At 54.3% G+C, this 54921-nt stretch carries 48 protein-coding genes and 1 tRNA gene; 23 read left to right on the forward strand and 26 right to left on the reverse strand.

All coding sequences use genetic code 11. The features are described 5' to 3' along the window. On the forward strand, positions 1 to 378 hold a 378-nt coding region (locus tag AACZ40_RS04855), incomplete at its 5' end, for a hypothetical protein (RefSeq protein WP_339673469.1). A gap of 170 nt (positions 379 to 548) precedes the next feature. Further along, entirely contained in the window at positions 549 to 752 is a 204-nt protein-coding gene (locus AACZ40_RS04860) for a MarR family transcriptional regulator (RefSeq protein WP_291177777.1), read from the forward strand. 35 nt (positions 753 to 787) lie between these two features. Here AACZ40_RS04860 and AACZ40_RS04865 read toward each other — a convergent pair whose 3' ends face one another. Both AACZ40_RS04865 and AACZ40_RS04870 read right to left on the reverse strand, forming a co-directional pair. Continuing rightward, a complete protein-coding gene (locus AACZ40_RS04865) occupies positions 788 to 910 on the reverse strand; it encodes a hypothetical protein (protein ID WP_291177774.1) in 123 nt (40 codons plus the stop codon). 325 nt (positions 911 to 1235) lie between these two features. After that, positions 1236 to 1955: a Fe-Mn family superoxide dismutase gene (locus tag AACZ40_RS04870; protein WP_291177772.1), complete on the reverse strand. Its 720-nt coding sequence runs from the start codon at positions 1953 to 1955 to the stop codon at positions 1236 to 1238. Between the two features lie 204 nt (positions 1956 to 2159). Here AACZ40_RS04870 and AACZ40_RS04875 point away from each other — a divergent pair, with 204 nt between their 5' ends. The 8 genes from AACZ40_RS04875 (at position 2160) to AACZ40_RS04910 (ending at position 12601) form a co-directional block, all read left to right on the forward strand. After that, a complete protein-coding gene (locus AACZ40_RS04875; protein WP_339673472.1) occupies positions 2160 to 2837 on the forward strand; it encodes a response regulator transcription factor in 678 nt (225 codons plus the stop codon). Further along, positions 2834 to 4225 carry a heavy metal sensor histidine kinase gene (locus AACZ40_RS04880; protein WP_291177767.1) on the forward strand — a complete coding sequence of 464 codons (1392 nt, stop codon included), beginning with the start codon at positions 2834 to 2836 and terminating at the stop codon, positions 4223 to 4225. Before AACZ40_RS04875 ends, AACZ40_RS04880 begins: the two co-directional genes overlap by 4 nt. A gap of 142 nt (positions 4226 to 4367) precedes the next feature. Then, the gene (locus tag AACZ40_RS04885) at positions 4368 to 5072 is read left to right on the forward strand and encodes a hypothetical protein (RefSeq protein WP_291177764.1); all 705 of its coding nucleotides are present in this window, start codon (positions 4368 to 4370) and stop codon (positions 5070 to 5072) included. Positions 5073 to 5144: 72 nt separating this feature from the next. After that, complete coding sequence (locus AACZ40_RS04890; protein ID WP_291177761.1) at positions 5145 to 5492, forward strand: hypothetical protein; 348 nt, start codon at positions 5145 to 5147, stop codon at positions 5490 to 5492. Between the two features lie 13 nt (positions 5493 to 5505). After that, entirely contained in the window at positions 5506 to 8808 is a 3303-nt protein-coding gene (locus AACZ40_RS04895; protein ID WP_291177758.1) for an efflux RND transporter permease subunit, read from the forward strand. A gap of 19 nt (positions 8809 to 8827) precedes the next feature. After that, on the forward strand, positions 8828 to 9955 hold the full coding sequence (locus AACZ40_RS04900; RefSeq protein ID WP_291177755.1) for an efflux RND transporter periplasmic adaptor subunit: 1128 nt from the start codon (positions 8828 to 8830) through the stop codon (positions 9953 to 9955). A gap of 25 nt (positions 9956 to 9980) precedes the next feature. Then, positions 9981 to 11465 (forward strand): nuclear transport factor 2 family protein, encoded by a 1485-nt coding sequence (locus tag AACZ40_RS04905; RefSeq protein WP_291177752.1) that lies wholly within the window; start codon positions 9981 to 9983, stop codon positions 11463 to 11465. 20 nt (positions 11466 to 11485) lie between these two features. Then, positions 11486 to 12601 carry a glutamate-cysteine ligase family protein gene (locus tag AACZ40_RS04910; RefSeq protein WP_339673475.1) on the forward strand — a complete coding sequence of 372 codons (1116 nt, stop codon included), beginning with the start codon at positions 11486 to 11488 and terminating at the stop codon, positions 12599 to 12601. Positions 12602 to 12896: 295 nt separating this feature from the next. Here the strand turns inward: AACZ40_RS04910 and AACZ40_RS04915 are convergent, their stop codons facing one another. The 6 genes from AACZ40_RS04915 to AACZ40_RS04940 form a co-directional block, all read right to left on the reverse strand. After that, positions 12897 to 13319: a hypothetical protein gene (locus tag AACZ40_RS04915; protein WP_291177746.1), complete on the reverse strand. Its 423-nt coding sequence runs from the start codon at positions 13317 to 13319 to the stop codon at positions 12897 to 12899. A 579-nt stretch (positions 13320 to 13898) separates the two neighbouring features. Then, positions 13899 to 13973 (reverse strand) — tRNA-Pro (locus AACZ40_RS04920). Positions 13974 to 14093: 120 nt separating this feature from the next. Further along, positions 14094 to 15587 (reverse strand): DUF1501 domain-containing protein, encoded by a 1494-nt coding sequence (locus tag AACZ40_RS04925; RefSeq protein WP_339673477.1) that lies wholly within the window; start codon positions 15585 to 15587, stop codon positions 14094 to 14096. Between the two features lie 13 nt (positions 15588 to 15600). Further along, a complete protein-coding gene (locus AACZ40_RS04930; protein WP_339673496.1) occupies positions 15601 to 16956 on the reverse strand; it encodes a DUF1553 domain-containing protein in 1356 nt (451 codons plus the stop codon). Then, positions 16946 to 18499, reverse strand: coding sequence for a DUF1549 domain-containing protein (locus AACZ40_RS04935; RefSeq protein ID WP_339673479.1), 1554 nt, complete (start codon positions 18497 to 18499; stop codon positions 16946 to 16948). The genes AACZ40_RS04930 and AACZ40_RS04935 overlap by 11 nt, the downstream gene beginning before the upstream one ends. A 64-nt stretch (positions 18500 to 18563) precedes the next feature. Continuing rightward, positions 18564 to 19259 carry a GntR family transcriptional regulator gene (locus AACZ40_RS04940; RefSeq protein ID WP_291177738.1) on the reverse strand — a complete coding sequence of 232 codons (696 nt, stop codon included), beginning with the start codon at positions 19257 to 19259 and terminating at the stop codon, positions 18564 to 18566. A gap of 323 nt (positions 19260 to 19582) precedes the next feature. Here AACZ40_RS04940 and AACZ40_RS04945 point away from each other — a divergent pair, with 323 nt between their 5' ends. Continuing rightward, positions 19583 to 20596 (forward strand): alpha/beta hydrolase, encoded by a 1014-nt coding sequence (locus AACZ40_RS04945; protein ID WP_291177735.1) that lies wholly within the window; start codon positions 19583 to 19585, stop codon positions 20594 to 20596. Here the strand turns inward: AACZ40_RS04945 and AACZ40_RS04950 are convergent, their stop codons facing one another. Both AACZ40_RS04950 and proB read right to left on the reverse strand, forming a co-directional pair. Further along, a complete protein-coding gene (locus AACZ40_RS04950) occupies positions 20597 to 21139 on the reverse strand; it encodes a hypothetical protein (protein ID WP_291177732.1) in 543 nt (180 codons plus the stop codon). A gap of 22 nt (positions 21140 to 21161) precedes the next feature. After that, entirely contained in the window at positions 21162 to 22307 is a 1146-nt protein-coding gene (gene proB / locus AACZ40_RS04955; RefSeq protein WP_291177729.1) for a glutamate 5-kinase, read from the reverse strand. Between the two features lie 285 nt (positions 22308 to 22592). Between proB and AACZ40_RS04960 the strand changes: the two genes are divergently transcribed. Together AACZ40_RS04960 and AACZ40_RS04965 are read left to right on the forward strand one after the other, a co-directional pair. Beyond that, positions 22593 to 24188, forward strand: coding sequence for a phosphoribosyltransferase family protein (locus AACZ40_RS04960; RefSeq protein ID WP_291177727.1), 1596 nt, complete (start codon positions 22593 to 22595; stop codon positions 24186 to 24188). A 38-nt stretch (positions 24189 to 24226) separates the two neighbouring features. Further along, positions 24227 to 24625, forward strand: coding sequence for a thioesterase family protein (locus AACZ40_RS04965; RefSeq protein ID WP_291177724.1), 399 nt, complete (start codon positions 24227 to 24229; stop codon positions 24623 to 24625). 66 nt (positions 24626 to 24691) lie between these two features. On the opposite strand, the gene miaA is transcribed toward AACZ40_RS04965, so the two are convergent. Then, complete coding sequence (gene miaA / locus AACZ40_RS04970) at positions 24692 to 25630, reverse strand: tRNA (adenosine(37)-N6)-dimethylallyltransferase MiaA (protein ID WP_291177722.1); 939 nt, start codon at positions 25628 to 25630, stop codon at positions 24692 to 24694. A 175-nt stretch (positions 25631 to 25805) separates the two neighbouring features. On the opposite strand from miaA, the gene AACZ40_RS04975 reads away from it, so the two are divergent. Continuing rightward, a complete protein-coding gene (locus AACZ40_RS04975) occupies positions 25806 to 26252 on the forward strand; it encodes an SRPBCC family protein (RefSeq protein ID WP_291177720.1) in 447 nt (148 codons plus the stop codon). A gap of 11 nt (positions 26253 to 26263) precedes the next feature. On the opposite strand, the gene AACZ40_RS04980 is transcribed toward AACZ40_RS04975, so the two are convergent. After that, positions 26264 to 27895 carry a flagellar hook-basal body complex protein gene (locus tag AACZ40_RS04980; RefSeq protein WP_291177717.1) on the reverse strand — a complete coding sequence of 544 codons (1632 nt, stop codon included), beginning with the start codon at positions 27893 to 27895 and terminating at the stop codon, positions 26264 to 26266. 417 nt (positions 27896 to 28312) lie between these two features. On the opposite strand from AACZ40_RS04980, the gene AACZ40_RS04985 reads away from it, so the two are divergent. Together AACZ40_RS04985 and AACZ40_RS04990 are read left to right on the forward strand one after the other, a co-directional pair. Then, positions 28313 to 29593, forward strand: coding sequence for a lactate racemase domain-containing protein (locus AACZ40_RS04985; RefSeq protein WP_291177714.1), 1281 nt, complete (start codon positions 28313 to 28315; stop codon positions 29591 to 29593). Between the two features lie 136 nt (positions 29594 to 29729). Further along, complete coding sequence (locus AACZ40_RS04990; RefSeq protein ID WP_291177711.1) at positions 29730 to 30461, forward strand: RraA family protein; 732 nt, start codon at positions 29730 to 29732, stop codon at positions 30459 to 30461. 88 nt (positions 30462 to 30549) lie between these two features. Here the strand turns inward: AACZ40_RS04990 and AACZ40_RS04995 are convergent, their stop codons facing one another. Further along, positions 30550 to 31554, reverse strand: coding sequence for a fatty acid desaturase (locus tag AACZ40_RS04995; protein ID WP_291177708.1), 1005 nt, complete (start codon positions 31552 to 31554; stop codon positions 30550 to 30552). Between the two features lie 589 nt (positions 31555 to 32143). On the opposite strand from AACZ40_RS04995, the gene AACZ40_RS05000 reads away from it, so the two are divergent. Next, the gene (locus tag AACZ40_RS05000; RefSeq protein ID WP_291177705.1) at positions 32144 to 32455 is read left to right on the forward strand and encodes a hypothetical protein; all 312 of its coding nucleotides are present in this window, start codon (positions 32144 to 32146) and stop codon (positions 32453 to 32455) included. Positions 32456 to 32526: 71 nt separating this feature from the next. Here the strand turns inward: AACZ40_RS05000 and AACZ40_RS05005 are convergent, their stop codons facing one another. Continuing rightward, positions 32527 to 34104, reverse strand: a complete 1578-nt coding sequence (locus AACZ40_RS05005; protein WP_291177702.1) for a hypothetical protein — start codon at positions 34102 to 34104, stop codon at positions 32527 to 32529. A 369-nt stretch (positions 34105 to 34473) separates the two neighbouring features. Here AACZ40_RS05005 and AACZ40_RS05010 point away from each other — a divergent pair, with 369 nt between their 5' ends. Further along, positions 34474 to 35568: a class I SAM-dependent methyltransferase gene (locus AACZ40_RS05010; RefSeq protein ID WP_291177699.1), complete on the forward strand. Its 1095-nt coding sequence runs from the start codon at positions 34474 to 34476 to the stop codon at positions 35566 to 35568. Between the two features lie 11 nt (positions 35569 to 35579). On the opposite strand, the gene AACZ40_RS05015 is transcribed toward AACZ40_RS05010, so the two are convergent. The 6 genes from AACZ40_RS05015 to AACZ40_RS05040 form a co-directional block, all read right to left on the reverse strand. Further along, on the reverse strand, positions 35580 to 35972 hold the full coding sequence (locus AACZ40_RS05015) for a hypothetical protein (protein WP_291177696.1): 393 nt from the start codon (positions 35970 to 35972) through the stop codon (positions 35580 to 35582). Next, positions 35969 to 37546, reverse strand: coding sequence for a HEAT repeat domain-containing protein (locus tag AACZ40_RS05020; protein WP_291177693.1), 1578 nt, complete (start codon positions 37544 to 37546; stop codon positions 35969 to 35971). The genes AACZ40_RS05015 and AACZ40_RS05020 overlap by 4 nt, the downstream gene beginning before the upstream one ends. Before the next feature lie 324 nt (positions 37547 to 37870). After that, positions 37871 to 38707 (reverse strand): sugar phosphate isomerase/epimerase family protein, encoded by an 837-nt coding sequence (locus tag AACZ40_RS05025; RefSeq protein ID WP_291177692.1) that lies wholly within the window; start codon positions 38705 to 38707, stop codon positions 37871 to 37873. Positions 38708 to 38887: 180 nt separating this feature from the next. Next, on the reverse strand, positions 38888 to 39547 hold the full coding sequence (locus AACZ40_RS05030) for a DUF1080 domain-containing protein (RefSeq protein ID WP_291177689.1): 660 nt from the start codon (positions 39545 to 39547) through the stop codon (positions 38888 to 38890). A gap of 211 nt (positions 39548 to 39758) precedes the next feature. Next, entirely contained in the window at positions 39759 to 41633 is a 1875-nt protein-coding gene (locus tag AACZ40_RS05035) for a vWA domain-containing protein (RefSeq protein ID WP_291177687.1), read from the reverse strand. 199 nt (positions 41634 to 41832) lie between these two features. Beyond that, positions 41833 to 43758, reverse strand: coding sequence for a vWA domain-containing protein (locus AACZ40_RS05040; RefSeq protein ID WP_291177684.1), 1926 nt, complete (start codon positions 43756 to 43758; stop codon positions 41833 to 41835). A gap of 428 nt (positions 43759 to 44186) precedes the next feature. Between AACZ40_RS05040 and AACZ40_RS05045 the strand changes: the two genes are divergently transcribed. Next, on the forward strand, positions 44187 to 44762 hold the full coding sequence (locus AACZ40_RS05045; protein WP_291177681.1) for a DUF456 domain-containing protein: 576 nt from the start codon (positions 44187 to 44189) through the stop codon (positions 44760 to 44762). A gap of 94 nt (positions 44763 to 44856) precedes the next feature. Here AACZ40_RS05045 and AACZ40_RS05050 read toward each other — a convergent pair whose 3' ends face one another. The 4 genes from AACZ40_RS05050 to AACZ40_RS05065 form a co-directional block, all read right to left on the reverse strand. Then, entirely contained in the window at positions 44857 to 45303 is a 447-nt protein-coding gene (locus tag AACZ40_RS05050; RefSeq protein ID WP_291177678.1) for a hypothetical protein, read from the reverse strand. A gap of 273 nt (positions 45304 to 45576) precedes the next feature. After that, the gene (locus tag AACZ40_RS05055; RefSeq protein WP_291177674.1) at positions 45577 to 46479 is read right to left on the reverse strand and encodes a DUF1559 domain-containing protein; all 903 of its coding nucleotides are present in this window, start codon (positions 46477 to 46479) and stop codon (positions 45577 to 45579) included. A gap of 408 nt (positions 46480 to 46887) precedes the next feature. Next, complete coding sequence (locus AACZ40_RS05060; RefSeq protein WP_291177671.1) at positions 46888 to 47316, reverse strand: hypothetical protein; 429 nt, start codon at positions 47314 to 47316, stop codon at positions 46888 to 46890. Positions 47317 to 47419: 103 nt separating this feature from the next. Next, entirely contained in the window at positions 47420 to 48400 is a 981-nt protein-coding gene (locus AACZ40_RS05065) for a DUF1559 domain-containing protein (RefSeq protein ID WP_291177668.1), read from the reverse strand. Positions 48401 to 48884: 484 nt separating this feature from the next. On the opposite strand from AACZ40_RS05065, the gene AACZ40_RS05070 reads away from it, so the two are divergent. The 3 genes from AACZ40_RS05070 (at position 48885) to AACZ40_RS05080 (ending at position 51022) form a co-directional block, all read left to right on the forward strand. Further along, positions 48885 to 49304 carry a MarR family transcriptional regulator gene (locus AACZ40_RS05070; RefSeq protein WP_291177666.1) on the forward strand — a complete coding sequence of 140 codons (420 nt, stop codon included), beginning with the start codon at positions 48885 to 48887 and terminating at the stop codon, positions 49302 to 49304. A gap of 138 nt (positions 49305 to 49442) precedes the next feature. Continuing rightward, complete coding sequence (locus AACZ40_RS05075; RefSeq protein WP_291177663.1) at positions 49443 to 50390, forward strand: alpha/beta hydrolase; 948 nt, start codon at positions 49443 to 49445, stop codon at positions 50388 to 50390. A gap of 188 nt (positions 50391 to 50578) precedes the next feature. After that, positions 50579 to 51022 (forward strand): carboxypeptidase-like regulatory domain-containing protein, encoded by a 444-nt coding sequence (locus AACZ40_RS05080; RefSeq protein ID WP_291177660.1) that lies wholly within the window; start codon positions 50579 to 50581, stop codon positions 51020 to 51022. A gap of 154 nt (positions 51023 to 51176) precedes the next feature. Here AACZ40_RS05080 and AACZ40_RS05085 read toward each other — a convergent pair whose 3' ends face one another. Next, on the reverse strand, positions 51177 to 52094 hold the full coding sequence (locus AACZ40_RS05085) for a DUF1559 domain-containing protein (protein ID WP_291177657.1): 918 nt from the start codon (positions 52092 to 52094) through the stop codon (positions 51177 to 51179). A 425-nt stretch (positions 52095 to 52519) separates the two neighbouring features. On the opposite strand from AACZ40_RS05085, the gene AACZ40_RS05090 reads away from it, so the two are divergent. Continuing rightward, entirely contained in the window at positions 52520 to 53350 is an 831-nt protein-coding gene (locus AACZ40_RS05090; protein ID WP_291177654.1) for a haloacid dehalogenase type II, read from the forward strand. A gap of 259 nt (positions 53351 to 53609) precedes the next feature. Here the strand turns inward: AACZ40_RS05090 and AACZ40_RS05095 are convergent, their stop codons facing one another. Then, a complete protein-coding gene (locus AACZ40_RS05095) occupies positions 53610 to 54134 on the reverse strand; it encodes an SMI1/KNR4 family protein (protein ID WP_291177651.1) in 525 nt (174 codons plus the stop codon). Between the last annotated feature and the right edge of the window lie 787 nt (positions 54135 to 54921).

The raw sequence follows: 54921 nt of genomic DNA on the forward strand, positions 1-54921 counted from the left end.
TGGAATGATAAAAAAAAGCTCATGGAGTATCGGGGGGTGTGGCTGGATGATGGAACCGAAGCCTTTCGAGTCGATCCAATCAGTACCGGAAGTAACAATATCGGTGAATTCCTGGCCATCGTACGTGGACTGCAACTACTGAAGCGGAAGGGGATTGACTGTCCCGTCTACAGCGACAGCCAGACGGCCCTCAGTTGGCTGAAGAATCTAAGTGTTAACTCAAGAAGTGCCAGAGGTCAAAAGTTATCTCCCCGAGTCTATCAGCGAATCATGAGAGCGGTCCTCTGGTTAACACGGCAAGCCGATCTGAATCCGGTATTGAAGTGGAATACAGATGACTGGGATGAAATCCCGGCTGATTATGGACGGAAGTCGTGAAGAAGTATCCAGTGCAATTAGTAAGGACTCCAAATGACTGAGGGAGGATCTTAGATGGTGAGTCCTGGAAAGTACCCTGTCCTCAAGGAAAGCAAATAATTGGTGTTATTCAGGCTGACTATTCTGTACTGAGTTGATCGATCAGTTCATCCAACTGTTGGCGATGCTCTTTGGTAGCGGAGTGGGTTCTCCTGCGGGAAATGCTTGACGCGGGAGCCGCAAATCCGAGTCAGCTCGCGGACACAGTAGGCATGACTCGAGGGGCCGTTTCCAAGCTTATCGAACGGCTTTGCCGAAAGAACATGACCGCACGCTCAGTATTGGAAGGTGACCGACGATACCAAACCGTCGAACTCACGGCGGAGGGAAAGTGACCGGGGTCATTTGAGAGAGACGGCCACCACATCGGTCACCGGTTGATGAGTCTCTGTGCCGCCTCAGAATAGCGTTTTCCGCTCGCCTGGATCTTCCCCGCACCACTCTCGATTTCACCCAGGTCTGCTTCGCTCAATTCAACTGAAGCCGCAGCCACATTTTCTTCCAAGCGATGCGCTTTCGTTGTACCAGGAATTGGAACGATCCAGGGCTTCTGTGCGAGCAACCAAGTTATCGCAATCTGCGCTGGCGTTGCTCACTTTTTGTTCTGCGATGCGTTTCAATAGATCGACGAACGCTTGATTGGCTTTTCGGTTCTCGACGGACACCCACCGAGCACAAAACTCAAATAGATTGTTCTTGGACAGGCTCCTAGGTGAGCCCTACCCTTAGCCGCATCCAGAACATCGGCTACAAAATAAGGACGACCGCCCATCGCCGTGAGTGGACGCTCACGCACATGCCGAGTCTTTTCAGTTTGGCTATCGATGTACCGCAAAGCGCCGGTTGGCCTCGTCCCAGTCAATATGATCGAGGAACTTGTCGACGTACTCGGACTTGCGATTCTGGTAGTCGATGTAGAACGCGTGTTCGTAGGTGTCGATGACAATCAGCGGGGTCGCCATCCAAAGCACCCCCATCGCGTGTTCGTCGCTGACGACATTGTAGAGCTTCCCATTGACAGGATGCTTAACGAGCATGGCCCAACCCGCAGCCCCTTTCGCGGAAGAAGCGAAGTCGTCCGACCATTTCTCGATCGACCCAAAGCGTTTGTCAATCGCGGCACGAATATCGGTGGCAGGATCGCGTGCTTCGGGAGCGAGGCCGTCAAAGTACATTTCGTGCAGCACGACGCTGTTGCTCTTACTGTTTACGGCCCGCTTGAGCGCACCGTATGCGGCCGCATCCAACGGCTGCCCGGACTTCACTGCTTCCTCAATACGGGAGTCCGCCGCCGTGTAGCCCTTGAGCGCACCACCGTAATGCGCGGTATGGTGTGGTGCGATCTGCTCGGCACTCAGGAAACCTGGAATCGATTTGTGTTTCAGTGGCTTGGGATTCCCCGTGACCAGTCCGCTATGTGAAAAGTCCAGTTCGTGCGTCTGGTGATCTGCTGCTTCGGCGAGTCCGCCGACCAGCATGTTGCCCGCGACTGCGCCCGATGAGGCAAACAGGAAGTTGCGTCGTGAGAAATCACTCATTAGTCGTTCTCCGTGAAGTTAGTTGTTGTCGAGCCCAAGACCTGAGGCTTCTAAACCCATTGTGTACTTTGTATGATCTTGCAGCACACGCGGATTGATGGCAAGGCTCTCAATACAACATGAAAAACTTTTCATGCGGCTCTCATGTTCAAGACCGTGGTAATAATACATAATGGATCTCGACATTGATAAGGAGGGAATCACGTGCCGCGCGTGCTGGTTGTCGAAGATGAAAAAAAGCTGCTGGCCAGCCTGAAAAAGGGACTGGAACAGGATGGATACGAAGTCATCACGGCGGCGACAGGCGAGGAAGGGTATTACTCCGCGACGACCGAGAAGATGGACGGCTTAATTCTCGACCTGATGCTGCCGGGGAGAGATGGGATGCAGGTGCTGAACGATTTGAGATCCGTTGGTTTTTCACAGCCCGTTCTCATTCTGACTGCGAAAGATAGCGTGGAGGATCGTGTATCGGGGCTGGACGGAGGAGCTGATGACTATCTCGTGAAGCCATTTGCCTTCGCCGAGTTGCTTGCCCGGTTGCGGGCGTTACTGCGTCGCGACACGACAGGGCGTGAACTCATGCTGCGAGTGGCTGATCTGGAAATGGACCTGATCGCTCGACGAGTTGTACGCGACGGCGAGGAGATCGAAGTAAGTCAGCGTGAGTTCGAACTGCTGGCGTACTTTCTGCGGCATGTCAATGCTGTCGTCACCCGGGATATGCTGGCTCGCGATGTATGGCAGGAACCGATGGGAGTGCTGACCAATGTTATCGACGTTTACGTCGGGCTGCTGCGGAAGAAGGTCGAACGCCCGGGTCTGCGGCAGTTGATTCACACGGTCCGCGGTGTCGGCTATGTCGTGAGGGACTCGCCATGAACAGACTGAGTATTCGCTGGCGACTGACTCTGTGGAACACGGCGGCTCTTGCGGTTCTTCTGCTGATCGTCGGATTGCTCGTCTACGGTCTGCTTCGACATGCCATGCTGGAGCAGATCGACCGCGTCCTAATCGAACAGTTTCACGAACTCGAACACGACCTGCACAACGTCGAAGACACCAAAGCCCGGATTCGGCACTGGATCGATGAGTTTCACGAGCACGCCGGGGTGTTGTGTATTGTTTATGGTGAGGACGGCGTCGTCGCACGGACCGAGCAGATGGCCGCAAAGAGTGTTCCCGATCGATCGGAGAACGCCGCGGACGAGTTACGGTTTGACTCACGTCGGGTGCCGCTGATCGGCCGGCAGCGGATGCTAACACGAGCGCTGAATGTGAATGGCAGCCGGTTTGACGTCGTCCTGATGCTGCCGATGGACGAGGTGCATGAGGAACTCCGGGGGCTGGCGGCGGTGCTGCTGGCTGTCCTGCCGATATCGTTGCTGCTGGCAGGTGGTGTCGGATACGCGCTGGCCCGGCGAGCTCTTGCTCCGGTCGAGCGGATTCGTCAGGCGACGGATGAAATCACGGCCGAACAGCTCGACCGACGACTCGACATGCCGAATCCGAACGACGAACTTGGACGGCTCGCTCAGACCATTAACGCGATGATCGCCCGGCTGCAACGGTCCTTTGCTGAAATACGACGCTTCACGGCCGACGCTTCGCACGAACTGCGGACGCCAATTTCGGTGATCCGCGCCGAGGTTGAGGTCGCCATGCACGAGTCACCGGATGCCGAGGAGTTTCAGACGTTGGCGGGCAGCATCCTCGAAGAGTGCGAGCATCTCACGAAGCTGACGGATCAGTTACTGACGCTGTCGCGCGAGGACGCGGGACTGGTGCCGCTGGAATCACAGCCGGTCGACTTCGCCCGACTTGTGGCCGACGCCACGGAGATGATGCGTCCGCTGGCCAAGGCGAAACAGCAGACATTGACTCTCGATACCCGCACAGCAGCCATCGTCACTGGCGACTGCGATCAGCTGCGCGAGGTGCTCTACAACTTGCTTGAAAACGCTATCAAATACACGCCGCCCGAAGGCCGCATCGAAGTGACGGTGACCGAGCAGTCCGGGATGATCGCTGTCGCTGTCCACGACACCGGCATCGGCATCGACGCCGATCACCTGCCACGAGTCTTCGATCGGTTCTATCGCGTCGACAAATCCCGCAGCCGCGAAGCCGGTGGAACCGGTCTGGGACTCAGCATCGTGCAGAGCATCGTGTCGGCTCATAGTGGGCGCGTGGAAATCTTCAGTACGCCGAGTGAAGGGACGACGTGTACCGTGTTGCTGCCTCGCACAGGCAGCAATCTGCCAACATGAAAGAGGTTTCATGTCCCTTTAATGGACTTTAGAAGTGGCTATGGGAGAATACGTGTATTCAATGAAGTCGTCGTGTGGCGACGAATAATCATCTGATGCGAGCATCGCAGGAGACTGAATTATAAACACGGAAATTAAAAACGTGTTCCTTGGCATGGTGGCGATCACGGCGATCACCACCATGTCGGCCGGGTGCAGCCAGAACTCTGGGCTGCTCGACGTGCCCGCACCAGAGATCGAGGGCGAAACTCGCCATTGGACATTTGCAGCCGACGACGTCGATAAAACTCTGGAGGGCTGGGAGATCGCTCAGACTGGCGAGGGAAACGGCAGTGTGTGGAAAGTTGTCGCAGACGAGTCGACGCCGTCGCAGACAGGTTTTGTGCTGGCGCAGACTGCCGAAAGTCCACGGTCTATGTTCAACTTGTGCGTGGTTGAAGACGTCAGCTATCGCGACATGAAGCTGACTGTGGCCTTCAAGTCGGTTGCCGGCAAGATCGATCAGGGGGGTGGGCTTGTCTGGCGTTATGTCGATCCTAACCACTATTACGTCTGCCGCTTCAACCCGCTCGAAGACAATCTGCGCATTTACAAGGTCATTGTGGGAAAGCGGACGCAGCTGGCGAGTATCGATGTGGAACTTGTCGCCGAGAAGTGGCACACGCTGACGGTCACAATGCGAGGCGACCTAATCATCTGCGACGTTGACGGCACAAGACTTGGTGTGCGTGACGATACACTTTCCGATGCGGGACGCATTGGACTATGGACCAAGGCTGACGCTCATACCCACTTCGATCAGTTCACGGCGACCGGGGTCGAACTGTCCAAGACACAGGATGAATAAACGATGTCAGATGAATCAGCTTCACGAAGGCAATGGGGTATTCATGCGGCGGTGATCGTGGCCGCTTTCGTGATGATGGGCACGAGCCGAAGCGTATTCGGCGGAGAAGTGAAAGCGGTTCGCGCCTATGTGACGAACTTCCGCGGCGATGGCATTTCAGTCATTGACGTGCCGGGAGGTCGATTAGACGGCCACATCGAGACGGGAAGCAAGCCTCACGGCGTTGCTATGTCACCGGCTGGCGATGCTGTGTTCGATTCCAACGAGGGCGATGGAACACTCTCGATCATCTACCCGCATACAAACCGCATACAAACAAGTGACCCATACGATGGAGGTGGGGCGGGACCGAATCAGCTCGCCGTTGGTGCTGTCCTCGTGGAAGCCACCAGTCCATCCTTCGATCAACTCAGCGAGTGAAAGTAGGCAATCGATGCAGTTGATCCAATCGGCACTCCGGCATCCGATCACGGTGATGATCGTTGTTAGCGGGATCGTTCTTGGAAGCTTTTCCGCGATCGGTAAACCAATCGCTCAGGGGCTTGGCTTGCCATGGCCGGACGCACTTCCTCAGGGAATGGAAGTGGACATCTTCCCGGCGCTGAATCTCCCGGTCATTTACGTCTGTCAGCCCTACGGCGGAATGGACCCCGCACAGATGGAAGGCTACCTGACAAACTATTACGAGTATCACTTCCTTTACATCAGCGGGATTCATCACGTCGAATCGCGAAACATCGCTGGCGTCGCGCTCATGAAACTGACGTTTCACCCCGGAACGGACATGTCGCAGGCGATGGCTGAGACGATCAACTATGTGAATCGGTCGCAGGCGTTCATGCCGCCGGGCACGGTTTCGCCGTTCGTCATGCGGTTCGACACCGGCAGCGTCCCGGTGGGACGACTGGTGCTCTCAAGCGAAACGCGAACGATTGCCGAGATTCAGGATCTGGCACTGTTTCAAGTCCGTCCGATGTTCGCGTCGCTGCCGGGCGTGTCGGCTCCTCCGCCTTTTGGCGGCAGCCAGCGAACAATCGTGGTCTCGGTCAATCCGGAGCAGCTTCAGTCGTACGGCATGTCTCCGGACGAGGTCGCCACGGCTCTGGCGCAAAACAACCGGATAAGCCCCTCCGGCAATCTTCCGGTGGGAGACAAGTATCCGCTGGTCCCGGTTAACTCGGTTGTGAAGGACATCAGTGAACTGAGGAACGTACCGATCCGCATGTCGGCGGCCCAGTCCGTCTACCTGCGAGACGTCGCGTCCGTGGCGGATTTTATGGACGCTCCCAACGGCTATGCGCTCGTCAACGGGCGCCGGGCCGTCTACATCCTCGCGACGAAGCGGGCGGACGCCTCTACTCTGTCGGTCGTGAACGAGATCAAAAAGGCGCTGCCGAGGATGCAGGCGGTATTGCCTGACGACATCCAGGTGAGCTTCGAGTTCGACCAGACTCCCTACGTAACGCGCGGCGTTTCCGGTGTGGCGATGGAAGGGGCGATTGGCTCCATTCTCGTGGGCTTATTGATTCTAGTCTTTCTGCGCGACTGGAGAAGTTCTCTGGTCGTTGTGCTCAACATTCCGCTGGCTTTGCTCGTCTCGACTTTTGTACTATGGCTGACCGGAAACACTCTCAATCTGATGACCCTCGGCGGGCTGGCGCTGGCGATTGGCGTGCTGGTGGACGAGGCCACGGTGGCCGTGGAGAACATTCACACCCGACTGGAACAGGGGGCATCATTACCGAGAGCGGTGCGGGAGGGAACGGGGGAGACCATCGTTCCACGATTCCTGGCGATGGTCTGCATTCTGGCGGTGTTCGTTTCGTCGTTCTTTCTGCAAGGGGCGGCCCGGTCCTTGTTCGTCCCGGTTGCACTGGCCGTAGGTTTTGCGATGGTAACCTCATACATTCTGTCGAGCACGTTCGTGCCGGTACTGCTGACATGGCTGCTTAGAAATCATCCCGAAGCCGGTCGCAGTCACGCTCCGGTTCTGGACCGAGTCAGGGCCGCCTACCGCAAGACGTTGTCGCTGGTGCTGCCGGCTCGATGGGTCTTGGTTGCGGTCTATCTGGTCGCTTGTGGAGTGATCATCGTCGGAGTCGGCACGCGTTTGGGGACGGACATCTTTCCGCGTGTTGCGTCCGATCAATTTCGCATTCGGATGCGGGCTCCGGATGGAACGCATCTGGGAGTGAGCGAACAAAAGGCGATCAATCTGGTGAAGGCGGTCGAAGAGGAATTCGACCGCGACAAGATCGACGTGACGCTGGGGTATGTGGGAACTGTTCCATCGAGCTATCCGATCAATGCCGTGTTCCACTGGTCGCGCGGTCCGGAAGAAACGGTTCTGTGGGTGGACCTGAAGGACGACGCAGAGATCGACGTCGCAGCGGTTCAGGAGCGTTTGCGTGAGCGGCTGACCAGCGATCCCAAGTTTGCCGAAACGCGGTTTTCCTTCGAGGCGTCGGATATCGTCAACGAAGTCATGAGCTTCGGCTCACCGACCCCTGTGGAGATTGCCGTGCGCGGCAAGAGCCTGCCGGACAATCGAGCCTACGCGGAGAAACTGCAGGCGGAACTTGCGAAGCTCCCAGCGCTTCGCGATCTGCAGATTGCCCAGTCGCTCGATTACCCGACCGTCGAAGTCAACGTCGACCGCGAACGAGCCGGACTGGCCGGCGTCACCCCGCAGGATGTCGCCAATTCGCTGGTGGCGGCCACTTCATCCACGCGATTCACGCAGCCGTTGTTCTGGGCCGATCCCAAGAGCGGTATCGGCTACCAGGTGCAGGTCGAGATTCCCCGGTCAGTGATCCGGGAAACCGGCGAGAACGGCGGCATGGATTCCGTCGCTGAACTGGGCGAAGTCCCGATCGGCGCGCATCAGACTCATGCATCCAATGGCAACGGCGTGCCATTGCGAGGCAATGGAGGCATCATCCGCGTTCGCGACGTGGCCGACATCAAGGAAGGAACGATGCCAGGGCAATTCGACCGATACAACATGATGCGTGAAGTGACGTTGACCGCCAATATTGCGGCTGACGTTGACTTGGGTACGGTCACGCGTGAAGTCGCCCGAGCGCTCGAACGTACCGGAGAGCCTCCTAAAGGAGTCCAGCGGGAAATTCGTGGGCAACTGCCGCCGATGGAACAAATCCTGAATGGTCTGAGCATCGGACTGCTGATTTCGATTGTCTGTATCTTTCTCCTGCTGGCCGCTAACTTCCAGTCCCTGAAACTCGCGCTGGCTGCAACGTCAACAGCACCAGCCGCGCTCAGCGGGATCGTCCTCTTGCTCTGGGTAACGGGAACGACGCTCAATATTCAATCGTTCATCGGCGCGATCATGGCGGTCGGCGTGGTGATGTCGAACGCCATTCTGCTGATCACATTTGCAGAGCGACTGCGGCGGGAAGGAATTCCAACGCGAGATGCGGCGATCACGGGGGCGGAGAGCCGCCTGCGTGCGGTCCTGATGACCTCCAGCACGATGATCGCCGGCATGCTCCCGATGGCATTGGCCTGGGGCGAAGCGGGAGCACAAAACGCGCCGTTGGGACGCGCAGTCGTGGGGGGATTGGCACTCGGCACGTGCGCCACGTTCTTCGTGCTGCCGAGCGTATTCGCGATCCTTCAGGCACGTACTTCGACTGCTTCCTGCTCACTCGACCCCGAAGACCCCGAGAGCCCATTCTTCGACAAACAGGCCGATTCACAACTTCAAACCACATGATGAAAGACGATATCGATCCATGATTTCTCGTTTGCGAACAAACCGACGCACTACTTTAGCGGGTCTTGTCATTTGCGTGCTCGTTGGCGGGCTGGAGTTGAAGACTGCCACTGCTCAGGATCGCTCAGCAGTATCCGCCGCCAAGTTTACTATTCAGCCCGCTCGGCTCGAACCGTACGAGCGCACGCCACTATTCGCCAAGATTCAGGGTTACGTCCTGAAAACTCGCCAGGCATCCACTGACGGAAGCAACACCAAGCAGATCGCGCTTACAGACATCGGAGATGAAGTCGCGGAAGGCGAAGTGCTCGCCGAGATCGACGTTCCCGAGATGCTCGAAGAGTTGATGCAGAAGGAAGCCCTCGCCGAGCAGGCGGCGGCCGAGTTGCTACAGTCCACGGCAGCGGTCACGGTCGCCGAGAAAACGATGCAAGCCGCCAAAGCGCGTATTGCTGAAAGCGAGGCAGGCGTCGTGCGCGCACGGGGAGAGTACGAGCGATGGAAGGCTGAGCATGAGCGGATTCGTGACCTTGCTGAAAAAGGTTCTGTGACCGGAAAGTTGGTAGACGAAACCTTGAATCAATTGCGATCGGCCGAGGCGGGCCGCGATGAAACCCAAGCCCATGTTTTGGCTGTCGAGGCGGATCTGGCCGAAGCGGAGGCAAAAGTCGCCAAAGCGAAAACCGATGAAGCCGTGGCGCGCGTCCGCGTCAAAGTTGCCGAGACTGAAGTGAGGCGTCTGGAAGCACTCCTCGGCTATGCCCGGATTCGATCTCCCTACGCGGGCATCATCAGCCAACGTAACATCGACACCGGTCATTTCGTGCAGCCCGGCACAGGATCACAGCCGCCGCTGTTCGTCGTCGAGCGAATCGATACGCTCCGCGTCGCCGTCGACGTTCCCGAACGCGACGCGGTTCGCATTCAAGTCGGAAGCACCGCTTGGATTCAAGTTCCGGCGTTCGGCGAAGAGGAGTTCAAAGCCAAAGTCTCTCGAACGAGTTGGGTGCTCGATCCAGCCTCTCGGACGCTACGAGTCGAGATTGATCTTTCCAATCCCGATCGACTTTTCCGCCCTGGGATGTATGCCAAAGCGAGAATCCAGTTATCCGTCCCACTAGCAAAAGCGGAAACGCAAAGCCGATAACCAAATCTTCATGGAGCAAATCACAATGACCAATTCATTCATGGGTCGCCGCCGATGGAAAGCGCTTAGTGCAGTTGTTGCCATCGTATGTCACGCAGTTGTATTCATGCCGTCTATATTTGCTGCGGATGGCCCCGATAACGAGGTTAGAGAAGCAGAAGCAGTCCTAGCTGACGCGATCATTCACGGCGACGTGGCAGCGTTCGATCGCCTGTTCGCCGCCAACTTCACACACGGCAGTCAGTCCGGGCGCTTTCGCACCAAAGCCGAATGGATGAAAGGCAAAGTGCAGGGCAATAGCAGTTACATCTCGTTTGATGTGACCGACCTGCAGGTGCGCGTCGTCGATGATACGGCAGTCGTGACCGGTGTCTCGACGCCGAAGTGGCGCGAGTCGGACGGCAGTATCGGCTCAGGCCAGTTCCGATTTCTGCGAGTCTGGTCTAAGCGGAATGGTGTGTGGCAGGTCGTGGCATTCCAAGCGACGGAAGTTCCCGCTGCTTCGCCGATAACGGCGCGGACGACACCGGAAAAGGCACTGGAGATCGACGATCCGCCCGCGACACGCGAGTTCTCTATCAAAGACGACCGACCGTTTCTGGGCGGCCAACAGATCACGATTTGGGGCCTGCGGTGCGGCAACGCCCTTTACAGCCAGGGGGTCACGGAACGGCATATCCGCAATCTCGACAATATGGTCTCTCACGGCATCAACTGCATCGGCGTCTACGTTCAGGGGAGCAACGGCGGCGCACCTGACCCGGAGGCAGGACGCAACGGATACAACGCCGATGGCACGCTCAAGCCGGAGTTTGCCCGTCGGCTCGAATGGCTCGTCCGCGAGGCCGACGCACGCGGCATGGTGGTAATGGTCGGCCTGTTCTCACCTCGCAAGGATCAAGAGCTTATAGACGAAGCTGCTATCCAGCGGGCGTGCGAGGAGACCGCGAAGTTCTTCGTGCGGCGGAAACTGAAGAACGTCTTTTGCGACATCATGCACGAGTACAACCACGCACGGGTCGAGCACGATATCTTCCGCGAACCGAATGGGCCGGAGAAGAAGGCGAAGCTCACCGCTTGGTTCAAGAGGTTCGCGCCGGATATCGAGGCGGGCATTTGTCCGACCTTTAAGTCCGGGACGGGAACGAGCTATCCCGGTATGGAGATTCTCGCAATCCAGAAAGACGAACCGATTCCCAGCGACGGGTTTGTCGTAAACGTGGAAACTCAACGGAACGACGCGTACGAGAATGACGGCAAGTTTGAAGCGGACGAGTTCCCGATCTTTTTAAAGCTGTTTGAGGACTACGCCGCTGCGCCGAACGCCTGCATCCTGTTTCACAGTGGCTGGTGTCAGGGCATTACCAACGGCAGCGGCACAGGTCCGAATCCCGAAATGGGCGGCTATGGCAAGAGTGAAGACGATCGCGGTATTCGTTTCTACTACGAATGGGTCCGCGACAACGTCGGCCGTTACGAATACCCGCGACACGTGAAGGCCGGCGGTTAGGCCACGGAAGGATCAGTCACATGACACACTCAGATACCCACCGCGATTCGTTCCGTTTCGGAGTCGAAGCCGAGTATCAACTCGCCGATGCGGAGACGTTTCGGCCGTTGTGGCATCAGGACTTGTCGTTCGAGGAATTGAACCAGGTGCTGGAATCGATCGCTGTCGACGACCTGCCGCCGGTTGTCGGGTTGGAACTGGAGCCGCCTCATCGGAAACTGATGCCATATGCGGTGGAGGGCTATCATATGCCGGCTCCGGACTTGTCACCGATCGACCTGTTGCCCAAGGGCATTGAGATTCGAACGCCGGTCTGTTCGTCCATCGAGCAGTGCCTGGCCACGCTGAAGACGTTGCACGACCGGCTGGAAACTGCGCTCCTGGGTCGGGGCTACGCGCTGGTCTCACTCTCGCATCATCCGACCGAGCACCACTTCGAGGGGCCACAGAACAAGCGGCGCTACGACTTTTGGCAGTGGGCGATGGAGGTCATGACGACGTGCGGCCCGGATATCAACGTCAGCCTGCCTCACGAACTCAACGACTGCATTGATGTCGCCGATCTGCACCGGAAGGTCAATTACTACTCCCCCGCGCTGGCCGCTCTGTCGCTGGCATCGCCCATTTATCGTGGCGAACTGTGGTCGATGCGCGGCGCTGTCGGCAAGTCGATCCGAACATACCGCCGCAGCGTGATCGCACCGGCCATTGAACTCCATCCACAAGAGAACGGACGGATGGAGTTCAAACTGTTCGAAGCCACAAACCAGCTGGTCGATTACCACGCATTCATTCTGCTGTGGCTCACGTTGTTACTCGACAATGAATTGGACGGGCGTGCCCACAATCAGACGCGCGTCTACGATCTCGGGGCGATCTCCCGATTCGGATTGGAAGCGGAGACCGTGCGTGAGCGAGCCACCGCAGTCCTGACTCGGAGCCCTGTCGTACTCGAAAAGTACGGATTTGATATCGGCCCGCTCAGTGTGATGCAGCGTCGCCTCGAAACCGGCCGGCTGCCGGCCGATGACATCATCGATTGCTTTCGTGAAACAGGATCGTTGGAACATGTTCTGAGGTTGAGAGCGGGACTCGTTGACAATGCCGATGTAACACCGTATTCGTTTGACAACTGAGCGATGCATTCCCGCAGTGGACAAGGTGTGACGGAGACACGCTAGGCGTATGAAAACAACGAATGGAATCAGTCAAGAAGCGGATGAAGTTGCTAATCATGTCCACCCAACATTTCGCGAGGCTCTTTGGGTCGCCATGGTCGATGCACCAACTAAGTACGCTCTCCCATTCTGCGATCACAGTTTATACTCGATCCGGTGGGGCTTGGCTTCTTCGGCTTCGGGGTTGAGCTGGGCCTTAGTGGCCCGCCAGTCGGCTTCTGCCTGCTTCCTGGCCTCGCGATCGCTGTTCCCGCTACCGCCGTCGAAGCGGTACTTCTTGCCGGGTTCGCTCGAACTTAAGCATATCCTGCCGTCGCCACACGGCCAGCACGCATACCAGGAAGGCTAGCGCCGCGAATAGCTGGATGCTGGTCCCGATCAAGTAGATTTGATGTAGAAAATAGAACTGCTCCGGATCGAGAATCGCCAGCGCTTTCGCGTCGAGTAATCGGTCGAGCATTGGGTGCAGGACGAACAAACTCGCTTGCAGCAATGCCATTAGCGCCCATGCCGCGCTCAGGATGATACGCAGTCGGAGTGGCTGGGCGGATCGCGTGACGATGACATTAACGAGAAACACAACCAGCGCGATCACTGCTGCGGCATTGATCCAACCGGTCACTTGCTGGGTGATGAAGCCTACGGTGGTATGACTTCCCAGCACCCCGTGAGCCATCGGAATTACCACGGAGGCGTAAAACGTTAGCCTTCCGAGCCAAATGGCGCCGGAAAGTATGACCAAGACGCGACAGATCAATAGGTTATGCTGCGTCACTTCGCTGTCCACCTTCAAAGGTTGTTTTTACACTCGATCCGAGTCTAACAGCTTATTCGAATATCCGTTTTGACCAAGCGGGTGATTGCCAACTACATATTCTTGTGATTTATTCAGCTAATAATTTTAGTTAAGCTTGCTCCGAAAACCAACGTGCAAAACCATCTAACCTTCGTCCCTTCCTGATTCGACCAACTATGTGCCAACCGATGCTGATTTCTTAATGAGTCCTAGCCAGATATCAGCCAGGCGGCGGACAGCCTCCTGAGAGGCCCTCAGGAGCGATTTAGGGGCAGGATGTAAGAGAAGGATCACGTTTGCAGTTCAGGAGGCGAGGGAAGCGATTCTGGGCGACTCAGAGCGTTGTAATTTTGCATGAAAAATTACAGAATAACGGACCACTTAACGGACCAGGGTGATCCGACGAATAACGGACCAAAAAGCGTTTCTATAAGTCGTTAAGATAAAACAACTTAAAAGTCGGGGCGACACGATTCGAACGTGCGACCTCTGCGTCCCAAACGCAGCGCTCTAGCCAAGCTGAGCTACGCCCCGTAACTTAATCAGAGGCACAGTTTAGAGAGACACGTTGAAGCCGTCAATGGTTCTATGTGTTCTCTTCCGAAAATATGTAACCTCTACTGAAGTAAGCAGATATTTAAATCATCATCAGCATTAGGCAAGAATATCTTTAATCAAATTTCCATGAACGTCGGTCAGGCGGCGATCGAGGCCATTATTATAATAAGTCAGTTTTTCGTGCTGGAAACCGAGCAAATGCAGGGCAGTCGCGTAAAAATCCCAGACAGTGGTCGGATTAAGCTCGGCCCGGCGACCGAATTCGTCTGTCGCACCATAGCTGGTTCCCCCCTTGATGCCAGCTCCCATCATCCAGCAGGTGAAGCCGTCCGGATTGTGATCGCGGCCGAGGGTCCCCGACTGATGTGTGGGCATGCGTCCGAATTCGGTCGTCCAGAGGACCAGCGTTTCATCCAACAGCCCCCGCTGTTTTAAATCGGTGAGCAGCGCCGCCGTCGGTTGATCGAAGATCGGGCAGTGGCGTTCGTAGTCGGCTTTGAGGGTTTTGTGGGCGTCCCAGTTCAACAGACCATCGACGCCTGAAGCCCGCGAGGAACAGTACAGGTTCAGATAGCGTACGCCCCGCTCCAGGAATCGCCGCGCCAGCAGACAGTTGCGCGCGTACGCTGCTTTGAGTTTGTTGGGGTCGCTTGTGCCATACTGTTCGTGAATCGCTTTCGGCTCGGAAGCGAGGTTCGACACTTCGGGTGCCGACAGTTGCATGCGGGCCGCGAGTTCGTAGGCTTCGATACGCGCCTGCAGATCGGAGTTGCCCGGCCGCTGCTCGGCATGTTTCTGATCGAGGAACTTTAAAAACTCACGCGTAGCTTTCTCTTCTTTGGGAGAAATCCCCTCGGGAATTTTCAGATTGCGAATGGGAGACTGCGCATTCATCACGATCGCCTGATGCTGGGCGGGGAGGAAGCCGTTGCTCCAGTTGGCTTTTCCGTTGGGGGGCTCGCCGCGGATATCGGGAATGGCGATGTAAGCGGGCAGATTTTCATTTTCGCTGCCCAGCGCATAACCGAGCCAGGCACCAGCGCTGGGATAACCTTCGGTATCGTGACCGGTATTCATGAACACACAGCCGGGGCCATGCGTGTTGGTTTTGGTGGTCATCGAATGGATGAAGGCAATATCGTCGACATGACGTGAGATGTGAGGCAGCATGGTCGAACACATTTTGCCGGTCTCGCCCTGTGGTTTGAAGGCCCAGGGACTTTTCATGAGGTTTCCGTTTTTCCCCTGAAAACTGACGAAATTTTCTTCGCCGGGCAGCGGCTTGCCATGATATTTTTCGAGGCTGGGTTTGTGTTCCCACAAATCCATGTGCGAGGCGGCACCGGGGCAGAAGATCTGCAGGACCCGTTTGGCTTTCGGGGGGAAATGGGTTTCGTCGACGCCGGGCTGCCAGTCTTTATTCTGTTTTGAATTTCCAGTCTGGGAATTCGCGGCTGACAGGTCGCTAAGCAGCAGGTTCGTCAGTCCGAGACCGGCCATGCCGGAGTAGACGCTGGAAAAGAACGAACGGCGGGAATGCACCTGCTGCAACAGGCGTCGGGGTTCGAATGACTCAAACGGATTCAGCATGTGGTTCACCAGTTCAATCAAGATAAATCAGTTCGTTGGAATTAATCATGGCCCGACACAGGGCTTCCAGGTCACTGGCGGCGATGAGCGCACGCGCGGCCTGTTGTTCTTCAGCCTGGGGAGAGCGGGAATACAGTAACTGAAACGCGCGATCAATCTGCTGATCGACGTGTTCCGCGCCGGATTCCTGCCGGAGGCGTTCGGCGAGAAAGCGGGAGAGATCGAGTGTGAATTGATGGTTCATGAGTGTCAGCGCCTGCAGGGGCGTGGTGGTGGTATTCCGTCGTGGTGCGGCGAAGGCGTTATCGGGGCAGTCGAAATCGGTTAACAGATCGACGCGTGCCGCGCGGGCATTCTGATGATAGACGGCGCGACGATAGGTTTCCGGGCCGAACTCCTCGAGGGGCACATAGGTGGCGACGTTATCTTGAAGATATTCATAGAGACGAAAACCGGGGCCGCCCATTTTGAGATTCAGTTTTCCTGTGACGGACAACAGGGTATCGCGAATTTCTTCCCCTGTCAGTCGACGGGGCGGGAACCGCCAGAGCAGGCGGGAATCGGAATCAATGCGGGCGGCGTCTTCGCGGAAGCTACTGGCCTGCTGATACGTTTCCGAAAGCATGATCTGTTTCTGAATGTCTTTGAGGCGCCAGCCGTTCTTCTGAATCTGGAGCGCGAGCCAGTCGAGCAGTTCGGGATGACTGGGTTTGGTGCCCATGTAGCCGAAGTCACTGGGCGTAGAGACGATGCCGGTTCCGAAATGGTAATACCAGAGCCGATTGGCGAGCACGCGCGGCGTAAGCGGGTTATCCTGGGAAACAATCCAGCGGGCCAGTTCCAGGCGGCGCTGACCTTGGGGTGAGTCGGCTTTGAGCTGGTAGCCTGCTGTCACATTATTAAGTGTGGTCAAGCTGGCGGGAACGACGGTTTCCCCTTTGCGCTGTGGATTGCCGCCGACGAAAATGTGAAAGGGACCGTTCACCTGACTGTGGTTGCCCACCCACCAGGAGGGGGGATCGGGAATGGCGGCCAGTTGCTGGTCGACGTGTCGGATTTGTTTATTGAACTCATTGAGCTGACTTCGTTCTTCTACCGTCACTTCCAGATCGTAGAACCGTTTACGGCGGTGAGACGAACTGACGGGTTTGCGGTTATGGGAGGAAGCAACTTCCTGCCAGGTTTTACCGTCGGTCGAAACTTCGAGTTTGTATTCCGCCAGAAAGGTGGCTTTGTAGTTGCTCATGGCAGCGCCGGAGCGGTCACTGGAAAAGACGATGCGATTGATGGTCTGTGGCTCAGCAAGTTCGGCAGTCAGATCGGGGCTGCCGGCGATCCAGCAGGCTCCGATTTTTCCGTCAATGGTCAAGCCGACATCGTAGGCCCCCGCAAAGTCGCCGGCGACTGTTGGCGCCGGTAGCTTTGCCGCCGTTCTTTGCGAGCGCGACGTTTTGCGGCATATCGCCTGCCGTCCAGACTTCAAATTCATCGACGCGATAGCCGGTCATGGCGCGGGGGTTGGTATCGAGGCCCTGCGAAGTGAGCTTCACAAATTTTGCTGTGACGGGTGTAAAGGTTTCTTCCACACCCGTTCGTTTCGCTGGTTCGCGGGTCCACTCTTTTTCATACTCGGCGGCTTTCTGCTCGGCCCGTTGCTGAATGGCGTTTTCAATTTCGCTCTTCTGTTTCAGCAGTTCTGCCTTTTCTTTTTGCAGTGGCTGGCGTTTCTGGAGTTGTGCCTGCCGGTCCTCGGGAGCGGCGATGACACGGCTGCCATGTCTGACGCCGGCAAAGGTGGCATACAGGCTGTAATAATCCTGCTGTTGGATGGGATCAAATTTATGATTGTGACAGCGACTGCAGCCGACTGTCAGCCCGAGGAAGGCTTCGCCCGTCGTGCGGACCATATCGTCAATGGTATTCGCGCGGATCTGGGCTGCCTGCACGGGGTCCTGATTGCCGACGTTATCATAGGGACCACAAACAAGGAACGTGCTCCCCACAACGACATCAGGATCATTTTTGCCGATCACATCGCCGGCCAGATGCTCGATCACCATCTGATCGAAGGGTTTGTCTGCATTGAAAGAGCGTATGACATAATCGCGGAACGGCCAGGCATTGTCGATGATCACATTGCGTTCGAAGCCGTTACTCTCGCCGAAGCGAACGACATCCAGCCAGTGGCGGCCCCAGTGTTCGCCGTAACGGGGTGAGTCGAGCAGTCGGTCAATCAGTCGCTCGTAAGCATCGGGTGACTCATTTTTTTCGAAGGTGGCAACTTCTTCGGGTGTGGGAGGCAGGCCCGTCAGATTATAGGTGGCCCGCCGGATCAGTTCCCGTTTTGTGGCTCGGGGTGACGGCTTGAGATTGTTCTCTTTGAGTTTCGCGAAGATGAACTGATCGATGGGACTGCTCTGCCAGTCTGCGGGTGCCTCGTTGTTTTCGGGGGGAGCCACGTCTGCCAGGGGCTGCAGGGACCACCAGCTGAGATCGGCCTTGGATTTTTCCTGAAGTGTGAGGCTCTCGGGCCAGACGGCTCCCTCTTTGACCCAGCGGGTGAGTAACGCGACCTGTGCTTTCGCGAGGGGCGGTCCTTCTTTGGGCATGGCGGCTTTGCCGGAATCGGCGCTGACATGAATCACATCCAGCAGATAACTTTCCTCGGGTTTACCGGGCGTGAGGTAGCCTGCCTCTGTGATCGACTGCAGAGTGGCCAGGGAGAGATCCCCTTTTTCATTGCCCGGGTTGTGGCAGCGAATACAGTGCTCGACGAGCAGCGGTCCAATCTCTTTTTCGAAATCAATCCGGGAGGTTGAGTCTGGTGTTGTTTCTGCCGCTGTTGCCGGGAGGCTGAGACCTGTTAAAAACAGGATCATCAGACAAAGTCGGGGGAGGGAAAATTGAGTCACTGAGCCAGTCCTTCAAATTTGCTGTCGTACACCAGAGGATATTTGTGATAACATCGTTTACGATTCAGGACTCCTGTCGCTGAAACAGATCGCGTTCCAGCCAGGCAGGAGTCTGCAGCAGATGCTCGTGCATGGCTTGAGCCGCTTTGTCAGGATTCCCCCTGATCAGTGCCTGGACGATGCGCAAGTGCTCTGCATTCTCTTCCATGTGTTTGAAATCTTTGACATTCTGTCGTTTGCTGTGGCGGACCTGTCTCAGGGTCTGATGCAGAACCCGATAGCGGTTGATTTCCAGCGCCAGTCGTTCGCTGCCACAGGTCCGATAGATCAGTTCGTGCAGGTAGTCGTCCCAGTACTGTGTGGTCTCGGACCATTTGACGGTCCGCTTTGCCGAAGCCAGTTTACGGAAGGTCTGCTCGAGCTGTTCGAGTTCATGGGGCGTGATATGTCCGCAGGCACAACGGGTGGCTTCGCTTTCCAGGATGCGCCGCACCTGGCAGATTTCGTGCAGTTCTTTCACGCCGAAATTACGCAGTACTGCGCCGCGGTTCGGATAGATTTCGACAATGCCGATGCCTGCGAGTTCCACCAATGCTTCGCGGACCGGCGTGGCACTGACGTTCCATTCCCGGGCCAGCGCCTGCACCGTCATACGCTGATTGGGCTGGTACTCCCCCTGAAAGAACTTGCTGAGCACCTGTTGCACCAGCTTCTGTCTGCGGGAGCCGTGAGTGATCTGTCGTGTGACAACGCTCGCCATAATCGCTCGCTCTAAGATAACGGGAAAAACGGAACGGGAGCCCGATTATATATAATCTAACAGCATTCCATACAATAAAACAAGCATTATCTGCGTATCGGCATGTCTTTCTTACGGCGCCAGGCGGGTTTCAGGAGGGCCCGTTTTATGATTTTGAGTGAGAACACCAGAACAGTCGTGCCTCAGGCGATTCCAGCTGGCGACTGTCATGCTCCGGGAATTATTTTGATATTCTGGAAAGATCCGGAAAACCTGTTGCTGCATTGAGGGTTTATTGAATTACACAAGTGCTTCTTTTTTCTCTTAACCAGTGAGGGTTGGTGATGCGACGCTTTGTATCACGCATTTTAATCGGACTGTTTCTGCTGGGTCTCATTACGTACCTGATACCGGAACCACAGAAGAGCTCCGCCCAGAATCAGAAGGCGAAAAAAGAAGTTCCGATTCTGTCGAACATCGCGCCTCTGCCCAGAGACCTGAAGGTGATCGAAGACATTGAGTATCGTCCCGGTGACCGTCGCGCCTGGAAACTGGATCTGGTGATGCCTCGTGAACGAAGTGAAACACCCCGTCCGGCGATCATCTTTGTGCACGGTGGCGGCTGGTCGAGCGGTGACAAAGGTCGCGGCATTTTTCGCAGTGGTCCTGTCGAATATGCGAACCTGGGTTATGTCTGTATCAGCGTCAACTATCGGCTGTCGGACGATGATCCCTTCCCCGCCTGCCTGCAGGACGTCAAGTGCGCGGTACGCTGGTTACGGGCGCATGCAGACAAATACAATGTCGACCCAAACCGGATTGGCGGGTATGGAAATTCTGCAGGCGCACACCTGGTCAGCCTGTTGGGACTGGTAGATGAAGCACATCAGCTGGAAGGTGATGGTCCCTGGCAGGAGCAATCGAGCCTGCTCAATGCCGTCTGTGTCTCCGCCATCCCGACCGATTTTGTGAACTGGCCGGGTGGAATCAGAAATAAACAGACGCTGTTCCAACTGTTGGATTCGCCTGTAGCAAGCCTGGAAGAACAGGCGATCAAAGCGTCTCCGATCACCTATGTGAACAAGCAGGCCCCCCCGTTCCTGGTCTTCCAGGGAACTGCAGACCGGCTTGTCGATGTATCCCAGGCAGACAGTTTTGTTGCCGCGTTGAAAGCGGCAGGTTCCACCGATGTCACCTATCATCGCTACCCGGAAGCCAACCACGACGTCTTCACCAGGCATCGTCGCGAAACGTATCCGGAGATGGAAGCCTTCTTTGAACGTGTGCTGAAGAATGTCCCTGCCAAAGTCAAACCGGCGGGCGAGATTTATCGCAAGATCAATGCGGCTGCCAGTTAATCAGCGGACTGAAAACGGCCGCAGCGCCTCGCCGGTAATCGGATTCAGGCGGGTGGCTTCCGTGACTTTCCACTCGCCTCCCATTTTCTGCCAGGTCAGTTCCCAGCGCGTGGGCTGTCTGCCGGAAACTCCTCCATACATGGCTGTCCCATTGGCGCGGAAGTGGATCGTCGCGATGGAATCTTCCGACTTCATTTCGGTAGAGACATCGGTAATTTTCAGATCATCATCCAGCGTCACCAGTGCCAGAGCGAGTTTCACCATATCCCTTAACTGCTGGGCCCGGGGACTGATGTAACTCAGGGTGGTTTCCGGTTCTTTCTTCTGGAAGGCATCGATCAGGTTAAAAAGATCCGCTTCTACCCGTTCGCGTGGCGTCACGATACTGACCTCGAGCATATAAAATCCGACCGTCAGCAGAACCATGAACAGGCTACCGATCAGAAATTTTCCCAGACGCCTCTGATACCATTGGATAAACAGGATCGCGGCAATCGCGGAGCAAACCACCATTGGCGGAATCGCGGTTTCGGTGAACCACATATGTCAGTCCTCCTTGCAGTTCCTACAGCGCAGGATGGTTTTCCAGAACCGCCAGATTATCCCGATGAATGACTTCAGAATAAGGGACAGTTCCCAGTATGCCGGCAATCTGATCCGAACGTCGCATCACAATTTTTGCCAGATCATTTGAGTTGTAGTTACTCAGTCCACGGGCGAATTCTTCTCCCGAGGGACTGACCAGCGTGACGACTTCACCACTCTCAAAAGTGCCATCAATCGAACGAATGCCGATCGCCAGCAGAGACTTCCCCCCTTCCCGAATGGCTTTGGTGGCGCCCTCGTCCAGATGAAACTTGCCTTTGGGTCGAATCGTATAACCAATCCAGCGTTTCCAGGCAGAAACCGAAGCGCCCTGCGCCAGAAAGAGCGTGCCTACATCATCGCCGTTGAGGATCTGGTCCAGAATTCCTGCCTGTGTGCCATTGGCGATAATGACATTTTCTCCGACCGCAGTCGCAGAATGCACGGCCTGCAGTTTGGATTTCATTCCGCCGGTCCCCCGCGAGCTGCTGTCATTGGTGGCGAGGGAGAGTAACTCAGGTGTCCAGTCTTGAACCTGCGAAATTCGGGCACTGACCGGAGATTTCGGATCGCCGTCATACAGGCCGTCGACCACAGACAGAATCACCAGCAGTGGTTTCTTGACCAGGCTGGTGACCATGGCGGCGAGATGGTCGTTATCGCCGAACTTAATCTCTTGAATACTGACTGTGTCGTTCTCATTGACGATGGGAACCGCACCGTATTCGAACAGCGTATGGATGGTGTTACGTACATTGAGGTAGCGGGTACGATGTTTAAAATCATTAGCGGTCACCAGCAGTTGCGCCGCGTGATAGCCATGTTTCTGCAGGCAGCGATCGTAGCGTCGGATCAAATGGGCCTGCCCCACGGCGGCAGATGCCTGCAGGTGGCCGAGGTCTTTCGGTCGTTCTTTTAATCCCAACAGGCCCATGCCTGCACCGATGGCGCCACTGGAGACGACCACCACTTTTCGTCCTGTCAGCTTGACACGATGAATCTGCTCAGCCAGCGATTCGATCCGCTGGGGGTTGAGTGTATCGTCTGCGCAAGAGAGAACGTTTGTTCCAATTTTAATCACCAGCGTTTCCGCTGACTCGATAATTTCACGTCTGGTTCGACTCACAGTCCGCACTTTTTCCGGGAATCACTAAAAAATTTCAAAGAGGCACTCCCCACCGGGTCCCTATTTCTTAATATTTATATAATATAGCAGTCAGTGGCTGCAGCATAGACACACAATCGGGCAAGTTTGGCAGGAAACAGGGGCGATTTTCACTGAAATCGGCTCATTTTTCGTCTTATCAGCTGATTATATTTGTCTCTCCTCGACAGTCCTGAAACAATTTACCGCATAGTTCACCCGGTTCACACTGATTTTGAAACCCTTATTCACGAACTAAGGCATTTTATGTCGGAACTATACCACGAATGTGGCGTTGCAGCTGTCTACCATCTTCCTAATCGGGAAACCAGCCCCCTGGCCCCGATGGGATCCCCCGAAAAAACTTCGCAACTTATATCCCGTCTGCTGCTGGATATCCAGAATCGCGGCCAACTTGCGGCTGGAATGACAACTTTTAACCCGGCCCGCAATCAGCTGATCGACACTCACAAAGATGTCGGCACGGTAACCGAAGTCTTTCAGCTGAATCACCAGCAGACATTCAATGATCTGATGAAAAAGTATGAAGGCCCGGCAGCCATCGGTCATGTGCGGTATGCGACCTGTGGTAAAGACGACCGCAGCTATGCTCAGCCCTTCGAACGGCATCATATTCAGAAATCCAAATGGTTCAGCTTCGGCTTTAACGGTCAGCTGGCCAACTACCAGGATCTGTGCAAAGAAGTACTCACCGAGTCTGATTTTCACCTGGCCCGGGAAACAGATACGGAAATCCTGATGCATCTGATCTCGCAGGAACTTTCCAAAGAGAATCCCGGTGAGTTGCATGAAATTCTGGGCACACTCAGCAAGCGGCTGGACGGTGCCTATAACATTGTGTTTCTGGACGCCCTGGGCAACATGTTTGTCTCGCGGGATCCGGTCGGCATTCGTCCGCTGTGTTATGCCTTTGATGGTTCCCTGTTTGCGGCTGCCTCGGAAAGTGTGGCGCTGGCGAATATGGGATTTGATGAAGATCAGATCGAAAGTGTGGCGCCCGGCACGGCCGTGATCATCAAGGATGGAGAACTCTCGATTCACGAATACGCCCGGCCGACACAGAAAGCGCACTGCTTCTTCGAATGGATATATTTCGCCAACGTCTGCAGTACCCTGGATGATCAGAGTGTTTACATCACCCGTAAACGCCTGGGCGAGGAACTGGCCGAACAGGAAACCGTGACCATCGATGAAGACACGATCGTTGTTCCCGTGCCCGACACCGCGAAAGCAGCCGCCGACAGTATGGCTTATCATTTGAGCGTACCCTGCCTGGAAGGACTGATTCGAAACCGCTACATCGGCCGCACGTTTATCGAAGGTGCGAATCGCAGCGACAAAGTCCGTGCGAAATACACGCCGCTGCCCGAGGTGCTGGAAGGCAAACGGGTGCTGCTGGTGGAAGACACCATTGTGCGTTCGACAACGATGAAAGCCTTGATCAGCCAGTTGAAAGAACGGGGACGTGCGAAAGAAGTCCACGTGCGTGTTGCCTGTCCGCCGATCATCGGCCCCTGTTTTTACGGGATCGACATGTCGACCATCAACGAGCTGTTCGCCCCCCGTTTCCTGGATGGCGGCGAAATGAATCCTGAAGTAGAAAAAGCGATGGCCGCCGCCATTGGAGCCGACAGCCTGAAGTATCTGCCTAAAGAATCGATCGCACGCGCCGTGGGCCTGCCTGGCACTTCACTCTGCCAGGCCTGTATCGACACCACCTATCCCACCGAAGCGGGTCGCAAGCTGTACCAGATCGCCGTTGATAATTCTCAGAATGAAGACAGCGATTCCGATTCTCACCGGACTTACGATGTGACCCCACCCACGCCGGTTCGCACCTGACAGCCTGATCAGAATTCAATTAAGGAATACACGGTCCTATGTCTGCCTCACATGAGATAGAAATCCGCGTCCGCTATAACGAAACGGACGCGATGGGTTTTCTGCATCATGGTAATTACTTCACGTATTTTGAAATGGGTCGCACGGAACTCTTTCGGTCTCAAGGCGGTAACTACCGCGAGATGGAAGAGAAAGGCTTCCTGCTGGTGGTCGCGAAGATCGAATGCAAATACCGTCTCCCGGCACGCTATGACGATGTGCTGACACTGCGAACCACTCTGGAGAAAGTGACAGGGGCGAAGCTCGAACACAAATATGAGCTGTTTCGCGACGGCGCGAGTATCGCTGTGGCGCACAGCGTGATCGCCTGCGTGGACCGCGCGGGAAATATTCAGCGGATGCCGGCAGCGATGGAACAGCTGGGTACGGAGAGTTAACAGGCCCTGTGTGTGCCTGTCGAGCTTCGATTCGGTCTCACGCAACCACGGTGACAACAATCAGATTCACTCATACTTCAGGATTTTCTGCAGCAGATCCGCCGGGCTGTCCTCCGGACGCACATCGATTTCGCGGCACTCGGTGATATTGCGAAAGAACGTATGCTGGCGTTTGGCGAAACGTCGCGTCTGCTGCTTCAGCATCTCGACGGCCCGTTCCCAGGACCATACGCCTTCCAGGTAATCGATCAGTTCTTTGTAGCCCAGCGCCTGCCGGGCGGTGCGCCCCATTGGAACTTCCGCTGCAAGTAACCGTTTGACTTCGTCCAGCAAGCCTTCCTCCAGCATCTGATCGACGCGGAGATTGATGCGGTCATACAGCCACTCCCGGTCCGGCAGTAACCAGAACACGTGCGCCGGGCATTCTTCCGGAGTCAGCACATCCTCCGCATGTTGAGAGGAAAGCGGGACGCCGGTCACATGGTAGACTTCCAGTGCACGGGCCACGCGGCGAACATCGTTGAAATGATATTTCTCTGCCGAAACCGGATCCACGGCTGCCAGTCGCTGATGCAACGCTTCATTGCCTGCCGTCTCGGCAAACGCTTCCAGCTCGCTGCGATAATCCCAGTCCGCGGAAGGTCCGTTGAACACGCCACGCAAAATCGCCCGCAAATACAAACCTGTCCCGCCGACAAACAGGGGCGTCTTTCCCCGGGCAACGATCTGCCGACAACATTCGTCCGCCGCCGTAAAGTAATCGGCGACACTGTACTTTTCATGCGGATCGATTAAATCCAGCAGATGGTGGGGCACCCGTTCCCGCTCGGCAGCAGACGCTTTCGCCGTCCCGATATCCATACCTCGATACAGGGACATCGAATCCATCGCCAGGATTTCGGCGTTCAAATGCTCTGCCAGCAACAGGCTGAGTTCCGTCTTGCCACACGCGGTGGGACCTGCCAGAAACCAGCACTGCTGAAGAATTTCCCGGGAAAACTGCATGATTCCTCATCTTGGAGACACGAGCATCCCTCACAAAAATGAGGGACTCTCTGTTGGGGTGGACTCGTCATCCGAGCCCGATTCAGCTAGGATACACGGGGAATCACGATACGTTCTTAATTCCCGACTGTCATAGAGTATATTTATCCGCGTCGAATGTCGAAAGAGAGACCTCATGGCGAGTTTTGAAGCCAGCGTGCAACTGAATGCCACACCGCAGGAAATGTTCGATTTCCTGATTGATACCGATAATATCCTGAAGATCAGCCCCCCCGATACCGGCCTGTCCTTCACAAAAAAGCCGGACAAATTATATAAGGGCGCGATTCTGGAATTTCAGATCCAGGGCTTCGGCAAAGTTCAGGAAGGCACACACGAAATCATCGTGTTTGAAGAACCCACGCTGTTCACTGAAAGGCAGATCTCAGGACCACTGAAATCTTACACCCACGAACACCACATCGTCCCCGCGGGTGAAAACCAGATCACGCTCATCGATCGTCTGGAGTTCGAACCGCCCGGCGGACTGCTCGGCTTTCTGATCACGGAATCCAAGCTGCTCGATCTGTTCGATGAAGGCTTTTATCAGCGTCACCAGACATTGAAGAAACTCTTCCCCTGAGTCGCGAGCGCTCATTTGATAATCGAACGATTGCCCTGTGGCAGCTGCTGAGTTTGCGGCCGGGCGATCCGTTCTGCCGGCAGACCCAGGTCCGCCTGCACCGGTTCGTCAGGCTCCGTCAGGTACACGGTTTTCAAAGCATCCAGTCTCTGCTTGATGAGCGACAGTTGCTCCAGTTCTTCGACGATCGAGACATTCGATGCTTCCAGAGCACCAGAGCGGATCTGGCCGGCTCCTTTTGTTCCCGGTGTCAGCACCCGTGCGACACCCGCGCGTGGCGTCGTGGTAAACAGGCATGATTCACGCGGAAACAGTTCGCTCGCATCGGTGAAGCAGGCAATCTGCAGTTCCCCTGCCGTCACTTCCTTTTCGGCGTCTGCCAGTAACGCCGTCACAATTCCCGATTCCGAAATCTGAAGGGAATATGCTTCGGCAGGCAGCTTGATCTCAGGCACGATCAGATAATTGTGCTGGGACCCGCGAATACATAATCGCCCGTCTTCATCAAACATCAGCCGTCCCGTACGGGTATATGCGGTTGTCTCTCCCAGACGCACCTGAAGAAAGCCCTGCCCTTCGATGGCGATATCCAGTTCACGGCCCGTCTTCAGCAGTTCTCCACTCGTCTGGGAAATCCGAGTCTGCAGAACCTGGCTTCCCATGCCCACGGCAATGGGCGGCTCGGTTTCCGATTCTTCACTCGCCGGCGTTTTGACATATTCGTAAGGCAGCGATTCGAATTCCACGTACAGTCGTTTAAAACCGATCGTCCCGGCGTTCGCGATGTTATTCACAATCACATCCCGCGACAATCGCAGTGCGTCCACCGTGGGTCGCAATCGCTGCTGCAGTTCGTCCCGGTCCGCTTTTGATGAAAACCCGATGAATCCGGACTGGTCGGGCAATGCTTTCTGTGTCGTAGAAACCGGTTGCTGAGGAGGTAACGCTTCAAAGCTCGGCTGCAGCTGCGCCCATTTATCCTGTGTCGTGCGCAGCGCCCCTTTGGGCTGCAGCAGTTTGCGAATGGAAAGCAAATCGGAGGCCACTTTGTGAGGCACGCCCCGCAGCTCTTCAAACCAGATCTGTAATTCATCCTCGGTGGCGTCGGGCAGATGTTCGCGAATAATCGAACGCGTCATCTTGTCATCGCGCGCGGCAGAACGTTTCTCCGAATCAGCCAGCGGCTCTGCATTCAAAGGGGGCATCAGGGGACCTGGTGTCTGTAGAAAATCCTGGAGTGGTTTAGCCAGAATCGGCGGCTCAGGATCAGACTGTTCCGCCGCGTCATCATCAGAATACTCGTCGACGACAACCCCCGGTGTTCGCAACAGCGGACCGTTCAAGAGCGAATCGTCCGAAGTCAGTTCCGCAGAGTCCTCTTCGACTTCTTCCGATTCTGCCAGTGCCAGTTCGACCGGCTCCAGAGACGCTTCCGACAGAAAGCTTCCTGCCTGAAACTCATCTTCTGAATTCCCGGGCTCCACTGCGATTTTGCGTGGTTCCTGTGTGAACGTGAGCGAGACGGGAGTGCCCCTTTCGACAAAACCCAGATCCTTCAGATACAGGATTGCCTGGACAAACAGCACTCCGCATAAGACACAAACGGAAACAGCAAAAATGATCCGCTCAAAGTTTTTTCTCATATCCTGCTTCCCTGCAGCAACAAGGTTCGACATCCAGTTTCGACCTGCTGATTTCTGGATTGCATCACATTTAACCAAAGCGTCTCTCAAACTATGATACCCGGTTCAAATAGTCCTGGAGACGCGACTGGCAAACTGGACACAGTCCAGACTAAATCAGAAACGTTAAGTTAGCGGAAATAACGGTTTAGAACAAGACTTTTCTCAACCCCCGCCAGACCGTCAGAACCGATCGCGCTGTTCTTATCTATTCTGACGGGTGAGAGCCCGCGAATGTAGCGTAATCCGGCATGAATTACGTACAATAACAGAGTCTTCATATTAGACCGGTACGCCGAAGTGAGCGGAGAGACCGCCAGGATAAAGCCAACCCCGATAATCGAGTGCACTGACTCCCTGAAAAGCCAAAGTGCTGCCATGAATATGATACTTCCCAAATTCTACCGAGTCCGCCAGAACTTCCCGTCTTCCCGGATTGAAAACGTGGCTGAAACGGTTCGTATGGAACTGGCGAAGCTCAACCTGGAGAAAACAGTCAAACCAGGCGAGTCTGTAGCGATTACGGTCGGCAGTCGAGGCATCGCTAATATCGCCTTGATCATCAAGACCACTGTCGACTTTCTGAAATCAATCGAAGCGGTCCCCTTTATCGTGCCGGCCATGGGCAGTCATGGTGGTGGTACCGCAGACGGACAGACTGAAGTCATTGCCTCGTATGGAATTACAGCAGAAACGATGGGCGTGGAAATCCGCTCTTCGATGGAAACAGTGATCGTCGATACCACCTCGCACGGCATTCCTGTGCATTTCGACAAACACGCCTATGAAGCCGACCACGTCCTGATCTGCGGACGGGTGAAACCACATACCCGCTTTGTCGGCGACATCGAATCGGGCCTGCATAAGATGATGCTCATCGGCCTGGGCAAACATGAAGGTGCTAAAATCTATCACCGCGCGATCGAAGACATCAGCTTCGAAGAAATCATCAATGCGGTCGCCAAGTCGATTCTGCAGAAATGTTCGGTCGTCGCCGGGCTGGCAATCGTGGAGAACTCCTACGATCAGACCGCCCTCATCGAAGCCGTCCCGCCCGACCAGTTTTACGAACGGGAAAAGGCGCTGCTGAACATCGCCCGCGACTGGCTGCCCCGCCTCCCGTTTCCGCAGACCGATCTGCTGATCGTGGATCGCATCGGAAAAAATATCAGCGGATCGGGAATGGACGCCTGCGTCATCGGTCGCAAGTTCAACGATCACGCCGCCACCGAACGGGATCATGTTTCTGTCAAACGCATCATGATTCGCGGGCTGACCCAGGAAACGCACGGCAATGCCTGTGGCATCGGTCTGGCTGAATTCACCAATGAACGCACCGTGGCGAGCGTTGACTGGAAAATCACCCGGATTAACGCTAATACTGGTAGTCACCCGACCGCCGCCATGGTGCCGCTGGCCTACCCGACCGACCGCGAAGCCATTGAGGCGGCCCTGCAAACCATTGGCCTGGTTTCCCCGGAAGCCAGCCGCATTGTACAGATTTTTGATACGCTCGAATTGAGCGAAGTCATTGTCAGTGAAACGTACCTGGAGGAAATCAACAGTCGCGACGATCTGGAAATCATCGCCGGACCGTTCGAACTGGCATTCGACGCGGAACAGAATCTGACACCTGTTTTTGAAGCACCACGACACTAATGCTTTGTCAAGCTGGAAATTGAGAGTTGCAGTCGTTGTTTACGTGCTCCGTTGTCGCACTCTCGTGATATCTATCAATCTAAAAATTTAAAAATGACATTCCACTAATTCATTTAACATTAACAGAAAGAACGACATGTCCACCGAAGGCCTCTCCGCTGCCGCCCTTGAAGAACTTGCCAGGTACGATACACCCACCGTCTGCAACGTGATCGAACTCTGGAACATTCGTCCTCGTAATACGGGCTACATGAATGATTCGATCAAAGCCTGCTTCCCCAAGATGCCCCCGATGGTCGGCTATGCGTTGACCTCTACCTTTCGCAGCATGGCTCCCCCCCGCAGCGGCGACGTCTATTCCGGCCTGGATGCCCAGGTTGCTGCTTTCGAGTCACTGCCTGGTGCTCCCGTCGTCGTATACCAGGACATTGATGAACCCACGGCGTCTGCCACCTTTGGGGAAGTCATGTGCTCCACCTACAAAGCCTACGGCGCGAAAGGCATTATCACTTCAGGCGCGGGCCGCGATCTGGATCAGGTCGAAGCCCTCGACTTTCCTGCCTTCACCAACGGCACCAATTGTGCCCACGGTTACTGTCACACACTGCAGGTGAATGTTCCTGTGACTGTCGGCGGCATCCCCATTTATCCCGGCGACCTGTTGCACGGCGATCTGAACGGCGTCACGACGATCCCGACCGAAATCGCTTCTGAAATCGCCGACGCCTGCAAAGACCTGATGAAAGCCGAAGACATCGTGCTCGACTATCTCAAATCCGGCAACCTGACTCCCGAAGGACTGGGAGAAGCCCGCAAAGAACTGGGTGCCGAAATCGCCAAACTCGGTAAACGCCTGCGGGGCGAATAAAATATTCCCTGAATCGTAGATCAGAAAAAAGCCGGCTCTTCAGGGGCCGGCTTTTTTCTGAATGGGGATTCTACTATTGTGATGCGTTCTAGCGATTCACGGTCTGTTGCTGCTGGGCGAATTTGGGAGGCTTGACTGCCGACTCTTTGTCGTTGGGGGGAATTGTCTTGACGACTTTCCAGGCAAGTCCCAGTTTTTCGAGGACGAGGATCGCGCCGTAGGTCATATCGAGTTCCCACCATTTGTGGCCGTTCTTTGCCATCCGCTGGTACTTGTGATGGTTGTTGTGCCAGCCTTCTCCGTAAGTCATGAGGGCGACCCACCACAGGTTTTTGCTGTCGTCGGTGGTTTCGTAATTGCGGTAGCCCCAGATGTGGGTGGCGGAATTGACGAACCAGGTCGCGTGCAGCACGTAGAACAGACGCACGAACATCCCATACACGACCATGCTGATCGCGGTCTCTCTGCCACCCAGCCAGTAACCAATGCCATATAAAATGGCGCCCAGACCGATGTGCCAGAACAGAAATGTTTTCTGCAGAAACCGCATAAACGGGTCTTTGAGCAGATCGGGGGCGAACCGCTGATGGGTGGCCTGAATTTCTTCGCTGCTGTGATAGGGAACCAGCCAGAGAATGTGGCTCCACCAGCGACCCTCGCGCGGCGAATGCGGATCGCCGGGCTGATCGCTGTGCAGATGATGTTTACGGTGATTGGCGACCCACTGAATCGGAGGCCCCTGCCCGGCCAGTAAGCCAATCAGGCCGATCGCGCGGTTCATAAACGAGTAGGTCTGAAAGCTGCCATGTGTGAGCAGGCGATGGTAGCCCATGCAGATCCCGATACAGCCGGTGAGCCAGCCCAGGAATACAGCGGTCAGCAGTCCGGTCCAGGTGAAATAAAAGGGAGCAGCCAGCAGTCCCAGGTGAATGGCGACGACCCAGCCGATATTCGCCCAGTCGGGAGTGGCGTACCTGTCCGGCTGTGAAGTTTCAGCCTGGGGTGTCTCAGATTCGGGCGTCTCAGCAGCTGCGTTTTCAGGAAGAATGTTATCCGTTTCCGGAAGCGGCGCGAGTGTCTGCTGTGAATTCATATTTAAGAGCCCGATGCGATCTATATATGTGTGTAAATAAAAAAGTCGGCAGATTTTAGGGGGATCGGCGGATTGTGTCTATAGCGATGGGGGTAATTGGGGGGAAGAAGGAAGTTTTCTTAAGGCGTTTGTACAGTGGAAGTTATGGATTTCCGTTTTAAGAGTGAATCGGCTTCTGAATTTCTTCCAACTGCTGAAGTTGCTGAGCACTCATCCCCTCCGTGTAGAATTTCACAGAACGGGGAACGGAACCAGCAAATAAAGCGGAATGAGGGCCACCAGTGTACCTGTGACAAGATGAGCCAAGCGGGAATTACTGATGCGCGTCTGCATTTTCTTCACTCCCCGGGTTAATAAGTATTCTTCCGAAACTGCTTGCAGTCAAGAGTTTGTGTCGTCATGATCGTCGGCAGAGTTTGTTGACCCGCATCTCCGGTTTATTGAATTCAGACGAAATTGAATGAACCTGGTATCAAAAACAGCGGTCCCTTCGTTATAATGGGGCTGTAGCCAGTCTTGAGCCCTTTCGATGGGCAAACAGGGTCCGATACTCTCTCGCCATTCTATCCATCAGACCGTGAGAACGACTATGAAATTTCAACTTGTACTACAGTTTAAGGGTGCCGTAATCTCTGATTACGATTCTCTCGTGGATCTGGAATCCGTCATCATCGATCAAATTCAGGTGGATGGCAAGACCATTGTCGACGGACACGATTTCGGCAGTTCGGAAATGAATCTGTTTATGACCGTCGATGATCCCGCTAAAGTTCTCAGCCAGATCAGAACGCAGATTGACCATCCGCTGATGAACCGCTTCAAAGCCGGCTATCGTCCCATCAGTGAAGATGATTTCCATGCCATCTGGCCGGAAACCCTGCATGAATTCTCAATCAAGTAAGCGGACCCGCTGCTGAGACCACCTGGGGTGATAAACGATCTCACAGAGCGAGCCGTTGACTGCAGTCACTTTCAATTCCCGCAGATATTGAAGTCGATATGGGAATACTTCTGGCGTGCTTCCGGAGTGAGTGGTACCGGTTTTTGAATTGCGATATCACACCATTTCAGCCGGGACAGCTGGGGCAGCTGATTGAGCAGCGCCAGTCGTTCATCGGTCAAAGTGGCAGGATCTCTGATTTCGATCTGTTCCACATGCGACAACCAGGGCAGCAGATGAGAAGACTCTTCTCCAAAGTTCAACGCGTTGACATCCAGACTCTTAAGGGCCGGCATCTGTGCGAGCAGAAATAATGTCTCCTGAGTCAGATTCAGGTCTTTGCAGTAAAAGCTTTCGAGTTGCGTGAGCTGGGTTAAGGGCTGCAGCGCATACGCATCCGGCAGCGTGATGGGAACATGGCATTCCTGCAGGTTCTTAAAGCGGCCCAGCTGCTGCAGTGCGTTGCGAGCCTCTTCACCGGTCAGATGAATTCCCGTATCCCAGCCGATGGTCAGACTTCTCATTCCGGGCAGATCCCGGGAGAGTTTCTCCAGCAGATAACTCATCTCCTCTGGGGATCCCGAGGGGACCTTGAGCGAAGTCAGCTGCGGTGCGAGTACAAACGCATCAGCCAGTTTTTTTCCGGGGAACACATTTCGAACCACCCAGCTTTCCAGTTTCTGATGAGCGCCGGTTTTCAAAAATTTGACGAGCAGATCCTGCTTGACGGGGCCGCAATCGACTTCCAGGGCGACCAGTTGTGAGCAGCCGGAGAGCTTCTTCCAGAACGGGCTGACCCGGTTGGATGTGAGGTTCATGTATAATTTGAAGTCCTGCAGATGAGGCAGATCCAGAAGTTTTTCCGCAAGCGGGGAATCGATCTGGTTTTTGCCGAAATGCAGATGCAGACGTTGCAGCCCGTCCATCTGCGCGATCTGTTCCAGCGCCGTTTCATCCAGATGCGAATGCAGGATTTCCAGATCCTGCAGCCCGGCGAGTTTGCGGAGTGCCTGGTAACCGCGTTCGTTGATCCGGCAGTAAGAGAACTTGACTCCAGACAGGTTTTTAATTCCCGCGACGGCTTCGATACATTCTCCCAGTTCCGGGTTGGACTGGTCGCGGGTGCCATAAAACCAGATGCGGACAGGGAAAGGCAACTGATTGATCAGCGGAACCGATTTTTGAAGCGCTTCGGTATGCTGGTAGATTTTTTTCCCGTCCACGACCTTCTCTGGATTGCCGACCCAGATGGAGAACGGTTCGCCATTACGGGGAAACCAGATGGTCAGTTTCTGATCGCGGATCTGCTGATATAAATCATTTAAGGCGGGATCATTCCAGGGTTTCTGCGTGACACCGCTGGCGTTCACCGGGCGCAATCCCTGCAACTGGGGAATACGACTGGCGATCACCTGATTAATTTCATCCAGTCGGCGACCTGTCTTTTGTAAATCGGTATGGGTGTGATGTTGAATGGCCGGAGTGACATCAGCCACCACCTGCTTATCTGCGACGACCGACTGGGATCGATCTGAGTTGACCAGAAAACCACCAATGCCAGCCAGTGCCAGCAATACCACCACAAACGGGATCGCCCTTTTTCGAAACATCCTACGCTTTCCTCCATTCAGCAACTGGATCCTGAATCAGATGCTGGCCCCTTTAAAGCCGTCCCGGAAAGGGAGCAATTCAGATGCACTCCCCTCAGGCGAACACTTCACTAACTTATTGTACAGAACAAAACAGGTGTTGTCCTCTCTCTGAGTTAAAATTTTTAGTTCAAAACAGTTGCCTGACAAGTCGTTCTTCATATGTCCCAACATGCCAACACCTTAACTTAGCCTATTTTACTTCGGCCAGCATGAGGGATCTCCCTCCCTGCCGGGGAATTTTTTTCAAAAACCCGGTAACAGTCTGGCGGTTTCTTCGCATGGTAGTTCAGTCACAGATTGATTACTCACTTTTGAGGGGGCTGAAACATGATGACAGAGACCACTTTCACTTCGGGCTTCGACTCAACAACACAAATCGAAAGTCGACTGCAACAGATGATTAATCAGGGCAGCCTGACCCTGATGTTGTCCATCGGCTACCGCACCGGTTTAATACGGGTCCTGGGAGAGGTGGATGCAGCGACCTCTGAAGAGGTCGCAGAGAGAGCGGGTCTGCAGACGAGGCATGTCGAAGACTGGCTGGCTGTCATGACCACCGGCGGAATTCTGGAATACGATTCCCTCTTCCAGACGTATCGTCTGCCTGCGGAACAGGCGGCGGTATTACTGCAACGTGGACGCACGCACGCTTATGCTGCCAGCGTGCAATGGGTGTCACTCTCCGGGAAACTTGAGGATGAAATTGTAACCTGCTTCCGCGCAGGAGGTCCGCTGCCGTCTGATCTGTTTTCTCAGCTGCAGTCACAGCTGTTGGAAGATAATTCCGTGTCGATCATGAACGGGTTATTTAAACATGTCCTGCCGCTCGTTCCCCGTCTGATCATGCAACTCTGCGAAGGCCGGGACGTCCTCGAGCTGGGTTGTGGCGCCGGTCACACACTGATTGAGCTGGCGCGTACGTTTCCTGCCAGTCGTTTTGTGGGCTATGACAGTTCCGCCACACTGATTGAAAAAGCCAGCCGATCTGTCGCTGAGGAGCAGCTTGAGAATGTCACGTTTATCCAGCGTGATCTGTCGGTGATTCATGCCATCGACAGTTTTGATCTGATTCTGGCATTGGATGTCCTGCAGGATCAGGCTCGGCCGACCCGAGTTCTGGATCAGGTTCTCACAGCGCTCAGACCCGGGGGAACTTTCCTGATGCAGGACCTGGCACGCTCGCGCAACAGGGAGCTCAACCTGCAGCATCCGCTGGCAGCACTGATGCACTCCATCTCGAGTTTGCGGAGCATGGCAATCGTAGACCGGGAACAGAACGCCGATGGTTCCCGCTGGTGCCAGGAAATGGCATTGCAGACGTTACAGGAACTGGGGTACGAATCGATTGACGTCCACACGCTGCCGCATGACCTGGTCAGTGATTATTATGTGGCCAGCAAACCACGGGGGATTGCATCCTGAGGCTGCCAGGTTTACTTCTGGAACAGTCGTTCTTCCAGGAGCTCGTAATAGCGGGCATCGGTTCCGGCCTGATTGACATAAGAACTCAGAATGCCGGGATCGATGAAGACCATGGCTGGCTGTTCCTCGCAGTGGGCGGCAGACGCTTTCAATAAATAGCTGATATCCGTACGGCTCAGGCGATGTGTTTTACACAAATCATAGAACAATCCCTGGGGTGTATCGGAATTGGCCTTGCGCTGCAGTTGCATATTTTCCCAGAGATACAGAGTCAGCCAGACCATGACAATCACGATGGTGGCCGAGATCAGCATCCAGTTTTCCTGCAGCAGACTGCGATTACGAAATGCCCGGGAGATTTCATCGGTATGTCCTGCCAGCAGGAACCAGAATTCGATGTTCATGTTTCGTTCGTCCCTTCCACCTGGTTTCCATCGGGTTGTTCCTGAGTCAGCGGTCTCTGCAGCGCTTTGACTGCCATTTCGCGGATGCGCGTATTGGCGTCATTCACCAGTGTCGCCAGTGCCTGTCGTGCCGCGGAACTGGAAATGGTAGCCAGAATTTCGGCACTGGTTCTGCGGACCAGGTCGTCGGCATCTTCCAGTAAAGCAGCCAGGGCGGGGACCACCTGATCATGCAGCTTCAATGCATAGGCACAGCGGGCTGCCTGCATCCGACGTTTCCGCAGGGGATGTGCCATGGCGCGACTCAAATCGACGATGCACCGTGGATTCAGTTTCTGCAGCAGCTTCCCCACGGAAGGACAGACCTGGGGATGGAATTCTTCGAAATGTTCGAGGACATATTCGACATCAAAACTGGAGAGTTCCTGACGCGCCGCTTCGCGAACTTCCTCGACAGGGCTGTCTATTTTATTAATCAGCAGATTCATGGCATCCGGGACATGCTGCGCCCGGAGCTGACAGGTGGCCCAGGCCTGCTGAATGGGATCTTCCGAATCCAGACTTTCCAGAACCATTTCTGTCACTTCGGCGGTATCCATCTTCCGCAGCATATCGATGGCTGCTTCTTTGGCGGCAGGCGTCCCGTGCTGCAACATCCATTTCTGAGCCTGTTTTTTGCTGGCCACATCGAGATTGAGCAGGCTGATCAGTCGAATCAGGGCGACCTGCAGTACCTGGGGGATGCTGCTGAAGTCCTGTCGGTCCGCGCGGAGCCAGATCACCTGTTCCATCTGCCTGAAATTCGTCTGCTGCAGTTCCGTCGGTTTTTCCGGAAGCCAGCGCAACAGGTGGGCGATGAATTCGGGATCGTCACGCGTCGAAATCGCTTCCAGCACTTTGGCATTCGGATAATTCACTTCGGTGAAGTCGCAAATCAGCTGCATGACGCCGATATGTTTGCTTTGTTTCAGAACCTGTTCGACCAGTCGCCTGATGTCTTCGTTCGAACTCCAGAGCACTTTTCTGATGGCAGGATCATCCACCTTGCCCAGGATCAGCAGGCTCTCCATAATTTCTTCAGGGCGATCGAATTCCTGCAGATGCTCGGTGGCTGCGACAATCGCGTTGAGGTTGTCACGCCGGATGTCCTTTGCATTCTTCAGAAACGCACGCGAATAAACGGAGTCGACCGAGGGATTGAGAAAATATTCGTAGAGCCTGCCCACCAGGTAGCGCAGTGTCTGTGATGTCAGATCCGGCTGATGATTGACGAGCCGTTTATTTTCAAACAGGGAGATGATCGACGGGATCTGTTTAAAATCGCAGGTGATGCGGACAAATTCCAGTCCCGCGTACTGCAGTTCTCGATTCCCATGCTGCAGACATTGTCGAATCGCCGCATCGAGTGCATTGGAATGTGTCTCCAGCAGTTTGCGGACGCCGGCAGAATGAGTGGCATAGCGCCGGATAACTTCGACGAGTCCACGTGAACTCTGCTGCTGCAGTAAGGCGAAGACAGCCTGCTCACGAATTTCCGGATCTTCGACGTCGAGAGCCAGTATCAATGCATTCACGGCATGTGAATTTCGGCTCTGCGCAAGCAGGTCAAAGGTTTTAGAGATTGATGAGGCCATGACGAGATGAGATCGTATAAAGAGTGCCTGGATCTACAAAAGCAGAGTCAACCGGATTCGTCGGGTGAAAACAGTCAGACGTTCCTCCTGACATGATTCACAAAACTCTGCTATTGCCCGCTATCTCTCTATCGTACACGGGACCGGTTCTTCTGCAGCCTGCCCGCTGCAACACGATTATCCGGAATAACCACTACAGTCCGGTGAAGGGTAATTCGCTGAGAGGTTCTCTTGAAAGGGAGTTCCAGGTTTACTGTCCGTATTTCAGTCGCTTTGGAGCAAATCCGTCAGAAATTCGTACGACTCACGGACGACCTGGGGAGCCATATGACTGTGGCGGCTGAGTTCGACATGCAGTCCGCCGGGATATTCAATCTGTCGCAGACCCTGCATCACATCCGCAAAATCGATCTCCCCTGCACCGAACCTCAGATGATCGTGTTCTCCCCGGACCATGTCTTCAATATGAATGTTGAAAATCCGATCTTTCCAGGGTGCCAGATACTGGCTGATGGGCAGTTCTCCCATGCACTGCAGATGGCCGATATCGACGGTCAGTCCCCAACAGGGATGGCTGACGCGCTCATCCAGTTCTGCGAAGTCCTGCAGTGTTTCAATCAGCATGCCCGGTTCGGGTTCAAACGCCAGTCGAACTTCTTTTTCAGCCGCATAGGTGATGACTTCGCGGCAACCCTCTGCCAGCAGTTCCAGGGCGGCTTCACGTGGCAGATCCTGTTTCAGCTGCCCTGCCCAGAAGGAGACCGCGTCTGATTCGAGCGCCGCGGCCAGATCCACACAACGCTTCAGGAAATCAATGCGGCGGGCACGGGCCGCGGGATCGCCGGTGAGCAGGGTCGGCTCATGTTTCTCGCGGGGATCCAGCAGAAACCGGGCACCGGTTTCGATGACCGAGGAAAGCTGATACTTCTGCAGCAGCGCCTGCATTTCCTGCAGTCGCTGCTGCAGACCATCCGCATAGGGATTCAGACAATAATGATCGACGGTCAGCGCCACCGACTGGTAGCCGGTCTCGGCCAGCAGTTGAATCGCGTCATCCCAGCGATGAAAGGCCAGGCCATTCGTATTGTATCCCGGTTTCACAGGTCGACTTCTTTATGCTGTAACTGGAATGCATCACGCTAACCATAGCGTCTCCCGATCGATTATACTCGATCCCAATGTCACTGGAGACGCGACAGTAAAACGGGACACAGTCCCGGAGAAGAAAAAAGCCCTCGATCGACTTGATGAGGGCTCAAGGTTTCGCTGGTGTCACCAGGCTCAGTCCGCCAGTGGTTTGACACGTATATTTTTGTAATACACCACGCTTTTAGGATCGTGTGCCTGCAGAGCAAAGCTTCCTTTCTCTCCCAGTGAAGGAGAGCCTGTCGCACCTTCCGGTTCGGTGTAATCAATGACGGTCTGATCATTGATTTTCACAATCACGTGACGGCCATCGACGATGATATGCTGAGTCCACCATTCGTTATCTTTGGCGGGTGTTTTGAACAGTTTGACCCGGTTGTAGAGGCTGCCGGTTTTGACGGGGTCTTTGTGGCTGACGTTGACCTGTGATTCATAGCCTTGTGTCGGCCAGCCTTCTTCCTGGAATTTCGTGTGGAAGAAAATTCCCGAGTTGCTGCCGGGAGTGGTTTTGACGTCGGCTTTGAACTCGAAGTTCTTATACTCTTTATTGGTGAAGAGGTGCGAACGTTTTCCCGTCACTTCGATCACGCCATCCTTGACTTCAAAGGGGCCCCCTTCCGCGATTGTCCAGCCGGTCAGATCTTTGCCGTTAAACAGTTCGATCCAGCCCTCTTCGGTTTCGGCAGTTTTCTCGCCTGAGTAGACGCTGCTGGTGCCGATCAGCGATGAGACGAGCAGCGCCGCCATCAGACCGGATAAGACATTAAAACAGTTGCCAGCGCGGTATGTGTTCATCGTGTAGAAAACTCCTGGATGTCATGAGGAAATAGTCTGACGGTTTTCGCCTCACCATTGTTTATGTATCAGCTGAGTTCACAGCTGCCAACTGGAATCAATATATGCTACGCGGCGAGGGGACCGGTTAAAAGCAAACAGGGCACTTCCCGGCATATTTTCCGGAAAGTGCCCTGTCTTGTATTAAGGACCTTAAGTAATCCGCCATCGTTTACAGCTTGGGAAGTTTGATATCCTTACCGACCCCGTCATATCGCGGATCACGAAAATCTTCCGCAAAGTACATGCCGAAGCCCTGCCGTAACTCATACTCAGCCCGTTGTGCCCAGGGAGTTCCCGGATGTTCTTTGATGACCAGTTTGTACTGTGCTTCCGATTTTTTCAGTTGTTTATCCAGTTCTTCAGTACTGACCTTGGTCAGTTTGACCTGTTCCGGATCGGGGGGCAGCATTTCTTTACGTCGATGGACACTCCAGACATTGGTTTTTTTGTCTTTGGGTACAGGCATGTTTTTCGCGTGTTTGTCCATCGCCAGGCAGTACTGGAACAGACGCACGCGATAGGCCAGGCACTGTGCCAGCGCCAGGTCGTAGGCGGCGCGCCAGCGTGAAGATTTTTCCTGGGCACGTAAAGGCTCAATCGATTCGAGAATCTCAACGGCTTTCTGCAACAACCCCATGGCGCGGATGGCCTTGGGAACCTCTTTACTGCCGACTTCAAAAAACTCTTTCTGTGTGAGCGGGTAATAAAGCTCTCTGATATTCAGCTGTTTATCGAGATGCGGATTGAGTGTGACGATCACCTTCCAGATCGAAGACCGAAACTTGCTGGCACTGCGTTCGGCATCGTAATCACGACGGGACATCAGAAGCGGTTGATACTCTTTCATATCCTGGAAACGGAACTGACGATCCGCGGTGCTGCCGGCGCCCCCCAGTTCACCTTCTTTTCCGGGCAGAACAAAGAAGATCCCGCCGGTTTCACGGGCGATGCGTACCTGTTCGTAAGGGCCGAAGCCTGCGGAGAACGCATCCCAGCGGCCATGCAGACCATCGTATTGTAATGCTTCCGGAAACGCGGTTTCAGGACCACGATTGATGCGAATCCAGTGTCTCAGGTTATACACGGGATCAGTCCAGATCTGGCGGGCATAAGGATAGCCAAAGACTGATTCGCGGCCAAGAATGTAGATCGGTGTTTTGACGCGTTTGGCACGCGTAATGACTTCTTCGACCGCGGCCCCGTCATCGCCTGATTCATCGGTGACCACAACGACACACAGCCGTCGATCGGTTTTGCGGGCCATGACCGTGTATTTGTCAATCGTGGCCGAAACGGTCTGGCACATGTTTTCCAGGCCGGTTTCGTCGGTCGGGATCTTGGTAATCGCGTCCTGAACTTCTTTCAGATCGGTAGTTGGTTTGGGCGTATGGACATGCACTGTGGCACCATAACTCAGAATGGACGTCAACAGGGTCTGATCCCGCTCACGGGTTTTCGATTCCTGCTTGGCAGCGATCCCCAGTTCGCCATAGATTTTATTGAAGTTGTCTCTGATTTCTTTCTGGTCGTCTTTCATACTGCCCGATTCATCGAACAGCCAGACCACCAGAATTTTTTCTTCCCGCATGATGCGGATCAATTCTTTGGAAATCCGGCTCATGGCTGAGCCGTATCCTTCCACGACGGCCCCCACTTCCCCGGTCACTTCGCCGACACCCAGGTCTTCGCCGAGGATGTCATCACCGGGCGCGGTGATCTCGCCAGCATTGATTTTGATTTCGGGCTCTTTCAGGCTCTCTGAGGATTCAATCTTCTGTGAAGATACAGCGGGTGCCGTGGAGGCACCGACGTTTGTGGAAACCATGCCACCGGAGGTCACGCTCAGGTTTTCGGACACTTCCAGATTGGTTTCCAGAACCTGTTCGAATTCCGCCTGATCGCGTTCCTCATCAAAGATCGTTTCGATTGCGACTTCGGGCTGATTGTCTGTGAGCTGATGGTGCATAAAGCCCATCCCGACCAGAATCACCGCGTGTACAATCAAAGAGGTAAAGAAAGCGGAATAATCTCGCGCCTGAGCCATCTGTAATAACCCCCCGGTCATTTTTATAGCGAACTGCTATTTAAAAACGAGTGCCTGTTTTGTCTCAACAAATATGAAAATATTGCTGATCCGGTTTTGAAAATGGAAATGAATCTATAATACGCGTCTGCTCTGAATAATCCAGTCAGATCAGTCGCTAAACTGTTTGTATGGTTAGTGATATTGAAATTCTGCAAGATCAGATTTTGAGTGGTTTGCCGCCCGTCGCACCACGTTTTTTCAGTGCCTCATTTCTCTTACGCTCTTCTTCTTCAAAACGTGGGTTTGGTGTGCGAACACGATTTCCTTCGGGATCCAGGTTCAGCTTGATTTCCTTCCACGCCCAGCCGAGTGGCTGATCCAGCTCTTTGGCGGCCAGGAACGCCCAGGGAGTTCCCGGATGCTCATCGATAATGCCGTTCAATATCTCCTGGGCCTGCTTCCCCAGTTTTCTGACGGAGGGACTGGAACGCACATCTTCCGCAGGAACCAGTCGCCAGGCGTTGTTCTCTTTTTTCTCAAATACTTTGGGACTGCTCTTCATGTCCGCGAGGATGGTATTGTAACCATAGGCCCGCACCCGCGTTGCCAGTACGCGTCCCAGGGCCAGATCGTAGTTGGCCCGCCAGCGGGGCTCGGTGATCTTGGGACGGTCTTTCAAACCCTGCTCCAGAATCACCTGCAGTTCATTGAGCCCGTAGTCGAGTTCGGAAACTGGTTTCTGAGCTACGGTGACTGCCTGCCGTAATACATTGTCGGTATTGGCCGGGAATTCGAGTGTGGGAGTCGGCAGGTTGCGTTTGGAAGTCCGGGTGGCTGTCGCCGCCATCACCAGCGCTCTCTTGGCCATATTCTTTTCGATTTTATTCGAATAGTCACGTATCGAAATGTAGTCGGGGTGATAGGCCCGCATGTCGGCTGGTTCAAATTTGGGGCCACTGGTTTCTTCGGTGATGAAATAGATGCCGTTGGTTTCCGCACACAGGCGTGTTAACGCATAAGGACCATAGCCGGAAGAAATTTCGCGAACGTCATAGCTGTTCTGTCCCCAGAAAGGTAATTTAATGCGTTCCGGAGCGACGGTTTCGGGACCGGTTTCAGAAACAGCATCTACCTTTACGCCAGGTTCAATTTCGAAATCACGAATGATCACTTCGCGCTGACCGAAAGGGGCTGCGTTGCCCACGACGTAACATTTAATGCCGTTACGTTTGGTAAGCATGATGGCATCTTCGAGATTGGCCTGTGCATCGGTGCCCGCTTCGTCCGTGACCACAATGACCATCATATTGCGACGGCCTTGTTTTTTATACGAGAGCCAGCGTTTAGAGACCTGCGTGACAGCGGAAAATACATTCTCGTCACCCGATGTGTCTTCTTTGATCGAACGGATCTGCGAGACGACTTCTTTGACGTCGCTGACGGGATCCTTGGTGATGAACTGCGTGGTGGCACCGAAGGCGGCGACTGCGGTTCTCAGTGCGCTTTCATCTTCCACGGCGTCCAGGATTCCCAGTTGCTTGTAGACATTTTCAAACCGGTCGGCAATTTCGTTACGACGTTTGCTGACGGAGGGAGAGACGTCAAACAGCCAGACGACCAGTAGTTTCTTTTCCTTGGCCGCGGCAGCAATTTCGAGTGTCAGGCGGTCGATGGCACCGGCGACGCCACCATCGGGTCGGTCGGTTTCACCAGTCACTTCAACGGCAGCCATCAGCTCTTCTTTGGCGGGCTGCGTCATCAGGTCATCGATGATGGGCTCGGGGGCTTCAATTTCATTTTCCAGCTGATCCTGCATCGCCTTCTGCTGTTCAACGGATGTCTGGGGCGCTGCAGCCATGGACTGGGTCATCAGTGCGGTGTCACCGGCGGTTCCCACCACATCCTGAATAGTTGGATCGAGCTTGAATACGTTGTCATCGATCTCTTCAATCGAAGAGATGATCGCGTTTTCCGAGTCGAGCAGCGTGATGCGCGTAAAGCTGGCCAGCATGAACAGGAACAGGAGGTGAACTCCCAGACTGATCAGCCAGGCGGGAGCTTCCTTTATGTTCAACCAGTTGTGAGGTTCAACGTCTGCAATTTCTTCCACTTGAACTTCCCGGACGGAATTGACAACACTCACGGCCTGCTCCTTTAGGATTAGACAAATACTTTTAACTGCTCCCCATTTCGCGCAGAAACAGCGAACAAAATTCGTAGTGAACACCACGGGCTGGAAAACCAGCCTCATACATCAGACGACATTGATGATTATAAGAATTTTCGTCCTGCAATGGTTCATCAAATCTACGATTTTACCCCTGAAATCCGACAAATACAATCATTGGCCGTTTTAGTCGCCACAAAAAGTATACACCTGACCATATTTTATGAAAATTCCGGGGATGTGCCTGTATTTATTAACCGCAAAAAACAGCTTAACATTCGTCATGTTTTTGCATTCTCCAATATTTCACAACGATTTACGAAGAACAATTACCAATACCGGGCGAATTCAATAAACTGACATCGCTGATCTCCAGGTGTATTTTCTACTACAGGTTCCCCTACATGTCATTTGAGTGGCTTACAGACTGGCTCCCTTTCACGTTTTACTACCTGATGGTGCTGCTGCTGTTTCTGGCGAACCTGACTGCGTGGGTTTCGATTCTGTTTCTGGTCCCCGGGAACTGGATCATGGTTTTTCTGTCTGCCCTGTTTTATCTGTTCATGCCCGGCCGGGACGAACATGGCGTCTCACTCACCGTGCTGGTCATTGCGCTCGCGCTGGCGGGGCTCGGCGAAGTAGTCGAAGCGCTGGGCAGTTCGGCGGGTGCTGCCAAAAAAGGAGCCAGTCGCCGCGCGATGATTCTGGCATTGCTGGGAACCTTTATCGCCAGCGTGATCGGGGCAACCGTCGCGACTCCTCTCCTGCCTCCCCTGGGAACCATCTTCGGTGCGATTTTTGGCGGCGCGCTGGGCGCATTTGCCGGCGCTTACCTGGGAGAAGTCTGGAAAGGCAACCAGGAAGTGAACCGCATGCACATCAGCACCGCGGCGTTTGTGGGCCGCCTGCTGGGAGTGGTCGGGAAACTGGTGATCGGCGTTGTCATCCTGGTGATGATCACGATCGACTCCCTGTTTTAACCCGAAATAATTTTGCGATGACGATAAAAAAAGTGCTCCCTTTCCGAAAAAAGAGAGCACGCTTAAGCCAGTTCATTGTTCAGGAACTGTCTGTTTATTCGAGATCAAAATTGATTTCGTTACCGCCTTCTTTCACCTCTGCAGTCAACCCGGAAGTTTTTTGCAGATTGTATTTCGTCGGGATGAGAGAGGGCACCTGGTCGGCTTCCGCATCTTCAGGAAGCACGCCTTCCATATCGCGTTCCGAAATGATGGCGACTTGATGCTTGCCCAGCAAAGCGCCATCTCCTGCTTCGTAGGTCGTGAGTTCATAACTGCCATCGGGTTGAATCTGCCCCTGGCCAATTTTTGCACCGAATTCGGGAAAGAAAATAATCTGCCCTCGCTCCAGAGGTTTGCCCTCGTAGGAGACCACGCCTTTGACTTCTGCTACGGGCTTCTGATCGGTGGCGTTACCACCACAGCCGGCAAGTACGAGTGCGGACAGGACAGCGCTGAATGCCGCGATCTGTTTAAAAAAATGACTACATGAAATCTTCATCGTTGGTGATACCTGTTTTGTAAGGGAACGATCTTGAAAAAGACAAATATCCGCCTGCCCCTGGCGCACAAACCGTTGTTTCCAGGACCGTGAGTGACAGATTATTTAGTGAAATGAACTCTCACTGCTCAGCAGAGCAGTGAGAGAGAGCTTACTTGAGTGACAGCAGGGAAAGTCCGACTTAGACTGTGTCCAGTTTTACTGTAGTGTCTCCAGGGCCATTTGGACCGAGTATATTAGATTGAGAGACGCTATGGTTAAATGTGATGCGATCTAGTATTCGCCCACCACTTCTTCGCCCGCACGTGTCGCCAGGCCTTTCAGCAGATCCAGGCTCGTACTTTCAGAGAGGAACTGCACACGACCGTCACAGAACAACAGATGCGCTCCGCCCACATGTTGACTTCGCCAGGAGACACCATATTGCGAATGCGTACTGGAGCCAATGGGATACTGGGTCGCCTTAGTATCAATCATTAAATACCCGTCGCTGTCGCCATAAAAATAGGAACCCCAGGTCCAGGGAGGCATATCGTCCCAGCCTGTATTGGGCCCCCAGCCTCCCCGCGCGGACGAAAGCTCTCCCAGCAGGAAGGTATTGGAGGGTCCATCAGTGATATCACTCAGGCGGGTTTTGTGTCGAGGGTAAAGCACGCCGGAGGTGACGTAATGCCGACTGGAATTGGAGCCGCTTACGAATCCAACGTCAACCGAGCCTCCATTCCCTCGATAATGCAGTCCTCCCTGGGAGGGAACCGAGGAATGTGTCGGAGCCGTATCCCCCAGTTCAGAAGAAGGGCAGAGAACTACAGTCAGAGGCGTTGTGAATTCCGGTTGCGCGCCGGGGGCACCGCGCCAGGGATGGGACTGATTAATTTCACCAATGGCCTCATAGCGATTCGCCTGATCAAGATAAGGCAGAAGGCGCGCGACCCAGCCCATATTGTAATGAGACTCTCGAAAGTAACCCGTGGGGAACATACGAAAGGTATCGTGATAATTATGAAATGCCAGACCGAGTTGTTTCAGATTATTTTTGCACTGTGAACGGCGGGCCGCTTCACGTGCCTGCTGAACCGCCGGCAACAACAGTGCAATCAGAATCGCAATAATTGCGATCACCACCAGAAGTTCGATCAGTGTAAATCCACGTCGCTTCTCTGTGTTCAAATTCATGGGACTCTCTCAATCAATAAAAAACAGATATGAAAAATGAAAATTCGGGCTTCGTCAGTAATACCGAACGGCGAAAAATCGAAACACGAATCAAACTCAATGAGAATGCAGACAGCTGCCGGGCGCGACAATTCGTCTGACTTATTCAGATATGTTAATTTAATAATACCATGTTAATGAACAAATCTTAATTTTCAATCTTTATTTATTGAGAAATTAGTCCCACATAATTGAACTCGCGACGGCCATACACATCGCAATTCATTGATACATATTGCTTTCCGATATTGAACGGAAACTATCGGGCACTAGCATTATTGGACAGAACGTCCTGATAGAAAGGCGCAGTAACCCCCCTGGCAGACCTATCTTAACGATATATGGCTGGCATAATGGGGGAAAATCGGACTAACCGGCGTCTTTCAAATCGAAGGAAAACTCGCTGGAATCGTCTGTCACTTCGAGTTGAAGCGGACTCGATTCGCTGTCGCGAAACCGGGCCGGAATCGCGGGAGACGCTTTCTTCGGTGCAGCGGCCTGGCCGGGCTCTGGCGGAACGGGATCCATTTCGGGAGGCAGAATGGTCACATTATATGTCCCCAGTGCGACATTCGGAATAGTGACAACGCCTTCTTCAGTCAGTGATCCCCCGCCCCCTTCGCCGGTCTGAGGATTTTCCAGATTGACCAGGCCCGCGGTCACCGGGGCACCAGCCAGAGTCACAGTGATCGAAACATCTCGGCGGGGCTTATCTGAACCAGGGGTATGACTGCAGCCGCTGAGAACGGTGAAGCCGAGCAGCAGGGACAATATTAATGGGAGTGACTGATATTTCATCAGAGGTCTTTCCTCAAGTAACCGGGGATGCAGTGGAAGCAGAGCCACAGAAACTTCGTCCTGGTCCCGGCGAAGTTTCTGCGTCAATCTGTTAAAAGCAGAATTAAAATTCGCCGATGACCTGGCCATCAGATCGCATGGAAAGCTGGCGCAGTGTATCCATATCGATGTTTTCGGAGATGAACCGGACGGCGCCGTCAGTCAGCAGGGCATGAATACCGCCCACATGGAATGAGTTCAGAACGGTATTAACTTCGTATTCGGAACTCGCGCTGGAAGGTGCCCCGGAAAGCCAGTAAGCATTGGGAGGATGGCGAACGGTGGTCATGCCTCCCAGGTAGCCGTTCACACTTCCCAGCGATGACAGCGTTGTGCCGGCGTCCATTTGCTCACCCGAATTATTCACCCAGCCATGCCAGCCACCCAGCGGGTTGGCGCTGTTTTCCACACCACCCACATTGCCCGACTGCTCGGCCACAATGATCGTATTGCTGGAACCGTCTGTACAATCCCGCATCCGTCGTGCGAAGTACACGGTCAGCATCCCGTTGTTACAGTAAGTTCCCCCACTGACAATGTTCGACGCCGTGCAGTCAGCAGTACTGCCACCGGAAGTCGCGCTGGGAACCGCACCGGTAATACCGACATAGTCGTGGATCATGCTGTCGTTGGAGAGCGGGACATCCGCGTTCACAAATCCATGGGGACTGGAGGGACAGACATAACCGGGAACCCGCAAGGTTCTGAAGATGGGCTGCAGACTCGAGTGAGCCCAGAAACTGGCATTGAAACTGACCTGGTTATACGCGGGTGCCTGATCAAAATAAGGGAGCAGACCCACGCGCCAGTTGGGACCACGACTGTTTTTCAATCCGCCAATCGGGAAGGTCGTGAAGGCGTCCAGGTAATTGTGCATCGCCAGGCCAATCTGCTTGAGATTGTTTTTGCACTGAGAGCGGCGGGCCGCTTCGCGTGCCTGCTGGACAGCCGGCAACAGTAAAGCAATCAAAATCGCGATAATCGCAATCACCACCAGTAATTCAATCAGCGTGAATCCACGCCGAGATGTGCCTGAAACTTTCATAAGTATCTCTCGCAAATAAAAAAAGAAACAAAAACGCGTCCATCAGAGCGCGGAGGGAGTTTCGATTTCCCCCCTGCTTCTACGAATAGAAAACAGGTCGGACAGAAATTGAACGGCGGCCGATCAAATCAATTTTTTGCAGGATAATTTCAGAGGTATCAGTTTTTGGCAGGACTGGAGGCAGGACTCACAATCAGCAATCAGGGACCCATATTAGCAGTGGCTGGGGGGACTCTCAATATATTTAAGATAGTTTATTTAATAGCGAATAAAAAAAACTCTGCAGGCAGGCTACAATTGACGACCACGTGTAATTCGTTTCACACAAACAACTTAGTACACCATCGACTCAGCTGGAATGAAAATGAGGATACGATGCCACACTGTCGCGTTGCACTCTGGGAGAAGAATCTGCAAACTGAGCCAGACAGCAATCTTCCCTACCTGACACGAAGTGCGTTCCCTCAGAGAAGGACCAGTGCGGATGACCGTGGATGATACGATTCCGATGCGATTAAGAAGGGCTTACCTGACCATGCATCGCGTGGCACAGGCCCACTTTGCTGAATTTGGCATAACCGTCGACCAGTACGTACTGATGTCTGTGCTGGCCGAGGCGGAAGGCATCATTCAGACCCAACTCAGCGAACGTATGTCATCCGATGCCAATACCGTCGGTGCCATGCTGAAGCTGCTGGAACAGAAGAACGTGATCCGCCGCCAGCCCAGTGATCGCGATCGGCGGGCGCAGCGGGTCTACTTAACCGCCAGTGGAAAACGGCTGCATAAAAAACTGGTCCGGCATTCCAGCCAGATTCACCAGACACTGGAAGCAGCCCTGACGCCCCGCAAAAGACAGACCCTGCTGAACGGCCTGGACGAAATCACCCGGGCTCTGCAATAGCGCCATGAATCTCACCTCGTTCGCAATCGATTGTATAAAGTGGCAGAAATCGCGAAACTTTCCCTGGCCAGCCGGGTTCCATTCGACATAGTACGTATGCGTGATATAACACCAGCCCGCCCACTACCGGAGACCCGCATGACCCCGCTTGCATTCCGAACCGTTATCGCCTGCCTGACATTCACTGTCTGCCTGGGAGAATTGAGCTTTGCACAACCGCCCCGCCCGAACAGCCCGCCTCAGTTCAGAGGGAACCTGATTGAACACCGCGACGTGGAATATGCGAACGTGGATGGTTCGTCCCAGCTGCTGGATCTGTATCTGCCTCGCAATGTGAAAAATCCGCCGCTGGTCGTCTGGATTCATGGCGGCGGCTGGCGGGGCGGCAATAAAGGTCGAGGCGGCAAATTTGTGCCCCTGCTGACCGACGCCGGCTACGCCTGTGCCAGCATCAATTATCGACTCAGCGGCGAAGCGAAGTTCCCGGCCCAGATCAACGACTGCAAAGCCGCCATCCGCTGGTTGCGGGCACATGCAAAAAAATATGGATACAATGCTGCCCGCATCGGCGTCGGCGGCTCTTCCGCGGGCGGACACCTGGCCGCGTTACTGGGCACCAGCGGCGGGATCAAAGACCTGGAAGGCAGCGTGGGCAAACACCTCGACCAGTCCAGCAGCGTGCAGGCGGTCTGCGATCTGTGGGGGCCGACCGACTTTCTGCAGATGGACAAACACGCGATTCCCGGTTCGCGACTCAAACACAATGACCCCCGCTCTCCCGAATCGCTGTTGATCGGCGGCCCGATCCTGGAACACAAAGACCGCGTCGCGCGGGCCAACCCGATCACTTACATTGACCAACAGGATCCCCCCTTCCTGATCATTCACGGTTCTAAAGATCCCGCGGTCCCCGTGCATCAGAGCATCATCCTGGAAAAGGCGCTCAAGAAAAACAAGGTACCCGCGAAGCTGCACATCGTCGAAAACGCCGGTCATGGCGGCCCGGAATTCAACGCCCCCAAAGTCAACAAAATGATTGTTGAGTTTTTCGATCAGAACCTGAAAAAACAAACATCCGGGAAATAAAATCCTGATCGACAGTCTGTTCACGACAGAAAACCGAGAACAATTTTCTCCGGGGCTTTACACTCGATTCCGGTTTCCTGAGAATATACTTTGTTCTCAGAAGACTGCATTTTCGATACCCAGGGAATCGAGCCAACACCGATGCAGCTGAGTTTATCGTGAGCGTTCTTTTTGAATCCAGGATTAATATGACTTTATTTCGTCCCCCCTCCGTACAAAAAACGATTTGCCCGTTCGTCGTCACTGCTGTTTTTCTGCTACCACTGCTGGTTGGCTGCTCCCCCACGCCGGAAGATCAGCCAGACACAGCCGAGGTGATCGGCATGGTAATTCTGGACGGCGAACCTGTCCCGGGGGCGGTTGTCACCTTCGCTCCTGAAACCGGCCGTCCGTCGACGGGCATCACTGATAATGCAGGTCGCTTCGAACTGACTTACAACAAAGACACGAAAGGCGCAAAGATCGGCAAACATACCGTACGCATCTCAACACAACGGTATATCGAAAACGCCGATGGCTCCACGACCGAGCAACAGGAAACAATCCCCGAGAAATATAATGCCAGTTCCACGCTGACCATTGAAGTCAAACCGGGAAAAAACGATTTCCCGATTAAACTGGATAAAGAATAAACCGCCGAACCGGTCTTTGTTCTCACCCCGGAATTTGCTTTCACTCATTGATAGAGATCCAACAGATCCATTAAAAAAGCTCCCTGCCGATCAACAGCAGGGAGCTTTTTTATTAGACTTTCAGTCAGCACTGTCAGGTTGATCTGGTCCTGTTTTACCACTCACCAATCACCTGGCCATCATTGATTACTGCCAGTTTGAAGTAATTGCTCATCGCGGCAGTAGGAGGATTGGGGTTATTGGAAGCGTCCATGTTTTCGCTGGCGAAGCGAACGGCTCCATCCGCCATCAAAACATGCACTCCCCCCTCATGCAGACTGCTGGGGCCAAATTGATAACCGATACCATTTATCATGGACCAGCCCGTTCGTGCCTGCACTAAACCGAAGCGAATGTTCTCGAATTTATTAGGTGTGGATGCACAGGGAGTCACTCCGGCCCAGATCGAACCAATATGATTCGTGCCAGCGCTGTCATTCACGGTCGTTCTTTCCGTGAAAGCAAACGTATTGGAAACACCATCGGTAATATCCCGGATCCGGGTTGCACTATTCATATAAAAGATTCCGTTCGGCTTCGCGGTTGAATTACAACGATAGTCGCCGTTGCCGTTGAATCCGAGGTAATTGGAAAGTCCAATGGCCACACCACTTACTCTGTTATCCGCGTTCTGACTCGGATTCGGATCGGCGCTGGAGGGGCAGAGGTACGCGGGCAGCACGGTCCGAACATCGGCGAGCACAGTCGTATTGGTCAGATCCATGGGACCATTGGGGCTCAATTTATTATAGAGCGGCGCCTGATCCAGGAAGGGAAGTATAAACGTATTGCACAGCCAGCTGTTTTCATTGATAAAGCCGGGAGGGAAAACGCGGTGTGTTTCGTGGTAGTTGTGCAGTGCCAGACCAATCTGCTTCAGATTGTTTTTGCACTGGCTGCGGCGAGCCGCTTCGCGTGCCTGCTGGACGGCGGGCAGCAGGAGGGCGATCAGAATAGCGATGATCGCAATTACGACCAGCAGTTCGATCAGGGTGAAACCTCGTTTGCGGACGGAGAGTGCAGATAGACTCATATCACGGTTCCATTTAAGTGGAGTAATACGGATGGGAAAAATTACGAAAACATGGAAGGCAGGAAAATCAGGTGGGACTCTCAGCAACCTCATATCCAATATATCGTATATGTAATCGCGGCGAAAAGCAAGTTGGCTTTGTATGACCTGTATTCAGAAAGACACGTAACAATATCTTAAGAATCCTGCAAAAGTCGCGGTAGATTTGAGGCAGTGGGCCCCCTAAAAATGGTTGACTCGGCACCCGCTGTGACTGACTGCGAACAGTTTCAGCCAGTGATCCTGTCGATTTCCCATTGCGTATTCTGCTTCCCAGGTCACAATCGATCTGGTAGCTGAGATTTAATCCTGTCATACTGACTGCAGACGATTAAGACTGTACTCTCAGTTCAATTCATTTCGTCATTTCTCCATAGGATTTCAGAATGACGTCTGCTCCGGAACCTGACAGTGCCCGCAATGCGACTTCCAGTCGACGGAATTTTCTCACCGCCACTGCCGGCATTGCCGCTGGTCTGTTGCCCGCAACGCTTTCTGCAGAGGAACCTGCTATGCCCTCAGTCTCCACACGTCCGAAATGTCTGTTCTTTGATGTCAACGAAACACTGCTCGATCTGGACGCGATGAAACAGAGTGTCGCGGCAGCGTTGGGAGGTCGCCCCGATTTGTTGCCGCTATGGTTCACGACGATGCTGCAGCATTCCCTGGTGGCAACCGTCGGCGATCACTACGAGGATTTCGGCGTGATCGGCGCTGCCACGCTGCAGATGGTGGCCCGCAATCAGGGCATGGATTTATCGGATGACGCTGCAAAGCAGGCGCTCGCACCGATCCGCTCCCTGCCGGCCCACCCCGATGTGAGGCCGGCCCTCGAACAGTTAAAAGAAGCGGGTTACCGCATGGTGACGCTGACCAATTCGTCGCAGGCAGGCGTCGATGCGCAAATGAAAAACGCCGGTCTGACGGATCTGTTCGAAGACCGTTTGAGCGTGGAAGACGTGCAGATGTTCAAACCGCACAGCCACGTTTACAAATGGGCGTCGCGCAAAATGAACGTGCCTCCGGAAGACTGCATGCTGATCGCCGCCCACGGCTGGGACATCGCCGGCGCCCTCTGGGCCGGCTGGCGCGGCGCCTTCGTCGCCCGCCCCGGTGCCCAACTTTATCCCCTCGCCAGACAACCCGAAATCAACCAGCCCGACCTGCAACAGGTGGCAGCACAGCTGCTGCAACTGGGCGGGGAATGTTGTTCGTAAGCCAGAAATCTCAAAAGCAGAATCAATTTGTGTGGTTTCGTGCTTTTCGTGGTAGAAAAATCATGTTGGAATGTTTTAACTGACTCCATTCATCGCGTTTTCTCGTTCGACTTTCGCCAGGCGGGCGGACACATGGGTCCGCACCCTACTTTGATGGGGTCGGGATTGTTTTCCTGAGCTGAATGCTTGCCCTGACGGTTTCCTGTTGTCTGCGACAACCCCGAATTGCATCCGGGGCTACCCGGTACGAAGCCACGGCTCAGTATGGTTGAAACTGAATCCGTCGCGACTTGACCGCGAACGGTTTCGGCCAGATTTTGCATTTCACTTCGCCGGTAAAAGTACGGGCCAGGAAGGACGTCATGCCCATTTCGAAGAGTTGAGAACGACTGTCACGACCGGAACAGACTACGACAGGCCACTTGTTGCGGGCACCCCGGGTTAACCAGAAAAGGCTGTTGCCGTTGTCATCATTGCCCCAAGGTAATAAGCCTGGGTTTTCAGGGTAGCACTCGTAAGGAAATTTATCAGATCGCATTTGGTGGATTTCGCAGACACTGATTACGCATTTTTGCAAAGCCAGGTATTCGTCTTTGGAAAAGGGATTGTAGATACGCACAAAACTCCCCAGTAGACCACTGCCGAACTTTGTGACGTAGCGTTTGTAATCATCGGGCAGTTGCAGGCCGAGTTTCTTTTCGATGGCGGCCCAGTTGGGTTTGGCGGGAACCTCTTTAGGTTTGTCCGGGGGTGTGACAATTTTTAACAGTTCGCCGAGTGCCATGTGGGGGTTCCTCTGCTCTTCTGACTTGATACGGATGGTGACATTTGAAGATTGTAATCAGGCCCCAATCAGAGCGGCAAGTCACTTTGTTCTTTTCGCGGCGGGCCACTAAGCAGGGTGGCCCCTGCAGTCGGTTCTGGTGAGGGCAGTCGATCAGACTTCGTCTCATTTCTCTGAAACCTCCTGTTGCCTGCGGCAATCTCGGATTGCATCCGAGACCACCCGGAGAACCGTTGCCTGTCACAGGTTTTTTGTGTTTTTCGTGGTAGAAAAAACATGTTGGAATGCTTTAACTGATTCCATTCATTGCGTTTTCTCGTTCGAATCTCGCCAGGCGGGCGGACACATGGGTCCGCCCCTACTTTACTGGGGCCTGCAACGTTTCCCTGGTCTGAATGCTTGCCCTGACAGTTTCCTGTTGTCTGCGACAACCCCGAATTGCATTCGGGGCTAGCCGCTTTGGAAGGTTTCTCCAGGTTTGTACCAGCACCATGCCACCCGGTAACCTCCTCAGTTATTGGAATATACCCAACAGTATTCGACGTCCGTGTGCCGCGGACCGGTTTGTCCGGCCGTGTCGAATGGGTGTGGAAACTTTGGTTCCGGATTGTACGCGGTAACTGTGACCTCCTGCTCGCTGCGCTCGGCCCGGATTGCATCCGGGCTTACCCTTTTTCTTTCGTGGTAGAAAAACCATGTTGGAATGTTTTAACTGATTCCATTCATTGTGTTTTCTAAATCGATACTCGCCAGGCGGGCGGACACATGGGTCCGCCCCTACTTTACT

Source organism: uncultured Gimesia sp., from assembly GCF_963972345.1.
GTDB lineage: Bacteria > Planctomycetota > Planctomycetia > Planctomycetales > Planctomycetaceae > Gimesia.

Excerpts from the sequence above, each read along its gene's own strand:
- AACZ40_RS04870 (WP_291177772.1), bottom strand. The coding sequence starts at position 1,955 with ATGAGTGATTTCTCACGACGCAACTTCCTGTTTGCCTCATCGGGCGCA.
- AACZ40_RS04880 (WP_291177767.1), top strand. The coding sequence starts at position 2,834 with ATGAACAGACTGAGTATTCGCTGGCGACTGACTCTGTGGAACACGGCG.
- AACZ40_RS04890 (WP_291177761.1), top strand. The coding sequence starts at position 5,145 with ATGATGGGCACGAGCCGAAGCGTATTCGGCGGAGAAGTGAAAGCGGTT.
- AACZ40_RS04895 (WP_291177758.1), top strand. The coding sequence starts at position 5,506 with ATGCAGTTGATCCAATCGGCACTCCGGCATCCGATCACGGTGATGATC.
- AACZ40_RS04900 (WP_291177755.1), top strand. The coding sequence starts at position 8,828 with ATGATTTCTCGTTTGCGAACAAACCGACGCACTACTTTAGCGGGTCTT.
- AACZ40_RS04905 (WP_291177752.1), top strand. The coding sequence starts at position 9,981 with ATGACCAATTCATTCATGGGTCGCCGCCGATGGAAAGCGCTTAGTGCA.
- AACZ40_RS04910 (WP_339673475.1), top strand. The coding sequence starts at position 11,486 with ATGACACACTCAGATACCCACCGCGATTCGTTCCGTTTCGGAGTCGAA.
- AACZ40_RS04915 (WP_291177746.1), bottom strand. The coding sequence starts at position 13,319 with ATGGCTCACGGGGTGCTGGGAAGTCATACCACCGTAGGCTTCATCACC.
- AACZ40_RS04925 (WP_339673477.1), bottom strand. The coding sequence starts at position 15,587 with ATGCTGAATCCGTTTGAGTCATTCGAACCCCGACGCCTGTTGCAGCAG.
- AACZ40_RS04940 (WP_291177738.1), bottom strand. The coding sequence starts at position 19,259 with ATGGCGAGCGTTGTCACACGACAGATCACTCACGGCTCCCGCAGACAG.
- AACZ40_RS04945 (WP_291177735.1), top strand. The coding sequence starts at position 19,583 with ATGCGACGCTTTGTATCACGCATTTTAATCGGACTGTTTCTGCTGGGT.
- AACZ40_RS04950 (WP_291177732.1), bottom strand. The coding sequence starts at position 21,139 with ATGTGGTTCACCGAAACCGCGATTCCGCCAATGGTGGTTTGCTCCGCG.
- AACZ40_RS04960 (WP_291177727.1), top strand. The coding sequence starts at position 22,593 with ATGTCGGAACTATACCACGAATGTGGCGTTGCAGCTGTCTACCATCTT.
- AACZ40_RS04965 (WP_291177724.1), top strand. The coding sequence starts at position 24,227 with ATGTCTGCCTCACATGAGATAGAAATCCGCGTCCGCTATAACGAAACG.
- miaA (WP_291177722.1), bottom strand. The coding sequence starts at position 25,630 with ATGCAGTTTTCCCGGGAAATTCTTCAGCAGTGCTGGTTTCTGGCAGGT.
- AACZ40_RS04975 (WP_291177720.1), top strand. The coding sequence starts at position 25,806 with ATGGCGAGTTTTGAAGCCAGCGTGCAACTGAATGCCACACCGCAGGAA.
- AACZ40_RS04980 (WP_291177717.1), bottom strand. The coding sequence starts at position 27,895 with ATGAGAAAAAACTTTGAGCGGATCATTTTTGCTGTTTCCGTTTGTGTC.
- AACZ40_RS04985 (WP_291177714.1), top strand. The coding sequence starts at position 28,313 with ATGAATATGATACTTCCCAAATTCTACCGAGTCCGCCAGAACTTCCCG.
- AACZ40_RS04990 (WP_291177711.1), top strand. The coding sequence starts at position 29,730 with ATGTCCACCGAAGGCCTCTCCGCTGCCGCCCTTGAAGAACTTGCCAGG.
- AACZ40_RS04995 (WP_291177708.1), bottom strand. The coding sequence starts at position 31,554 with ATGAATTCACAGCAGACACTCGCGCCGCTTCCGGAAACGGATAACATT.
- AACZ40_RS05000 (WP_291177705.1), top strand. The coding sequence starts at position 32,144 with ATGAAATTTCAACTTGTACTACAGTTTAAGGGTGCCGTAATCTCTGAT.
- AACZ40_RS05005 (WP_291177702.1), bottom strand. The coding sequence starts at position 34,104 with ATGTTTCGAAAAAGGGCGATCCCGTTTGTGGTGGTATTGCTGGCACTG.
- AACZ40_RS05010 (WP_291177699.1), top strand. The coding sequence starts at position 34,474 with ATGATGACAGAGACCACTTTCACTTCGGGCTTCGACTCAACAACACAA.
- AACZ40_RS05015 (WP_291177696.1), bottom strand. The coding sequence starts at position 35,972 with ATGAACATCGAATTCTGGTTCCTGCTGGCAGGACATACCGATGAAATC.
- AACZ40_RS05030 (WP_291177689.1), bottom strand. The coding sequence starts at position 39,547 with ATGAACACATACCGCGCTGGCAACTGTTTTAATGTCTTATCCGGTCTG.
- AACZ40_RS05035 (WP_291177687.1), bottom strand. The coding sequence starts at position 41,633 with ATGGCTCAGGCGCGAGATTATTCCGCTTTCTTTACCTCTTTGATTGTA.
- AACZ40_RS05045 (WP_291177681.1), top strand. The coding sequence starts at position 44,187 with ATGTCATTTGAGTGGCTTACAGACTGGCTCCCTTTCACGTTTTACTAC.
- AACZ40_RS05050 (WP_291177678.1), bottom strand. The coding sequence starts at position 45,303 with ATGAAGATTTCATGTAGTCATTTTTTTAAACAGATCGCGGCATTCAGC.
- AACZ40_RS05055 (WP_291177674.1), bottom strand. The coding sequence starts at position 46,479 with ATGAATTTGAACACAGAGAAGCGACGTGGATTTACACTGATCGAACTT.
- AACZ40_RS05060 (WP_291177671.1), bottom strand. The coding sequence starts at position 47,316 with ATGAAATATCAGTCACTCCCATTAATATTGTCCCTGCTGCTCGGCTTC.
- AACZ40_RS05065 (WP_291177668.1), bottom strand. The coding sequence starts at position 48,400 with ATGAAAGTTTCAGGCACATCTCGGCGTGGATTCACGCTGATTGAATTA.
- AACZ40_RS05070 (WP_291177666.1), top strand. The coding sequence starts at position 48,885 with ATGACCGTGGATGATACGATTCCGATGCGATTAAGAAGGGCTTACCTG.
- AACZ40_RS05075 (WP_291177663.1), top strand. The coding sequence starts at position 49,443 with ATGACCCCGCTTGCATTCCGAACCGTTATCGCCTGCCTGACATTCACT.
- AACZ40_RS05080 (WP_291177660.1), top strand. The coding sequence starts at position 50,579 with ATGACTTTATTTCGTCCCCCCTCCGTACAAAAAACGATTTGCCCGTTC.
- AACZ40_RS05085 (WP_291177657.1), bottom strand. The coding sequence starts at position 52,094 with ATGAGTCTATCTGCACTCTCCGTCCGCAAACGAGGTTTCACCCTGATC.
- AACZ40_RS05090 (WP_291177654.1), top strand. The coding sequence starts at position 52,520 with ATGACGTCTGCTCCGGAACCTGACAGTGCCCGCAATGCGACTTCCAGT.
- AACZ40_RS05095 (WP_291177651.1), bottom strand. The coding sequence starts at position 54,134 with ATGGCACTCGGCGAACTGTTAAAAATTGTCACACCCCCGGACAAACCT.